Source organism: Candidatus Paracaedibacter symbiosus, assembly GCF_000757605.1.
Lineage (GTDB): Bacteria > Pseudomonadota > Alphaproteobacteria > Paracaedibacterales > Paracaedibacteraceae > Paracaedibacter_A > Paracaedibacter_A symbiosus.
This window is the reverse complement of the sequence record NZ_JQAK01000001.1, coordinates 1,443,068-1,500,738: the sequence shown is the minus strand read 5'-3', so window position 1 is coordinate 1,500,738 and position 57,671 is coordinate 1,443,068. Positions and strand designations below refer to the sequence as shown.

General features: G+C 43.0%; 51 protein-coding genes and 1 pseudogene (2 of these 52 running past the window's edge). 16 read left to right on the top strand and 36 right to left on the bottom strand.

Annotated elements, in window-relative coordinates:
* From IG80_RS0106860 to IG80_RS13995, 3 genes are all read left to right on the top strand, one after another.
* Positions 1–106 carry the final stretch of an MFS transporter gene (locus IG80_RS0106860; RefSeq protein WP_032113076.1) on the top strand. The gene continues 1,226 nt to the left of window position 1, outside the view, so 106 of the gene's 1,332 nt are visible here — the last part of the coding sequence; its start codon lies beyond the left edge, outside the window; it ends in the stop codon at positions 104–106.
* Between the two features lie 73 nt (positions 107–179).
* Positions 180–620: an MFS transporter gene (locus IG80_RS16550; RefSeq protein WP_032113075.1), complete on the top strand. Its 441-nt coding sequence runs from the start codon at positions 180–182 to the stop codon at positions 618–620.
* Between the two features lie 8 nt (positions 621–628).
* The gene (locus IG80_RS13995) at positions 629–1,474 is read left to right on the top strand and encodes an MFS transporter (protein ID WP_269517174.1); all 846 of its coding nucleotides are present in this window, start codon (positions 629–631) and stop codon (positions 1,472–1,474) included.
* Between the two features lie 194 nt (positions 1,475–1,668).
* Here the strand turns inward: IG80_RS13995 and trkA are convergent, their stop codons facing one another.
* From trkA to IG80_RS16790, 7 genes and pseudogenes are all read right to left on the bottom strand, one after another.
* A complete protein-coding gene (gene trkA, locus IG80_RS0106845) occupies positions 1,669–3,045 on the bottom strand; it encodes a Trk system potassium transporter TrkA (RefSeq protein WP_032113073.1) in 1,377 nt (458 codons plus the stop codon).
* Positions 3,042–4,466, bottom strand: coding sequence for a nitrogen assimilation response regulator NtrX (ntrX, locus tag IG80_RS0106840; RefSeq protein WP_032113072.1), 1,425 nt, complete (start codon positions 4,464–4,466; stop codon positions 3,042–3,044). Before ntrX ends, trkA begins: the two co-directional genes overlap by 4 nt.
* Positions 4,466–6,688 carry a sensor histidine kinase NtrY-like gene (locus IG80_RS0106835; protein ID WP_052046183.1) on the bottom strand — a complete coding sequence of 741 codons (2,223 nt, stop codon included), beginning with the start codon at positions 6,686–6,688 and terminating at the stop codon, positions 4,466–4,468. The genes ntrX and IG80_RS0106835 overlap by 1 nt, the downstream gene beginning before the upstream one ends.
* A gap of 9 nt (positions 6,689–6,697) precedes the next feature.
* The gene (locus IG80_RS0106830; protein WP_198027251.1) at positions 6,698–7,039 is read right to left on the bottom strand and encodes a helix-turn-helix domain-containing protein; all 342 of its coding nucleotides are present in this window, start codon (positions 7,037–7,039) and stop codon (positions 6,698–6,700) included.
* Positions 7,040–7,046: 7 nt separating this feature from the next.
* Positions 7,047–8,022: pseudogene (gene dusB, locus IG80_RS12465) on the bottom strand (tRNA dihydrouridine synthase DusB).
* Positions 8,023–8,615: 593 nt separating this feature from the next.
* Positions 8,616–9,335 carry a Bax inhibitor-1/YccA family protein gene (locus tag IG80_RS0106820; RefSeq protein ID WP_032113481.1) on the bottom strand — a complete coding sequence of 240 codons (720 nt, stop codon included), beginning with the start codon at positions 9,333–9,335 and terminating at the stop codon, positions 8,616–8,618.
* Between the two features lie 145 nt (positions 9,336–9,480).
* Positions 9,481–9,654 (bottom strand): diacylglycerol kinase, encoded by a 174-nt coding sequence (locus IG80_RS16790; protein WP_084756281.1) that lies wholly within the window; start codon positions 9,652–9,654, stop codon positions 9,481–9,483.
* A 158-nt stretch (positions 9,655–9,812) separates the two neighbouring features.
* On the opposite strand from IG80_RS16790, the gene IG80_RS0106815 reads away from it, so the two are divergent.
* Positions 9,813–11,267, top strand: coding sequence for a TrkH family potassium uptake protein (locus IG80_RS0106815; protein ID WP_032113070.1), 1,455 nt, complete (start codon positions 9,813–9,815; stop codon positions 11,265–11,267).
* 57 nt (positions 11,268–11,324) lie between these two features.
* On the opposite strand, the gene IG80_RS0106810 is transcribed toward IG80_RS0106815, so the two are convergent.
* Positions 11,325–12,224 carry an Hsp33 family molecular chaperone HslO gene (locus tag IG80_RS0106810; RefSeq protein WP_052046181.1) on the bottom strand — a complete coding sequence of 300 codons (900 nt, stop codon included), beginning with the start codon at positions 12,222–12,224 and terminating at the stop codon, positions 11,325–11,327.
* 341 nt (positions 12,225–12,565) lie between these two features.
* Here IG80_RS0106810 and IG80_RS0106805 point away from each other — a divergent pair, with 341 nt between their 5' ends.
* Positions 12,566–13,969 carry a DASS family sodium-coupled anion symporter gene (locus IG80_RS0106805; RefSeq protein ID WP_032113068.1) on the top strand — a complete coding sequence of 468 codons (1,404 nt, stop codon included), beginning with the start codon at positions 12,566–12,568 and terminating at the stop codon, positions 13,967–13,969.
* Between the two features lie 22 nt (positions 13,970–13,991).
* Positions 13,992–14,615 carry an NADPH-dependent FMN reductase gene (locus IG80_RS0106800; protein WP_032113067.1) on the top strand — a complete coding sequence of 208 codons (624 nt, stop codon included), beginning with the start codon at positions 13,992–13,994 and terminating at the stop codon, positions 14,613–14,615.
* A gap of 381 nt (positions 14,616–14,996) precedes the next feature.
* Here the strand turns inward: IG80_RS0106800 and pnp are convergent, their stop codons facing one another.
* The 6 genes from pnp to IG80_RS0106765 all read right to left on the bottom strand — a co-directional run bounded on the left by pnp (position 14,997) and on the right by IG80_RS0106765 (position 22,313).
* On the bottom strand, positions 14,997–17,159 hold the full coding sequence (pnp, locus tag IG80_RS0106795) for a polyribonucleotide nucleotidyltransferase (protein ID WP_084756205.1): 2,163 nt from the start codon (positions 17,157–17,159) through the stop codon (positions 14,997–14,999).
* 351 nt (positions 17,160–17,510) lie between these two features.
* Positions 17,511–17,780, bottom strand: a complete 270-nt coding sequence (gene rpsO / locus IG80_RS0106785) for a 30S ribosomal protein S15 (RefSeq protein WP_032113065.1) — start codon at positions 17,778–17,780, stop codon at positions 17,511–17,513.
* 10 nt (positions 17,781–17,790) lie between these two features.
* On the bottom strand, positions 17,791–18,675 hold the full coding sequence (truB, locus tag IG80_RS0106780) for a tRNA pseudouridine(55) synthase TruB (RefSeq protein WP_032113064.1): 885 nt from the start codon (positions 18,673–18,675) through the stop codon (positions 17,791–17,793).
* 1 nt (position 18,676) lies between these two features.
* Positions 18,677–19,777, bottom strand: a complete 1,101-nt coding sequence (gene rodA / locus IG80_RS0106775; protein WP_032113063.1) for a rod shape-determining protein RodA — start codon at positions 19,775–19,777, stop codon at positions 18,677–18,679.
* 169 nt (positions 19,778–19,946) lie between these two features.
* The gene (gene mrdA, locus IG80_RS0106770) at positions 19,947–21,746 is read right to left on the bottom strand and encodes a penicillin-binding protein 2 (protein WP_052046179.1); all 1,800 of its coding nucleotides are present in this window, start codon (positions 21,744–21,746) and stop codon (positions 19,947–19,949) included.
* A 186-nt stretch (positions 21,747–21,932) separates the two neighbouring features.
* A complete protein-coding gene (locus IG80_RS0106765; protein WP_156962079.1) occupies positions 21,933–22,313 on the bottom strand; it encodes a hypothetical protein in 381 nt (126 codons plus the stop codon).
* A gap of 1 nt (position 22,314) precedes the next feature.
* Between IG80_RS0106765 and IG80_RS16540 the strand changes: the two genes are divergently transcribed.
* Positions 22,315–22,443, top strand: coding sequence for a hypothetical protein (locus IG80_RS16540; RefSeq protein ID WP_269517171.1), 129 nt, complete (start codon positions 22,315–22,317; stop codon positions 22,441–22,443).
* A 171-nt stretch (positions 22,444–22,614) separates the two neighbouring features.
* On the opposite strand, the gene mreC is transcribed toward IG80_RS16540, so the two are convergent.
* The 5 genes from mreC to IG80_RS0106740 all read right to left on the bottom strand — a co-directional run bounded on the left by mreC (position 22,615) and on the right by IG80_RS0106740 (position 26,403).
* Entirely contained in the window at positions 22,615–23,505 is an 891-nt protein-coding gene (gene mreC, locus IG80_RS13260; protein WP_052046178.1) for a rod shape-determining protein MreC, read from the bottom strand.
* Positions 23,506–23,565: 60 nt separating this feature from the next.
* Positions 23,566–24,612, bottom strand: a complete 1,047-nt coding sequence (locus IG80_RS0106755) for a rod shape-determining protein (RefSeq protein WP_032113061.1) — start codon at positions 24,610–24,612, stop codon at positions 23,566–23,568.
* 467 nt (positions 24,613–25,079) lie between these two features.
* Positions 25,080–25,823, bottom strand: coding sequence for a flagellar type III secretion system pore protein FliP (gene fliP, locus IG80_RS0106750; RefSeq protein WP_032113060.1), 744 nt, complete (start codon positions 25,821–25,823; stop codon positions 25,080–25,082).
* The gene (locus IG80_RS0106745; protein WP_032113059.1) at positions 25,807–26,091 is read right to left on the bottom strand and encodes a hypothetical protein; all 285 of its coding nucleotides are present in this window, start codon (positions 26,089–26,091) and stop codon (positions 25,807–25,809) included. The genes fliP and IG80_RS0106745 overlap by 17 nt, the downstream gene beginning before the upstream one ends.
* Positions 26,092–26,403 (bottom strand): hypothetical protein, encoded by a 312-nt coding sequence (locus IG80_RS0106740; protein WP_032113058.1) that lies wholly within the window; start codon positions 26,401–26,403, stop codon positions 26,092–26,094.
* Between the two features lie 164 nt (positions 26,404–26,567).
* Between IG80_RS0106740 and IG80_RS0106735 the strand changes: the two genes are divergently transcribed.
* The 3 genes from IG80_RS0106735 to IG80_RS0106725 all read left to right on the top strand — a co-directional run bounded on the left by IG80_RS0106735 (position 26,568) and on the right by IG80_RS0106725 (position 29,351).
* Positions 26,568–27,851: a cation:proton antiporter gene (locus tag IG80_RS0106735; protein WP_052046176.1), complete on the top strand. Its 1,284-nt coding sequence runs from the start codon at positions 26,568–26,570 to the stop codon at positions 27,849–27,851.
* Entirely contained in the window at positions 27,835–28,458 is a 624-nt protein-coding gene (locus IG80_RS0106730) for a ribonuclease HII (protein ID WP_032113057.1), read from the top strand. Before IG80_RS0106735 ends, IG80_RS0106730 begins: the two co-directional genes overlap by 17 nt.
* Before the next feature lie 383 nt (positions 28,459–28,841).
* A complete protein-coding gene (locus tag IG80_RS0106725; RefSeq protein ID WP_032113056.1) occupies positions 28,842–29,351 on the top strand; it encodes a CBS domain-containing protein in 510 nt (169 codons plus the stop codon).
* A gap of 111 nt (positions 29,352–29,462) precedes the next feature.
* Here the strand turns inward: IG80_RS0106725 and IG80_RS0106720 are convergent, their stop codons facing one another.
* Positions 29,463–30,002: a hypothetical protein gene (locus IG80_RS0106720; protein ID WP_156962078.1), complete on the bottom strand. Its 540-nt coding sequence runs from the start codon at positions 30,000–30,002 to the stop codon at positions 29,463–29,465.
* 287 nt (positions 30,003–30,289) lie between these two features.
* Between IG80_RS0106720 and IG80_RS0106715 the strand changes: the two genes are divergently transcribed.
* Entirely contained in the window at positions 30,290–31,888 is a 1,599-nt protein-coding gene (locus IG80_RS0106715; RefSeq protein ID WP_032113054.1) for a serine hydrolase, read from the top strand.
* 57 nt (positions 31,889–31,945) lie between these two features.
* Here the strand turns inward: IG80_RS0106715 and grxC are convergent, their stop codons facing one another.
* The 3 genes from grxC to IG80_RS15055 are packed head-to-tail and all read right to left on the bottom strand — an operon-like array spanning position 31,946 to position 33,155.
* Positions 31,946–32,200: a glutaredoxin 3 gene (gene grxC, locus IG80_RS0106710; protein ID WP_032113053.1), complete on the bottom strand. Its 255-nt coding sequence runs from the start codon at positions 32,198–32,200 to the stop codon at positions 31,946–31,948.
* A gap of 31 nt (positions 32,201–32,231) precedes the next feature.
* Complete coding sequence (locus IG80_RS0106705; protein ID WP_032113052.1) at positions 32,232–32,987, bottom strand: ComF family protein; 756 nt, start codon at positions 32,985–32,987, stop codon at positions 32,232–32,234.
* 6 nt (positions 32,988–32,993) lie between these two features.
* Positions 32,994–33,155 carry a hypothetical protein gene (locus IG80_RS15055; RefSeq protein ID WP_156962077.1) on the bottom strand — a complete coding sequence of 54 codons (162 nt, stop codon included), beginning with the start codon at positions 33,153–33,155 and terminating at the stop codon, positions 32,994–32,996.
* 17 nt (positions 33,156–33,172) lie between these two features.
* Here IG80_RS15055 and IG80_RS16785 point away from each other — a divergent pair, with 17 nt between their 5' ends.
* From IG80_RS16785 to mutY, 3 genes are all read left to right on the top strand, one after another.
* On the top strand, positions 33,173–33,328 hold the full coding sequence (locus IG80_RS16785; protein WP_084756279.1) for a glutaredoxin family protein: 156 nt from the start codon (positions 33,173–33,175) through the stop codon (positions 33,326–33,328).
* A 385-nt stretch (positions 33,329–33,713) separates the two neighbouring features.
* The gene (locus IG80_RS0106700; RefSeq protein ID WP_052046174.1) at positions 33,714–34,709 is read left to right on the top strand and encodes an ABC transporter substrate-binding protein; all 996 of its coding nucleotides are present in this window, start codon (positions 33,714–33,716) and stop codon (positions 34,707–34,709) included.
* Complete coding sequence (mutY, locus tag IG80_RS0106695) at positions 34,706–35,749, top strand: A/G-specific adenine glycosylase (protein WP_032113051.1); 1,044 nt, start codon at positions 34,706–34,708, stop codon at positions 35,747–35,749. Before IG80_RS0106700 ends, mutY begins: the two co-directional genes overlap by 4 nt.
* A gap of 6 nt (positions 35,750–35,755) precedes the next feature.
* Here mutY and IG80_RS0106690 read toward each other — a convergent pair whose 3' ends face one another.
* From IG80_RS0106690 to IG80_RS0106670, 5 genes are all read right to left on the bottom strand, one after another.
* Positions 35,756–36,898 (bottom strand): phosphoserine transaminase, encoded by a 1,143-nt coding sequence (locus IG80_RS0106690; protein WP_032113475.1) that lies wholly within the window; start codon positions 36,896–36,898, stop codon positions 35,756–35,758.
* Positions 36,899–36,961: 63 nt separating this feature from the next.
* A complete protein-coding gene (gene folD, locus IG80_RS0106685; RefSeq protein WP_032113050.1) occupies positions 36,962–37,822 on the bottom strand; it encodes a bifunctional methylenetetrahydrofolate dehydrogenase/methenyltetrahydrofolate cyclohydrolase FolD in 861 nt (286 codons plus the stop codon).
* Positions 37,823–37,858: 36 nt separating this feature from the next.
* Positions 37,859–38,158, bottom strand: coding sequence for a YggT family protein (locus tag IG80_RS0106680; RefSeq protein WP_032113049.1), 300 nt, complete (start codon positions 38,156–38,158; stop codon positions 37,859–37,861).
* 12 nt (positions 38,159–38,170) lie between these two features.
* A complete protein-coding gene (dxs, locus tag IG80_RS0106675; protein ID WP_032113048.1) occupies positions 38,171–40,087 on the bottom strand; it encodes a 1-deoxy-D-xylulose-5-phosphate synthase in 1,917 nt (638 codons plus the stop codon).
* A gap of 115 nt (positions 40,088–40,202) precedes the next feature.
* Positions 40,203–42,866, bottom strand: a complete 2,664-nt coding sequence (locus IG80_RS0106670) for a valine--tRNA ligase (RefSeq protein WP_032113047.1) — start codon at positions 42,864–42,866, stop codon at positions 40,203–40,205.
* A gap of 368 nt (positions 42,867–43,234) precedes the next feature.
* Here IG80_RS0106670 and IG80_RS13255 point away from each other — a divergent pair, with 368 nt between their 5' ends.
* Complete coding sequence (locus IG80_RS13255) at positions 43,235–43,939, top strand: DsbA family protein (protein WP_052046172.1); 705 nt, start codon at positions 43,235–43,237, stop codon at positions 43,937–43,939.
* A gap of 285 nt (positions 43,940–44,224) precedes the next feature.
* Positions 44,225–48,283 carry a hypothetical protein gene (locus IG80_RS0106660; protein ID WP_198027248.1) on the top strand — a complete coding sequence of 1,353 codons (4,059 nt, stop codon included), beginning with the start codon at positions 44,225–44,227 and terminating at the stop codon, positions 48,281–48,283.
* 19 nt (positions 48,284–48,302) lie between these two features.
* On the opposite strand, the gene glyS is transcribed toward IG80_RS0106660, so the two are convergent.
* The 8 genes from glyS to grpE all read right to left on the bottom strand — a co-directional run.
* Positions 48,303–50,333 carry a glycine--tRNA ligase subunit beta gene (gene glyS, locus IG80_RS0106655; protein ID WP_032113045.1) on the bottom strand — a complete coding sequence of 677 codons (2,031 nt, stop codon included), beginning with the start codon at positions 50,331–50,333 and terminating at the stop codon, positions 48,303–48,305.
* A 3-nt stretch (positions 50,334–50,336) separates the two neighbouring features.
* Positions 50,337–51,200: a glycine--tRNA ligase subunit alpha gene (locus IG80_RS0106650; RefSeq protein WP_032113044.1), complete on the bottom strand. Its 864-nt coding sequence runs from the start codon at positions 51,198–51,200 to the stop codon at positions 50,337–50,339.
* Positions 51,201–51,733: 533 nt separating this feature from the next.
* Entirely contained in the window at positions 51,734–52,150 is a 417-nt protein-coding gene (gene dksA / locus IG80_RS0106645; RefSeq protein WP_032113043.1) for an RNA polymerase-binding protein DksA, read from the bottom strand.
* An 86-nt stretch (positions 52,151–52,236) separates the two neighbouring features.
* Positions 52,237–52,992: a glycosyltransferase family 2 protein gene (locus tag IG80_RS0106640; protein WP_032113042.1), complete on the bottom strand. Its 756-nt coding sequence runs from the start codon at positions 52,990–52,992 to the stop codon at positions 52,237–52,239.
* A gap of 118 nt (positions 52,993–53,110) precedes the next feature.
* Positions 53,111–53,896, bottom strand: a complete 786-nt coding sequence (gene dapB, locus IG80_RS0106635; protein WP_032113041.1) for a 4-hydroxy-tetrahydrodipicolinate reductase — start codon at positions 53,894–53,896, stop codon at positions 53,111–53,113.
* A 28-nt stretch (positions 53,897–53,924) separates the two neighbouring features.
* Complete coding sequence (gene dnaJ / locus IG80_RS0106630) at positions 53,925–55,076, bottom strand: molecular chaperone DnaJ (RefSeq protein WP_032113040.1); 1,152 nt, start codon at positions 55,074–55,076, stop codon at positions 53,925–53,927.
* A 323-nt stretch (positions 55,077–55,399) separates the two neighbouring features.
* On the bottom strand, positions 55,400–57,316 hold the full coding sequence (gene dnaK, locus IG80_RS0106625) for a molecular chaperone DnaK (RefSeq protein ID WP_032113039.1): 1,917 nt from the start codon (positions 57,314–57,316) through the stop codon (positions 55,400–55,402).
* Positions 57,317–57,564: 248 nt separating this feature from the next.
* Positions 57,565–57,671: the final stretch of a nucleotide exchange factor GrpE gene (grpE, locus tag IG80_RS0106620; protein ID WP_052046170.1), read on the bottom strand. Its footprint extends 478 nt past the window's final position; 107 of the gene's 585 nt are visible here — the last part of the coding sequence; the start codon falls outside the window, past its right edge; the stop codon is at positions 57,565–57,567.

The following is a 57,671-nucleotide window of genomic DNA, read 5'->3' as shown; positions in this document are numbered from 1 at the left end:
TCTTGCTCATTATCAGCATGCCCTCACTGCTGTACCAATCTGCCTGCTTATTGCCTGGTTAATCATGCTCTTTGTACGTGAAACCTATCAAAACGAAGCCGCCTAACCGCTTCCAATAATAAAAAAACAGGAGAAGAAGTAATTCTTCTTCTTCGTATCTCTATTAAGGAACTTTAATAATGGTGAATTTTATTTCAAGCCATACTGACACATCAGAGGCCACAATCCCTTCTCTAAAATCCTGGATGATTTGGATTTGTGCGAGTCTTTTTTATTTTTATGAAATGATTTTGCGCGCTTCCCCAAGTGTTATGACAGACGATTTAATGCGTGATTTCGGTGTGGATTCAACAGCACTTGGGGTTTTAAGCTCATTCTATTATTACGCCTACGTTATCCTACAAGTTCCTTGCGGCATTATCGTGGACCGGTTTGGCACTCGACGGGTGGTTACATTTTCCACTCTGTTGTGTGTGATTGGCAGCTTGTGCTTTGCTTATAGTGATTCATTGCCACTTGCTCAGCTGGGCCGTTTTTTGATTGGTGCGGGCTCTGCCTGTGCGTTTATTAGTTGCCTTAAAATAAGTGCCGATTGGTTCTTGCCAGCACAATTGCCATAATCGCTAGTATGACGAATATGATGGGGACTGTTGGAGGCATGTTCAGTGGCCCTCCTTTCGCGTTCTTGATTAATAATTTTGGTTGGCGTCAAGCAACAATTATCGCCGCTTACATTGGAATTGGTCTTGCCTTTTTATGTTGGATTATTATTAAAGATCGGCGCCAAGGCTCTCTATCGAATAACAATAAAAACCCTCAGTCACACTTCTTAGTCGATCTCCTTTATATTGCGAGGCAACCTCGCCTTTGGATTTATGCTATTTTTGGTGGCTTGACGTATGTACCAATTTCAGCATTTTGTGAGCTATGGGCAGTCCCTTTCCTCATGAAAAAATATGGGATTACCAATGATATTGCTTCTTTTGCGAGTGTTATGTTGTATCTTGGTATTGCTATCGGCAGCCCAATTGCCGCTCAGATTTCTGATCGCTTAAACAATCGTGTGAGCGTGATGAGCCTGTCTGCCCTCTTTACCACCGTTATCTTCTTAAGCATTCTTTATATCCCCAATTTACCCCTCAATTTCATGTTCGGCATGCTCTTTATTGCAGGCGCTTTTAATGGTGGCCAGATTTTAAGTTTTGCGTGTGTTAAGGATGCTGTTCCGAATCGCCTGAGCGGCACAGCGATGGGCTTTACCAACGCAGTTGTCATGATGAGTGGGATTATTTTCCAACCTCTTCTTGGAATACTTCTTGATTTTTCTTGGGATGGGACCCTAGCTGCCGATGGAACGCGGGCTTACACCATTGATTCCTACCACGTAGCGATTTTAGCAGTACCGGCGTGTCTTTGTCTAAGTTGGATCTTGCTACGCTTTGCACGACACCAGCCAACTTCTCCCGTTTCATAAAAAAGGCTCTGAAAAAAGGCCTTCTTTCCCATTCTCGTTCGCAAGATTTTTTTGTCTAAATCTCTAAAATTCCAGACTAATTTTCTCAGATGGCCAACAAAGCGAGTTGGCTCTCCCTGAAGAAGCCAAGCGGAAAAAGGAGCCCAAAGATGGGATGATAGGAATTCCGCATATCAATTAGATTCATTATACCATTAAAGGTAGCTCAATCGAGTAGCAAACAATCTTTCAATCTTGGTAATTGTCTCTTTTGTGACGACTAATATCAGACGATCACCAACACGAACTGTAGTTTTGGGAGGTAAGATAAAGGTTTGATTTCCACGCCTGAGGCCTGCTACTAAAATATGCCCTTTAATATTGATGTCTTCCACAGAAAGCCCGATGACGTTACTTGATTCTTGGGCTTCGGCTTCAATCACCTCCACGTCACCATTGCGCAATGAATGCACCGAACGAAGTTCCCCCTGGCGTACGTATTGCAAAATAGAGGATACCGTAATTGAATGCGGGCTGATAATTGCATCGACCCCCATAGAGGTCACAAGCGAAGAATAATCCATATTATTTAATAGCGTCATAGCCCGAATAGCTCCTTCTTTTTTAGCAAGGAGTGAGGCAAGAATATTCACTTTGTCATCCTGGGTTACTGATATAATGGTTTCGGCCTCTTGAATGTTCGCTTCTTTCAATAGCTCAACATCAAGCACATCGCCGCATAAAACCTCTGTGGTTTTCAGCTGACGTGCCACGTATTCAGCCCGCTGGGGATTTTTCTCAATGACCTTAGTCTGGAAATTCTTCAGGGTCTTTTCAATCTCAGCAGCCAGGGTTAATCCTATACTACCACCTCCCATGATTAACACGCGTCGACCATAGTGATGTTGAAAATTAAAAGCTTCCATAATTTGGTGTATTTGGTCTCGATGGGCGATAAAATAGACTTCATCGTTTAAGAGAAGGTGCTCATCCCCACTTGGAATAAAGAGGTCACCACCCCGATAAATACAAGCAATGATAAAGTCAAGTTTGGCAAATAAATTAGGAATAAGCCGCAATGGTGTATTTAAGATTTGAGAGAGTTGGCCACAACGCACCCCAACCATTTTTAGATCTTCACCCAAAAGAGGAATTACATCAAAAGCGCCCTGAACACGGATACTACGACTAATGGCCTTAGCGACTTCAACTTCTGGCGAAATAATGTAGTCAATGGCAAGGTGAGCCGGACGAAATAAGTTTACCCAATCGGGATCTAGATAACTTTGGTTCCTGATGCGGGCGATCTTTTTTTGTACATTAAATAAAGAATTAGCCACTTCACAGGCCACAATATTGACTTCGTCGGATGCTGTAACAGCTACAAAAAGATCTGCTTCTGGTGCTCCTGCTCGCTCCAATACCTCTGGATGGGAAGCATAACCCACAATCGGTTGTACATCAATCGCATCACTGATACGACGAAGTAGGTCCTCTGATTTATCGATAATCGTAACGTCATTTGCGCCAACAGCTAAATACTTCGCAAGGTTAAAACCAACACGACCCGCGCCAGCTATAACAACTTTCATGCAATCTGTACCTCAGTTGCTGACTCAGGTTCTTCATCGTGACCTCGACCTTCATGCACCCCTAAGGCTCTTAGTTTTCTGTGCAAAGCCGACCTTTCCATCCCCACAAAGCGGGCTGTCTTTGAAATATTGCCCCCAAAACGATTAACCTGTGCTAGTAAATATTCCCGTTCAAAGGCCTCACGTGCTTCTCTAAGTGGCATGACAACAATGCTTGGGCTACCCAAATAGTTAAAGGAAGTGTCGGAGCGAATTTCCGGCGGTAACATATCTACAGTCACAGGATCTTTGGCGCCACCTGGTGCCATAATCAAAATCCATTCAATTATATTGCGTAATTGCCTAATATTACCAGGCCACTCATACGATTGCAGAACAATTGTCGCCTCTTCACTCAAAATCCGTATCGGCCTGCCGTGAGTCAGTGCTGCTTGCTGCATAAAATATTGCATTAACAAGGGGATATCTGTCACCCGCTCTTGAAGTGAGGGTATGATAATAGGCACCACATTCAAACGATAGTATAAATCTTCACGAAAATGACCATCTTTAATCGCCTGCAAAATATTAGTACTGGTGGCTCCAATAATGCGCACATCCACTTCAATTTTTTGATGATCCCCTAAACGACAAAAAGATTGATCTTGTAAAACACGAATTAGTTTACTTTGAGTAGGAAGAGGTAAATCAGTAATCTCGTCTAAAAAGAGTATGCCTCCGTGAGCTTGTTCTAATAGACCTATTTTACGCGGTACTGTTGGGTCTAACCCCATAATCTCAGTGCCAAAAAGCTCTGCCTCGAGACGATCAGGATGTAATGAGGCACAGTTTAGAACGACAAAAGGCCCATTGGCACGACGGGACAGTTGGTGAATTTTGCGAGCCACGACTTCTTTACCTGCCCCTGAAGGACCATTAATCAAAATACGACTATTCGTTGGGGCTGCTTTTTCAATTTGTTGGCGAATCTGAATAATGGCTTGTGAGTTACCAATTAAATCAAGAACACCGCCTGATTTTAGCTTGAGCTCCGCATTTTCCCGGCGCAGCTTAGCTGTTTCAACGGCTCGCTGCACCACGAGAAGCAATCGTTCGGCATCAAATGGCTTCTCTAAAAAGTCATAAGCTCCGCGTTTAATGGCAGCGACGGCTGTTTCAATGGTGCTATGGCCACTAATCATAATTACTGGAACGTAGGGATGATCCCGTTTAATAATTTCCAAAATCTTAATACCATCACGTTCATTATCACCAAGCCACACATCCAAAATGACTAAGCTTGGTTGACGAAATTTAATCGCATTCAGGGCAGAGGTGCCATCTGCTGCTTGGCGCGCCGCATATCCTTCATCCTCAAGAATGCCTGCGACTAATTCCCGAATATCGGCTTCATCATCAACAATTAAAATATCCTGTGCCATCAGTTATCTGCTCGCTTTGTTGGACTTAAAAACTCTATAACTACTTTAGCGCCACCAAGATGGCTATCTGTTAATTCTAATTTTCCACGATGATCTTCTACAATCTTAGCCACAATTGCAAGACCAAGACCCGTCCCTTTTGAATGGGTGGTATAATAGGGCTCTGTCAATCGTTCACGCCCCTGCACTGGAAAACCTGGACCATTATCTTCAATAACTACGCGGCATTTTGAACTCGACTTTTCAATACTAAGTTGAATAATTGGCTGTCCAGGTTTATTGCTTCCTGCTATTTCGTCTAAGCTTACAGCATTGATCGCATTTTGCAAAACGTTTGTTAAAACCTGTCCCAGCTGATCTGCATCACAATCCACAATTAATGAGTCATCCACCACGTTAAAAATAAACTTAATTTCTGGGTGAGCTTGACGTTGCAAGAAAATTGCTTGGCGCGCTAAATCAATAATGTTTTCTGGTTTCATTTCTGGATCTGGCATCCGAGCAAAAGACGAAAATTCATTGACTAACTTACCAATTTGAGAGACTTGGCGAATAATAGTATCAGTACAAGCCTGAAATGTTGCCGGATCATTGGTAATTTCTTTTAAATAGCGCCGTTTTAGGCGTTCTGCTGATAATTGAATGGGGGTCAATGGATTTTTAATCTCGTGGGCAATCTTGCGGGCCACGTCTGACCAAGCAGCTTTACGCTGTGCCGAGACTAGTGGCGTTACATCATCAAAAGTAATGATGAAACCCCGTTGTTTTTTGTGGGATTGATCCACCACAATCCCCGTTTGCAAAATCGATACCATATTGCCGCGTACAATTGTGACTTGCTTTAACAGAGGGGCATCTGTTTCAATTTCATTTTCCATGAGTAATTGGATAAATTCTGGACTTATTTGTCTTAAAGAGCGGTTTTTTGGATCAATTTTTACATCTAAAAGTTCGCGTGCTCGACCGTTCATTAACACGATTTGAAAGTTCTTATCAATACTCATAACACCTGCTGAAATACGCGCCAAAATCGTTTCCATAAACTGGCGCCGTTGGTCAATTTGGGTATTTGCTTTGATGAGATCTTGGCGTTGATTCGCAAGCTGATACGTCATTTTATTAAAAGCTTCAGCCAAATTCCCGAGCTCATTATTCATCGAGCCTTCAGCCGTCACGTGGACATCCAAATTGCCCTGACTCACCTCTTCAGCAGCCGTAATCAACCGCATAATCGGCCGCACAAATAGGTTTGCCACCGTCAACCCAGCCCAGGCTGCAGCCAACAACAACAATAATGCGACCATGGAGAAAAATAAGACAAAGGTGATTTGTAGACCTGAGCGCTGGGCATCAAGGCGATTATATTCAGCAATAGCCCCTTTTGTTTGGGCAACATGCTGCAACACAGCAGGATCGACAAACTTACCGATATAGAGATAAGTTTCCGTGAGATCATCGAGCTTCATAAGGGCTCGAACTCGGTCCCCCCCCTCACTTGATACCACAACAATTTCCCCCAATTGGGCCCGATCAAATGAGTTACTGATGACCTTTTCGAATTCAAGGGCAAAAGTAAAATACGCCCGCGCCACCACCTGCCGGTTGACATCAAAGATAATGGCTTCATCGATCCCACGTTGTTCCGTGAGCTTGGTCAGTTTTTCTGCTAAAATCTCTGGCACATATACTAATGCTGCAATTTGGGGGCTCAGTTGTGCTGCGATTTCTTGAGCATCATGGGAAATTGTTTTGGAATGTTCATTGAGATAGGCTTCAGCAACAACACGGGCTTCACTCAAAGCAGAACGTACTGGCTGACCAAACCAAGCATGTAACCCCACATTAAAAAAGAGAGCTGAAAAAATAGTCACAAAAATGCTAGGTGTAATCGCCACAAAAGCAAACAATGCGGAAATTTGGACATGTAACCTTGAGCCAACGGAGCCACGGCGACGAGCTACCCATAGTTCAATAATTCTCTTAGCAACAACAACCGCCAACAACATCATGAGGGTAAGATCAAGATAAATGAGAGGCAATACACGACTTGATTTATCAGCAAATGGATCAGAACCGGTGAGAACTATATAGGTCGCAAAACCCGATAAAATTGCAGCAATGCTTAAGACAAGACCTAGACGACGCAACAAAAAATCACTCTGAGAAAGAGCCAGTATTTTGTTGGTAAGCTGTTGAAATGGTGATTTATAAGGCAATTGCATCAACACGTTCTAAAGGTTTGTCAAATCAATTTGTAAATCCGTTATTTTTTTGCGCAAGGTATTACGATTAATTCCTAAAATAATGGCTGCTTTCTTTTGGTTACCATTAACCAGCTTGAGCGTTGCTCGCAACAAGGGACGCTCCACTTCTTGTATGACACGATCATATAAGCCATTACCTGGCATAAGCCCCTCGTGAGCGGCAAAATAAGTTGCCAAAAAACCTTCAACCATTGCGCCTAGGCCACGTTGCTGCATAGACAAATTGTCGTTAGGTACGGCGATTCCTTGAGTTTCCTCAAGATTTTCATGAATACGAATCGGTTGAATCATTGTTGATCTCTTCGTCATAAATCTTTCAGACATAAAGCGGCAAATAAAACTTATCGATTAACTCAAACATCGCTACACTTGAATCTGCTTGATTAATCGCGACTCTAAAGTCTGTCGACCCGGGCAATCCCTTACTATACCAGCCGACATGTTTGCGAGCAATTTTCACACCTGTACCCTCACCATAATGACTCATCATACTGTCAACATGACCACGCAGTAACTGATGCTGTACCTCTATTGTGGGATCTGCCAGTTTCTCCTTCGTTTTCAAATAGTGCCCCACTTGATTGATAAACCAAGGCCGCCCGTAACAACCACGCCCAATCATTACCCCGTCGGCACCACTTTGATCTAATAATGTTACTGCATCATCAATCGTCACCACGTCACCATTGCCAATAACAGGGACTGAGACAATTTCTTTTACGCGCCTGATAAAATGCCAGTCAGCCCGACCATTATACAACTGACAACGAGTCCGCCCATGAATCGTGATCATTTTGACGCCGCATTCTTCTGCTATCTTTGCAAGTTTTGGCGCATTACGACTCGCATCATCCCATCCAGTTCGCATTTTCAAAGTTACAGGAATTTTAACAGCTTTAACAGTGGCTTCAATAATTCTTGCCGCAAGAAGTTCATCACGCATCAGCGATGATCCAGCATGACCATTTACCACCTTCTTCACCGGACAGCCCATGTTAATGTCAATAATGTGCGCCCCCCGATCTTCATTAAGGCGTGCTGCTTCAGCCATTACCTCAGGCTCACACCCAGCTAATTGCATTGCCATTGGTTGTTCTTCTGGAGATTTTTTCAATCATCTTCATCGTCTGACGGGTATGCCGAATCATGGCCTGACTCGCAATCATCTCTGAAATAACAAGCCCTGCCCCTTGCCTCTTTACCAAACGGCGAAACGGCATATCGGTCACCCCTGACATAGGGGCAAGCAATACTGGCATAGACAATTCAATGGAACCAATTTTAACTGACATATGAATTTTTCTATTTATTGAATCTTAATTTTCAAAAACATACCCAAAAACACTTGCAGAGTCACAATTATGGCCAGCAGATTTGAGACGACTCTTATCTTTGTGCGCCGCGAAAGCTGCGCCCTCTTTAAAGGAGCTCCAAGGTAAAAATGAGCCCAAAGAGGCAAAGCCAAAAACCGACTTCTTCAGGTGTTTTGAATGTATACTACACAACTCCTAGCATGTGATCAAGAATTAGGCACGATATTTTTTTAACCCAAGTTAATTATTTAATAAGAACGCACAGTAAGAAGTAAACGATTTGACAGATTCCGTGATCATCACCACGTACTTTTGAAGAAGGAGTTGTGAGCCATGACTTTTAAATAGAGAGAGAACACGGCCCTGGGTTGACTTTAGAATGGCAGCAATAAACGTCTTGGAAAGGGATCCCCTATAACGGCCAGAGCAATCTCCTCAAGAGCAAAACCGGGATATGACAACAATGCTTTGGAGAGGATTTCCAATCTTAAAATCATTAGGTGGACAGAACCTAGTAAAATAAAAAAATAGCGCGGGCTTTAACTCCCGCGCTCTTCTTTTAACAGCGATCCTTAGCGGCGATCGCCAAACAACCGCAGCAATGACATAAATAGATTGATAAAGTCTAAATACAAGGTCAAAGCCCCCATAATCGCAACTTTACCAATGGTTTCACCAGCTGCACTTGAATAATAAGCATCTTTAATTTTCTGTACGTCATAGGCAGTCAGACCAGTAAAGATAACAACACCTAAGACAGACACGACGAACTGTAATCCTGTGCTTTGCAAAAAGATATTCACCAAACTTGCAATAACGATTCCAAACAGGCCCATGATCATGAATGATCCCATGGAAGTCAGATCTTTTTTGGTTGTATATCCATAAAGACTCATACTAAGAAACATCGCCGCGGTGATAAAGAAAACGCGTGTAATGCTTTGTGATGTATACAGTAAGAAAATCGTCCCCAATGAAAGGCCCATTAGTCCTGAATAAACCCAGAACAACAATTGGGCCGTCGATTGGCTTAAATTTTGAATTTGATAACTTAAGTAAAACACCACACCCACCGGCGCTAACAAGACAACCCACTTCAATGGCGTCATGTAAAGAATGTGTACCAGCTCTGGTGATTGTGCCGCAGCAAAGGCGATAAAGCCGGTTAGGGCAAGTCCCAATGCCATCAGATTAAATACACTTTGCATATAACTGCGCAGACCTGAATCTAATTGCGTTGCTTGACCATGTCCCTGGCGGATAACTGTTTTATTTCCGTATGGATTTTCCATAACAACCTCTTTCAAATAGATATCTTTTTTAATAATATACACTACTTGCGTTATAATATCAATCTTTCGCCATAGCAGTAATACTTACTAAGATATATGTGTTTTTGACCAACCAAAATTCTAGGAATAACAATAAATCCCCAGCTTAAAAACAATCATAATTACAGCAAAGAAATTCTGCAGCAGATCTTGCCTCTTTAGCAAATTTAAAATGTGGACAAATTTTCCCTTGCCCTAATTCATCAATTGTTTTTTCAATAGCTGTATTTAATAGCTCCCCTGAAAGAGTCAGTAGAATAGGAAGGACAAGGAGCCAAATGGCTTAGGCCTTCTATTAGAGAATATAGGAAAGAGATTGCCACACTCGCTAACGGTCGTTCGCAGTAACGGATTTGCAATTTCAGTAACGATTAGTATATACTCATTTAGCGAAAAGAGTTAGACTCAAAACATAATATATGAAATTATTGTTAAATAGTGTTAGCATTTCGTCCTGTCCTTTATCTTATTGGAATTTTAATTAGCATCTTTGCTGTCGCAATGCTGCTTCCACTTATCCTTGAATTACTTGTCTTTAAAACAGATGGGTGGCAGGAGTTTGGCTTTGGCGCTTTTTTTGCTGGATCCCTTGGCCCCCTTCTTGCCCTTGCCAATTATTCACCAGAAAAAATTGAACTGCGGGTTCGCGAAGCTTTCTTGCTTACGACCTTAAGCTGGGTGGCAACATCCGTTTTTGCGGCGTTTCCCATGTATTGGTCTTCTCTAAACTTAAGTTTCATAGATGCCTGGTTTGAAAGTGTCTCTGCCCTCACCACTACAGGGTCAACAGTCATCACATATCTTGATAATGCACCAAAGGGGGTTTTATTGTGGCGAAGTCTGCTGCAGTGGCTGGGAGGCACTGGGATTATTTTGATGGCCTTAACGATTCTACCGATTCTGCGCATCGGGGGAATGCAACTATTTCGCAGTGAATTTTCTGATCGATCAGAGAAAATTTTGCCCCGCGTCTCTCAAATAAGTAGTGCTATTCTCTCTGTCTATTTACTCTTCAGCGTCTTGTGTTTCTTGAGCCTAAAACTCGCTGGTATGGACTATTTTGATGCTGTCTGTCACACCATGGCGACGGTTTCGACGGGGGGGCTTTCTACACACAATGCTTCATTAGGTTTTTATAACGACTTTTTGATTGAGACAATCACCATCATTTTCATGATTATTGGGGGGATAACCTATATTCTTTACATTAAGTTATGGCAGGGAAACTTTAAGGCGATCTATAAAGATTCACAGTTGCGTGTGTTCTTGTGTACAATGCTTATCGCCGGAATTGGTATTGCTCTATGGAACTGGCAGCAGACAGAATTGGGTCTCGGTAAAAGCTTAAGAGAAGGTGTATTCACGGCCGTCTCCATTATGACATCGACTGGGTTTACAACTATTGACTATACCCAATGGGCCAGTTTTCCACTATTTATTGTGTTTATCTTAAGTATAATTGGTGGTTGTACGGGCTCAACCTCCGGCGGCTTAAAAGTCTTCCGTCTACAGGTTTTATCTGCTGCAGCGCACGTTCATTTAAAGCAACTGCGACGTCAATATGGCGTGTATGTTCCCACTTACCAAAACCAAAAAATTTCAGAAGCAGTCGCCATGTCGGTGCTCACTTTTGTGAGTCTTTATTTTTTAGTCGCTCTTGTGATTGTCGCCCTACTTACTCTTTTTAATCTGGATATTGTCAACGCGTTTTCTGCAGCCATTGCTGCCATTAGCAATACTGGCCCCGGCATTACGGAACTCATCGGCCCGAGTGGCACGCACGCTCCCCTTCCTGATGCTTGTAAACTTATTCTAATGGCAGGCATGATTTTAGGCCGTCTTGAAATTCTAACTGTCTTTGTCCTCTTCATGCCATCATTCTGGCGAAGTTAGAGTTCCTTTATTTAACGGAAGCGAGATGAGCCGTTTTTTCTATTGCCTGCACACCAGTTAAGACTTTACAATTTCGTTTTCACCAAACTCATATTGACGACCACAAAATTCGCATGTTACATTAATTTTATCATCCATAACCATATCTTTAAGCTCTAGGGCGCTAAAACTCATCAGCATATGTTGGATTTTGGAAGAAGAGCAGCGACATTGGGAAATATAAGTCTTGGGCTCATGAACACGCACGCCATTTTCCCAGAATAATCGATATAATAGATCTTCATTACTAAGCTGGCGATCCAACAGCTCTTTTTTCGTCATACTCCCCACCAAGCTCATGGCATGAATCCATTCATCATCCAGCTGTTCCTTCAGATCAATTGAAATGTGGGTTGGCAAGGGCAAGCGTTGAATCATTAGCGCCGATGAAGCAAGAGTTGCTTCAGTCACCCCTTCGGAACTTGCTAATACAATCCCCGTTTCTAGTTGCTCAGATTGACGAAAAAAATGATGAGTTGCATCGGCTAAATTCGCCCCCATAAGCTCCACAATTCCCTGATAGCGAGTATCCTCTTGCTCTGGCTCAAGCGTAAAAGCAAAATGGCCTTCCCCAAAAAGGTGGCGCATATTTTTATCCCCGGCTTCGTCTAAACTTTTAATTTTTTCTTGGTCAAACTTGGCGCAAGCGCGGACGTGCCCTTCCTTATTAATATCGACAACCAATAGATTTAAAGGGCCATTTCCGGTAATTTGTAAAGTGAAGAGCCCTTCAAATTTAAAGCAGCTGACAACCGCCACCGATAAGGTAGTTGCCTCTGCCAAATAGTAATTCACGAGAGCAGGATAGTTATGATGTTTAATTATATCTCTCATCAGCTCATCCAAACGCACTAAACGTCCACGAATATTAGATTTTTCTAGGTGGAAGGGGATGACACAGTCAAATTGATCAATCATTTTTATATCCGCTCGTTACTCGAAAAGTTACCATTTATTAAATAATCTTTTTACCTCACGTTCTATCTTAGACGCAACTTTTGAAATCTCCTTCTCGATAAGTTGCCCCTATAAAGCGTAAAGCGAATTTGTTAAGTAAGGCTTATTTTCCTTTTTTCTTATATTCTCACAGCCATACCATGGTGTCAAAAATGTGTCGACATAAATTTAGACGATGTTTTTGTGATTTATTATTGAAAATAACAACTAATTTTTAAAAAAATAAAAAAATCTGTCGGCAGAATGAGATAACTCTGATATCACTATGATAAAATTTAGTTTGGGAAATTTTAGGTATTCCAATGAAACAAATAACAAACTTCTTAATTCCAATTTTAGTGGGCATTTTAATTTATCTCTGTCCTATGCCAGAAGGGATGGATCCACGCGGTTGGAAACTTCTTGCGATCTTTGTCAGCACCATTATCGCCCTCATCTGCAAACCGCTCCCCATGGGCGCCGTGGCTCTGATGAGTATGGCAGCGACGGTACTTACTGGTACATTAAAACTTGAACCCGAAGCTCTGGGTGGGTATGGATCCTCAGTCATTTGGTTAGTGATCTACGTCTTTTTCATCGCTCGTGGGTTTATCAAAACACAACTTGGCACTCGTATTGCCTTTTTCTTTGTGAAATTGTTTGGCCGCAAGTCACTGGGACTTGGCTACAGCTTGGCAGTGACTGAGCTCCTTATCTCGCCATTTATCCCCAGCAGTGCTGCGAGAGCCGGGGGTATTATGTACCCCGTCGTCCAAGCGATTTCTGAATCATTGGATAGCCATCCCGATGGGAAAACTAATCGACGCATCGGGGCATTCTTAAACCTCGTCTCCTATCATGGAAATCTTATAACCAGCGCTATGTTCCTAACCGGGATGGCGGCCAACCCCATGATGCAGTCTTTTGCAGCGGCTCAAGGCGTGACGATTACCTGGAGCAACTGGGCGCTTGCCGCGATTGTACCTGGTATTTTGAGCCTGGTTTTGATTCCTCTGTTAATCTATATACTCTATCCTCCAACGGTTAAAACTTTTGACAATGCTGTGGAAATTGCACGCCTAAAACTCCACGAGATGGGCGCAATGAGTCGGGGCGAATGGATCATGACGGCCATCTTTGCTTTCATGTTGGTCTTGTGGATTTTTGGCGAAAGCTATGGCATTAGCAGTGCTACTACTGCCCTCCTGGGTCTGTGTTTATTGTTAATCACCAAAATCCTTACCTGGGATGATATTTTGGGTGAAAAAGAGGCGTGGCATACTCTTATTTGGTTTGCCATTTTGGTAATGATGGCCAAATATCTCCAGGTTTTTGGGGTAATTGCTTGGTTTAGCAACATGGTTTCTGGACAAGTTATCGGTCTGGATTGGGGTTGGGCGTTTGGCGCACTGGTTTTGATTTATTATTATAGTCACTATCTATTTGCCAGCAACACATCTCACGTCAGTGCCATGTATGCTGCGTTCCTTGCTGTTGCGATTGCTGCAGGGGCACCTCCCTTATTGGCCGCGCTCAGTCTTGGCTTCTGCTCCAGCTTATTCTCTGCCATGACGCATTATGGTGCGAGCAGTTCCGCTATTTTCTATGGTTCCGGCTATATTCCCATTGGGACCTGGTGGGGGATTGGTTTTGTCATCAGCGTTGCCAACCTTCTCATTTGGTTTGGTATTGGGAGTGCCTGGTGGAAAGTTATTGGTATTTGGTAAATTTATTAGAGAAGTTAATAGTATGCTCAAGAAAATAATCTCTTATTTGACACTGTTGATAGGTTTTTGTCTATCAACAGTTAACGCAGAACCTATCACCGCAATTGTTTTGCAAACAAGTCTGAACAAAACAGATAGTCGGAGTGACCTTATCGGTGAAATCCTTTATGACAAAGCAACTAAAGCCGGATTTAAAGTGGAAAAAATCTCCCTCAAAGATTTTCCACTTCCCTTATGCGATGGTCATGGAGGCGCTGCCTTTGATGACCCTAACGTTAAAATATTGCATGCTAAAATTAAAGAAGCGAAGGCCATTTTTGTAGCTTTTCCTGTTTATAATTATGCTGTTTCTGCTGGCACTAAAAACCTATTTGAACTCACGAGTCATCCCCATAAGGATATTCTTTCAGGTGATGCGTGGGGAGGGAAAGTGGTGGCTTTGATAGGATCGGCAGGGTCGCCTAAAAGCATGCTCGCCCCGCTTAGCTTTGCTGACAGCATTATGACTGATCAGAAATGTCATATTGTCCCCCATATCACCATCGCCAATGCCGATGATTTTAAGGATAAAAAGCCAACCAAAGAGCTGGATGAACGGCTAAATAAGATAGTAGAGCAGGCAAAACAGCTAGCCACCATGCATTAATATCTAATAGATCTCTTTCGAGATCGAGAATTTTGTTTTCTGGCGAGTTAAATTTTGACGAGCAACTGGCGTTTACTTAAGTAAATAAAGCTTGCGAGTTAAAATTTAGCGACGCTAGATTCTGTGTACCTAATTCCCACAAAAATGATTATGAGACATTTTTAGCTGAAAATGATGTCAGGTTTCGATGTTGCCGTTTATCTACTTCGAGAAATTTAGTTCGAGAAATTTAGGAAAATTTGCAAGCAAATAGGGCCAAAATGAAGTTGGGGAAATTAGGTACACAAAGCCTAGGGAGTAAAAAGCGATAGTTTCGAAAAAAGTCTAATAAAAAAAGGAGGGATTTACCCCTCCTCCTTCTTTAATAGCGATGAGATAAATTTACGCCTCTTCAGCAGCGGCTGATTCATCACCATTTGCCTCCGGTGCATCTCCAGCAGCAGCGACAACGGCGTCATTCGCCACAGCTTTCATACTGAGTTTAACTTTACCGCGATCATCAAAACCAAGAACCTTGACTTTGACTTCCTCGCCCACCTTAACAATGTCGCTCACTCTATTAACCCGTTCAGCGGCTAATTCACTAATATGAACTAAACCATCACGGCTACCCATAAAGTTAACGAACGCACCAAAGTCCATAATCTTTACAACTTTACCAAGGTAAATTTGACCAACTTCTGGATCACATGCGATGTTACGAATCATGCTTTTGGCAATTTCAATTGACTTATTGTCATAACCAGCGATGTTGACGGTACCTTCTTCCTCAATATCGATGCGGGTACCGCTGACCTCACAGATTTCACGGATGGTTTTACCACCCGGGCCAATCAAGTCCCGGATTTTGTCACGGTTAATGCTGACAGTTACCATCTTCGGCGCGTTATCACTCACTGCGGTACGGCCTGCGGTAATCACTTTTGCCATCTGATCTAAAATGTGCAAACGACCTTCTTTTGCCTGACCTAAAGCAATTTGCATGATTTCAGGAGTAATACTGGTGATTTTAATATCCATCTGCAACGCCGTCACGCCTGCTTCAGTTCCAGCTACTTTAAAGTCCATATCACCCAGATGATCTTCATCACCCAAAATGTCGGTCAGAACCGCAAAGTCTTTGCCTTCTTTGATTAAGCCCATAGCAATACCAGCCACTGGGCGCGGCAACGGAACGCCAGCATCCATCATGGACAAAGAGGTGCCACAAACGGTCGCCATGGAAGAAGAACCATTGGATTCAGTAATTTCTGAAACAGTACGAATGGTGTAAGGGAATTTATCTTTTGCTGGCAGCAATGGGCGAATTGCGCGCCATGCAAGCTTGCCATGGCCAATTTCACGACGACCTGGCGCACCAACGCGACCTGTTTCATTCACTGAAAAAGGTGGGAAGTTGTAATGCAACAAGAAACGTTCGCGATATTCACCTTCAATACCATCAATGATTTGTTCATCTTGGCTGGTTCCAAGGGTTGTGACAACCAAAGCTTGGGTTTCACCCCGTGTAAACAAAGCACTACCATGGGTACGGGCTAGTATACCAACTTGGCAATCAATGTTCCGCACGGTTGTTAGATCGCGACCATCAACACGGGTTCTTTTTTTAAGGATGTCACCACGCATGATTTCAGCTTCAAGTTGTTTGAAGGCGCGAGAAAATAGCTTTTCGTGATCGGTCTCAATTGCCAACTTTTCTTTTGTTTTCATCTTTACAGCAAGAATATCAGCCAAACGTTCTTTTTTCGTTGGGATGCTGTAGGATTTACGTAACTCTTTATCTGCTGCTTTTTTCACTTTCTTGAACATATCAATAGCTTCTTTTGATTCAGCTGCAACGTCCCAGACGTCTTTTCCAGCTTCTTTTTTCAGCTTATCAATCATTTTCAATATCGGTTGAAACGCCTTGTGGCCGAAGACAACTGCCTCTAGCATCAATTCTTCTGAAAGCTCATGTGCTTCAGATTCAACCATCAACACCCCTTCGCTCGTACCAGCAACAACCAAGGCTAATTTGCTAATTGTAGACTGTTCTTGGGTTGGATTGAGAACAAATTCACCGTCAATATAACCAACATTCGCACCAGCAACCGGGCCTTGGAAGGGAAGACCTGAGAGAGCCAGGGCAGCAGAAGCACCAATCATGGCCAATACTTGACAATCATTTTCCTGATCATAACTGAGAACTGTACAGATAACTTGAACTTCGTGAAAAAAGCCTTCAGGGAACAGAGGGCGAATTGGGCGATCGATCAATCGGGATGCCAATACTTCTGTATCACTCGGCTTACCTTCGCGACGGCCAAATCCCCCGGGGATGCGGCCAACAGCAAAGGTTTTTTCTTGATAATGGACACTTAAGGGGAAAAAATCGATATCAGGTTTTACGGTTTTCGCACCGACAACGGTACAAAGCACTGTGGAGTTGCCATAAGTTGCCAACACCGCACCATCGGCTTGACGAGCGACTCGACCTGTTTCAAGGATTAACTTGCGACCTGCCCATTCCATTTCCTGACGAGCAATTTTAAAGAATTCGGACATATATTTTATTTCCTAACATAGGTTTTCTTGATTGAGAACCTTCAAATTTTGGGGAGACATTCTAGATCCTCCCAAATCTAATAACAAAAGGGAAGTAAAGCCTCAAAGACCCTAGCTTCTATGCAACTACTCCACCCAAAGACAATTTTGAGGCGTTTTTGGCTGTAAATGATGCCAAATTTCGAGAGAATATTTTATATACTTCGAGAAATTGGGAAAATTTGCCAGCAAAAAGGGGCAAAATGGTTTTGAGAAAATAAGGGACACAGAACCTACTCCCTTTTGTTCTTTGATAAGTTTTATAAAGCCATGTAACTAATCTTAATGGATTTTTGAACATGGCTTTAATCCTTATCGGCGTAAGCCTAAACGGCCAATCAAAGTTTGGTAACGATCTTGGCTTTTCTTCTTTACATAATCCAACAAGCGACGACGTTGACCCACCATAAGCAACAAACCGCGGCGGGAGTGGAAGTCTTTCTTGTGACCATTCATGTGATCAGAAAGATTGCGAATTCGTTCTGTCAAAATCGCAACTTGGACTTCAGGAGACCCTGTATCGCCTTGCTTTATGGCATATTCATTGATCAGCTCTGCTTTGCGTACAGCTGTAATCGACATCGTTTTTTCCTTATTTTGAAAAATTAAACACGCGTATGGGGAACAGTTGTCCTGCTTTGGTTTCAGCCAGACTTACTTCCCCTCCAACCCCTGTTAATAAGCAGATGGAAGATTCAGGAAGAAGGCCGCTATCAGGAATTGCCTGCCCTTGACGGATTTTTTGTTCTTCGCTTTGCGATACAGATACCGCCGGGATGTCGTCCAGAACGGCCCTAATCGGCAAAACACACGAACTTACTTGCTCAATATGCTCTTTTTCTTTGAGATTATCCAGCGAAAAAGCATCGGTTAAGGTAAATTTCCCCACTTTTGTGCGTCTGAGCGTTGATAAATACCCAACAGTTCCAAGAGTTTGCGCTAAATCTTGGCCCAATGTCCGCACATACGTCCCCGTGCTGCATAAAACGCGCAATCTGGCGGCATCGGGAAAGTTTGACTCCAATAATTCTAATTCGTAAATTATCACTTGGCGGGGTTTCATCTCTGGCACGATGCCTTGCCGCGCTAGAGTATAAGCCCGCTCGCCATTGATTCGCAAAGCTGAATAGATCGGAGGAATTTGGGTAATCTCGCCCCGAAACTGCTCCAGAGCCTGCTCAATAGCCGCCCGTGTGGGCCGCACGTCAGAGGTAGTAATCACTTCACCTTCTAGATCCCCTGTGTCCCGCGCTGCACCAAAAATAAGCTCAAACTCATATTCTTTAATATTTGTATCGACATAAGGGATCGTCTTCGTCGCCTCGCCAATGGCAATGGGCAACACGCCAGTCGCAAAGGGATCTAGTGTTCCAACATGGCCAATACATTTTGTCTTACAAAGTCGCTTTAGAATTCCCCCCACCCTGGTAGAGGTAAACCCTGCTGGCTTGTCAATGATCATCCATCCGTTCATCATGTTAGCGCCCAATCCTTACATCATGGTAGATAGCAACAGAGAGCAGCAACCCTTGCCCCATGAGCAATGTTAACATCGCAGTTCCACCATAAGAGACAAGAGGCAATGGCACCCCAACAACTGGCAGCATTCCCATCACCATAGCCATGTTAATAAAGGCATATAAAAACATGGTTGAGGTGATGCCTATGGCCACCAGCCGACCAAAATGGTTGCGCGCTCGAAGGGCGACGAAAAAACCGTAGGCAAGGAGCATAACATATAAGGAGACGAGAACCACACCTCCCACAAAACCAAATTCCTCACTAAACATAGTAAAGATAAAGTCTGTTTGTTTTTCTGGCAAAAAGTTGAGGTGGCTTTGGGTGCCATTCATATAACCTTTACCAAACCAACCGCCAGAGCCAAGGGCAATTTTCGACTGACTCACATGATACCCTGAGTTGCTAGGATCACTTTCTGGGTCAAGGAAAATAAGCACGCGCTTGCGTTGATACTCATGCAACATAGTCCACAAAATTGGCACTGCAGCAGCCACCAAACCTCCCGCGGCGATAAATTTCCAGAGGCGAACACCAGTGACAAAAAACAATATCGCCCCTGACATAATCAGAATCATGGCTGTTCCTAAATCGGGTTGACGCATCACCAGCAAAGTTGGAATGGCGATTAGAAGAAGCGGAAAGAGCAGGCGCGAAAATCTCTTTGTTTCAGCCAATGAGGTAAGCTGAAAATACCTCGCCAATGCCAAAATAAGGGCTATTTTCATTAATTCAGAGGGCTGCAATTGAATTAGATAAAGGTCAATCCAACGCTGGGCACCCATCCCAATAAATCCCATTAACTCCACACAAATCAACAGAATGAGAGACACCACATAAAAAGGATAGGCTAAAAACATCCAGGTACGAATGTCAACAAGGGCAACTCCCAACATAATGACAATGCCAACACTAAACCGTATAATTTGCTTGCCTGCCCAAGGCATAAGGTGGCCGTCGGCTGCTGAATATAACATGGCAAATCCAACGCTGGCAATCACACAGATGAGAAAAATCGCCGAATAGTTAAGTCTTTTTAATTTTTGAGAAATTGAAAGCATCCTATGCCACTCGCCCCTTCAAACCCACGGCTCGTCATTGCAAACGAGCACCAGCGAGTGGGATGATCTCCTTCCCAATTCTCGAGGAGATTGCCACGTTACTTCATTCCTCGCACTGAGGTCTCTGGCGTGACATATCTGAAGTTTAAAAGTAGAAAAAATCATATATTTATATATCTTTAATTAATTGTTGAGTTGCAATTAAAATATCGCGCGCAATGGGCCCAGCAACCTTGCCGCCACTCACCCCATGCTCGACCAAAACAACGGTGGCAAATTTAGGGTCATGCACAGGGGCAAAAGCCACAAAAAAGGCATGATCACGGTGATGCCAAACCCACGAACCTGAGTTTGTTTGGCCTAAGGCACGTTCTTTTTCTGTAATTCGACGGACCTGCGTTGTGGCGGTCTTTCCCGCCATTTCCATCCCCACATACGGAATGCGCGACGCATACGCTGTATTGCCTGGGACATTAACTACCTGATCCATTCCTTCCGTCACCAGTTTCAAAAACTTGGGATCAATATCAAGGGAAGGAAAATTGGCCTCTTCTCGCTTTAAAAACGTCGGCATGACACATTTACCAGACGCCAGACGCGCTGTCATTACCGCTAACTGCATCGGCGTTGCCAACACATACCCTTGGCCGATACTCGCATTATAGGTCTCTCCCAGACTCCACCCTCGCCCCAAAACCATTTGCTTCCAGCTACGCGAAGGAACCAACCCTTTTTTCTCCCCAGAAATCTCCACTCCTGTGATATCACCAAAGCCAAAACGTTTGGCCATTGCTGCAATCCGATCGATTCCCATAAGGCCAGCCACATGGTAAAAAAACGTATCACAAGATCCTGCAATCGCCATTTGCAGGTTAACAGAACCATGCCCTCCCTTACGCCAACAATGGAATTTATGGCTGCCCAGGTTTACATGACCGCAACAATGCACAGCTGTGTGCTGGTCCACTACACCAGATTCTAGTGCCGCTAGCGCAACAACCATCTTGAAAGTGGACCCAGGAGAATATTGTCCGGCAATTGGCTTGTTTATCAGAGCTTTATAGGGGTGATCCAGGAGTTCCTTCCATTCTTTTTTGGGAATCCCATGCACGAAGAGGTTATTATCAAACCCAGGCACGGAGACATAGCTTAAAATTTCGCCACTTCTAACATCAAGGACAATTGCCGACCCGCTGTTATGTTCTTGCATTCGGTTATAGACTGTTTGCTGCAAGCCTAAATCAAGAGATAGCTCTACACTATGTCCAGAGGTCCCTTCAGCTGTCGCCAATTCGCGTACCACTTTACGCACCGCATTAACTTCCACTTGCTTGATGCCTGGCACCCCGCGTAAATCTTGCTCAAGGCTTTTCTCGAGGCCACTCTTGCCAACTTTAAAACCTGGCAATTCGAGGAGTGGATCCCCATCCAAGTCAGCCTCTGAGGGGGTTGCCACATACCCAATGAAGTGAGATGTTTCAAAAGGATAAGGATAAAATCGATTCCGGCCTTCTTCAATCATCACTCCCGGTAAATCTGGGAGATGCAGCTCAAGCTTCGTCACCTCTGCCCAAGAAATATTTTCCTTGAGAGTGACCGGAATGAATTTAGGTTTGCTTTTGATATCTTTAGCAATAGCGCCAAGATTCTCATCCGATAATTTCAAAAGAGGCTGCACCACTGCCAGAGTTTCACGCCAATCGTCTGCCTGATCGCGGACAATCACGGCACGGTACACATTGTGATTGGTGGCAATCACCTGACCTTTACGATCAAGGATCTGACCGCGCAAGGGGGCAATTAAACGTGAATGAATCCGATTTTTATCGGACAGCGTTTTATAATGCTGATTAGACAAAATCTCAAGGTAATACATACGGCCAACAATAGTTGACAATAACAAGGCTTGCGCCCCTCCTAAAATGAAGGCACGTCGGGTAAATAAATTTTCCTTATCATTATCAATCAAACTTAATCACCATCTCTCGCTCGGTGTTTAAAAAAGTCCTTTTTTTGAGGATCTATAACATCAAAATTATGCTACTAATGTTATATCATCAGCTCGATAGAAGAACGCCTGCTGGTATTAATATCTATCGACTCCATGTCCATATTAACCACCGCTGACTAACATACTAGTATTTGATAAATCAAGCTAATCTTTAAATGAATAGTCAATATATTTTTGAATAGCCAAACTTAAAGAACAAACAGCAGGATAAATCAAAAGACTAAATCCCATAAACTTTAATAATGGCGTATAGGACAGCCATTCACCCTTAAAATACGATAAAATAAACCATTTCATATGGGAATAAATCAATAAATATGCTGCGTATCCAGCAAAGATAAATCCAAATGACTCTTGTAAAATATACCGCCTAAACGCTTGGATAAGGGCATATAACAGCAAAATTTCAAAAATTGAGATTCCTAAAGGATAACCATAAAGAGCATCTTGAAATAAGCCAACAAGAATAAGGCCACGCAGTTGAATCAGATCAGGCCTATAAACCAACCATAAATAAAGTGTCATAATGAAAAAATTAGGACAAAAGCCAAGACTTGCCCAAACTGGAATAAAAGAAAATAAAACCAATGCCATAGATAAACAAAGGACGATGAGAGCTTTTATATTAATTTTGTTTAATAGTGATTCTGGTTGATGCATCTTATTAATTTTTAGTTTGTTAGGGTCTAGGTGCTCACAAGGAGAATGCCACAGAGCGCGCTCATCGCAATGACTTAAAGGACGTAGAATTTTCTTGATTACAAGCAGGGAAAAGCCTGTCTTTATTTCTTGCTTTATTTCTTCCTGACTGAAGATCCCTGTTATACTACTCAGTATCTTCCTGATATTGAGAAATGACTAAGACAAAATCAAGATCCTTAATCGTTGCAAGCGATGTTGCCGTCACTTTAGTTCCTTCAATTGATTTGACAACCGCTACCGGGATACCTGGGGCAAAAACACCACCGACACCAGAGGTGACTAATTCGTCACCCACACGAATCGATGCCGTATTCTCAATATGAGACAGAATAAACTCACCCTTACCTGTGCCCGCTAAAATGGCATGATCAGCGGAAGAACCAATCTGCACTGGCACACGAGAACTCACATCAGTAATCGGCATAAATCTTGTATTCTTTTCACCCACTGAAAGGACCCGACCAAGTAAATAACCAGAAGTTGTCAAAATTGGGTTGTTTTTCTTCACACCATCCGCAATAGTGGCAGCAATAAAATAAGTGGCCGAATAACCATCATAAACGTGATGAGTAATTCGCGCTGTAACAATATCTTCCATCACAACGGATTTAACGTTTAAAGCGTCTTTTAATTTGAGGTTTTCAGAGTGAACCTGGCTATGATTGTGATTGTGGCGTACTAAAAAGTCATTCTGTAGTTTTAAGGATTGATTTTCCATCATTAAATCAGAATGTGAACGGAAAAAATCACCAATACTCATCATCCATCCATAGGGTTTGGCAAGAATTTCCGTGACAGGGGCCACAAAATTAACCATCGACTCTTGAACTCGAACGGCTACTGAATATTGCTTGACTTGTAAGAAAATCGCCAGAAAAAGAGTGGCTAAAAAGAGAGAAATCTTAACCCTACGGCCAATCCTGCTTAGCCGTCTTGACGTAGAATAGGAGGAATGGACAAGCGTCGCTCGACGCCCATCCCCTGTTTTTAATCCGACTACTGATAAAAGTCTCATCACAGTCCTCCTCTACATTATTAATTTAATCTTAATAAATTAATAAAATTTTACAACAAATTAATACATGTTAACAAGAACGCTTTGAAGTGCTCTCATTTCTTCCAAAGTTCGGCCGGTTCCCCGCACCACACAACTTAGTGGATTTTCTGCAATAAAGACTGGCAGACCTGTTGCCTTTGCCAACACTCTATCCAAATTCTTCAACAAAGAACCACCACCCGTCATTACAATACCTCGATCAACAATGTCAGCGGATAATTCAGGCGCTGTATTCTCAAGCGCCGTCTTCACCCCTTCAACGATCTGAGCAATTACATCATTCAAACTTTCAGCGATTTGGCGTTGATTAATCTCAACTTCAAGGGGCGTCCCATTGGTCAAGCTACGCCCCTTAATAGCCATAGTAATACTCCCGCTATCAGGATTAATCGTGGCAGACGCAATCTCTTTTTTGATTTTTTCAGCAGTACCTTCCCCAATCAGCAAATTGTGCGTCCGGCGGATATAGTGGATAATTGCATCATCCATTTTATCGCCACCAACTCGAACGGAACAGGCATACACGATCCCACCTAAAGATAAAACGGCAACTTCTGTTGTTCCCCCACCAATATCAACAACCATCGACCCGGTTGGCTCCGTCACAGGAAGCCCAGCACCAATTGCAGCTGCCATTGGTTCTTCAATCAAAAACACTCGGCGGCCACCCGCACTTTCAGCGGATTCTTGAATCGCACGACGTTCGACCGCTGTTGACCCCGAAGGAACACAAATCACAATTTGAGGGGCGGCAAAACTGCGGCGATTATGGACTTTACGTATAAAGTGCTTGATCATCTCTTCGGCAACTTCAAAGTCAGCAATTACCCCATCCCGTAAGGGACGAATGGCCTGAATATTACCAGGCGTCCGGCCAACCATTTGCTTGGCTTCTTCACCAACAGCAAGCACTTGACGTTTTCCTTTAGAAGTGGCAATAGCAACCACAGAGGGTTCATCCAGAACGATCCCACGTCCCTTGACGTATACCAACGTATTAGCCGTTCCAAGATCAATTGCCATATCAGCGGATAACCTTCCAAGAATCTTGTGCAGGATTTTCATTTTTTCCCCAGGTACATAAGTAAGTGCATTAAATAATCTTATTTAGAGTTTTAGGCCTTTCTACCCATCCAACGCAAGAGGATTTATTAAAAATAGTTTAACAAAAAAAGGAATAATTCTTATCTGTTTTGAATTAAATAAGAGCAATGCAATCTAAGAAAATTTGGCAATCCATATTTTTCCTAAATAACACACCAACCCTAGGCCCACTATAGCCTTGTGGCAACTTTGTAAGTGAATGTAAGAAGGAGATTGCGAGGAAGTATTCGCTCCTCATAAATGAGAGAGAGGAGGTAAATTTTATTAAATTTTCTCTCCCCTGGAACTTAGAGCAAGCACATGAAGAGGCGGCTGAAACTTTTAAGCCGAAATGAGGTAAAATTTCGCTGGAATATAATCAACATACCTAAACAAATTGGAGGATACCGAGAGGCAACGAGACACATATTACGAAAGGTGCCTACTGCTTAAGGTTGCGAAAAACTATTGACCAGACTCCCTGACAGCAAAAACCACCCATCAATCAATACAAAAAAAATCACCTTAAATGGCAAAGAAATCATCACCGGTGGCAGCATCATCATCCCCATGGACATTAAGACAGAGGCGACCACAAGATCGATAATTAAGAAGGGAATAAAGATCAAAAAACCAATTTCAAAAGCCCGCCGAAGCTCACTAATCATAAAGGCTGGCACTAAAATCTTAAGCAGGGTGGCTTTGGGCTCTATCACTTGGTCTATCTTAGCCAAATCCATAAATAGCCTTAAATCCTGCTCGCGCACGTTACTTAACATAAACTCTTTAAAAGGCTGCACGCATTTTTCAACCGCTTCCTCTTCCTTAATTTTTTCCGCAACCAACGGGACAATTCCCTCTTCATAAGCTTTTTCAAAGGTAGGCCCCATAACAAAGGCGGTCAAAAACATTGCCAAGCTAATTAATACCATATTCGGCGGGGATTGCTGCAAGCCCATTGAGTTCCTTAAAAAAGACAACACTACCACAATGCGGGTAAAAGAAGTCACCATAATAATGAGGGAGGGCGCTACACTTAAGACTGTAAAGACAAGAAACAGCTGAATCATCCGCCCACTGAATGACCCATTGGCATTCCCTAAATCTAATGTCAAACTTTCAGCAATACCTGGAGTGATGAGAATAAAACTCAACCAAACGCCGATAATTAATTGCCTATAAAGTGTTATCATCTGCGCTCCCTAGCTTCTGCTTACTTAACAATAATTCACCTTGATTTCCCAACAGTACCAGATAGCTATTATGATGATCTTGAAATCGAATCACACTCCGCTTGGGATCGATTACCATTCGTTCCAACACCTTAAGCTCCCGTTCTTGGCCATAAAAAGTAAGCTTTCCACCGGCAAGATGCTTTTGTGCTAGTTTTGCCATTAGCAAAACCAAGCCCACAACCAGTCCTAAAATAGCAATTGTTTTGACCAGCACCATTAAGTCCATTTAAATCATCCGGCCTTTGGTGTACGCTTTCATTCCTTTGAGCCGCAACTGAGTATTGTCAATATTTTGACGCAACCCCTCAAAACGATCTTGTAATTGCTCTAATTTAAGATTGAGCTGATCTGCAAACAGTCTCATTTGGGCTCTTGCTCTTTCTTGCTCATCCTCAGTAAAATCTCCAAGATTCTCTAGCAAGGCGCTAAGCCTATCTTGTTCGTTTTGAAATACAGTTGTTAAGGTTAATTCTTCCGGCATCGACAAAAGTGATGTTTGTAGCTCCAGAAGACAGTGCATAAATTCGTCAAATACCATATTTTACCACCCTTAAACCTCTCTTCAAACCTCATTGTATATAATTTTATTTAAATTGTATACTAGGTCCAAATTCTACGCTTAAAAAAATTCACTCACTCTTATTTAAAAAAATAGCCAATTAGAGTTTGCGTCAAGCTTTTGTGGTATGTTAACGTTTAACCATGCATTCAGAATTACACTTAACAGAAATTGCCCTTGTTGTGGTTGCAGCGCTTGCTGGGGGCCTTGCCCTTGTGCGCCTTAAGCAACCTCCAATATTGGGATATATTTTAGCCGGAATCATTCTTGGCCCTTCGGGCCTTGGACTTGTGGAATCGCGCGAGTTTGTTTCCACCTTGGCAGAACTTGGTGTTCTGTTACTCCTTTTTGTTGTTGGGATGGAACTCAACTTACGTACATTTAAAAAGGCGTGGGTGATCACAACATTATGTACAACGCTTCAGATTGCCACTGCCCTTACGATCACTTTTTTATTAGCCCCCCTGTTTGGTTGGTCCGTTGGAATGTCTTTGCTTTTCGGCTTTGTCATGTCGCTGTCCTCAACGGCTGTGGTCGTCAACATGTTGGAAAACATTAACGAATACCGAACAGAGGCGGGACAATATGCCATTGGCGTTTTGATTGCCCAAGACCTTGCTATCGTCCCGATGATCTTGATTTTGCGCAACCTCGGCAAATCGGTATTTGATCATGGTCTGATTATGAAACTGGTTTTATCGATCAGTTTAATTATTGTTCTCATTGCCTATCTTTCACGCAAACAACGAGTTCGCATTCCCCTGACTCAGATGATTTCTGGCATTAAGGAATTAACCCCCCTTGCATGTCTAACTTTTTGTTTTGCTGCTGCTGCTATTTCCGGTTTAATCGGCTTGTCGGCTGCTTACGGCGCCTTTTTAGCCGGACTTGTCCTAGGGAACACCCATGAACGCCTTATCCTTTTGGAGACAACGCAACCAATTCAAAGCACGTTGTTGATGGTTTTTTTCCTCTCCATTGGCTTGCTATTGGATATACATTTTATTATTGACCATTGGGGCATGGTCTTGGTGCTGCTCTTTGTGATTACAATTGTTAAAACGGCCCTTAATATTGGGATCTTACATCTCTTAAGGTTACCTTGGTCTCAGTCTTTTTTGATCGGTGTTGTTCTGGCCCAGCTGGGGGAATTTGCCTTTTTGCTCGCAACGGTTGGCTATGAAACCAAGATCATTGACAGTTATGGGCAAAAGTTGATTATTGCTTTGACTGTTCTCTCTCTAGCTTTCAGTCCTGTCTGGCTGTCTATCGCCCGTCGTCTCAAACTGCGGGCAACGAATGGCCATCCGGGTTTATTTCGTTTAATCATTCTGTCGATTGGTGGGGGAGAATCTGGTTGGTATTCTCGTCTTAAAACAAAAACAAAAAAACCTATTCCTGTCACAATTGATGAAGAAGACTCCTAATTTCGATTTAGAATCACAATATACGGGCATTGTCGTAGGAATCGATGAAGCTGGTTGTGGTCCTTGGGCTGGCCCTGTTGTCGCGGGGGCTTGTATCTTTTTAAATCAAAACAACCTAGGAACTTTATTAAATTTGATAAATGATTCAAAAAAGTTAAGTGAAAAAAAGCGCGAGGCCATCTTTGAACAACTGATGCAACTGCCCCTGGATGAGTTTCGTTATGGCATCGGCATTGCCAGCGTTGAAGAGATTGATACCATCAATATTGGGCAGGCTACACGCCTTGCAATGCAGCGAGCCGTAGCCGAACTGAACCCAACACCAACCATCGCTCTCGTTGATGGGATTAGGAAACCGATCCTGCCCCAACAAGTCATCCCCATCGTCAAGGGAGACCAAAAATCCTATTCCATTGCCGCCGCCTCAATTCTTGCCAAAGTCACGCGCGATCGTCTTATGCACCAACTTGATGAAGAATTTCCCGAGTATGGCTGGCGCCAAAATGCAGGGTATGGTACGGCTAAGCATCACGAAGCGCTAAAGCACTTCGGCGTCACCCTCCATCATCGGCGCAGTTTTGCTCCCATTGCCGCATTGTTGAAATAGAGCGAAGTTAATATAAAAAAGACTCATTACTCCATAAGATTGAAGTTCCCTTCTATCCATAAAATATTCCCATCTTCCGCAAAAGGTTTACAAAAGATAGTCAAACTGTAATTCATACAGGGAGAATTCTAGGTTCTGTGCACCTCATTCACGCAAAGATGATTTTGAGATATTCTTAGCTGAAAATGATGCCAAATTTCGATGTCGTCGTTTATCTCCTTCGAGAAATTTGGAAAAATTTGCAAGCAAATTAGGGCCCAAATGAATGATGGGGAAAGGAGGTGCACAGAACCTAAGGGATTTCGTATAGATTTATCACGCCTACTTCCTTTCATTTAATTCGTACTATCCTATAAGCAGAAGCTGAGGAAGTATGACTAACTATGCGTATCATCGACATTCCAGAGTTTAAAGATAAGACTTACGTTCTTGCCATGCCAGAAACAACGCCCTTGATGGAAGCGATAGAAGCGATGGTTGCAAGGAATGTTGGCTCCGTTGTAGTGATTGAAGGAACAAAGGTTGTTGGTATTTTTACCGAACGTGATCTTTTGATCAAAGTGAGTGGCAAGAAAAAAAAGGTAGAAGAGCTAAACCTTGCCGCTGTCATGACCAAGAGTCCAAAGACAGCTTACATGAACGATACCGTTACTGATTCAATGCGACGAATGAGTCAAGGGCGTTTTCGACATTTACCGATTGTAGATGATGAAAAGAACTTGATAGGAATTGTCTCGCAGGGAGACTTTGTGGCCTATACGTGGTATGATTTGTTTAACCAATTGCGCGATCGTACCAAAAATTCTTTTCTGACCAACACTCAATTATGGATGCTGGTTTTAGGTCCTCTTATCTATATCTTGATATTAAAGTTCTTTATTATGACACAGTAATTTCAATTTTATCCAATTTTTTAAGAAAAGGTAAAGAGATAGGATGATGTAAGTTATAAAAAACACTTCCTAAGAAAAATAGGAAGTGTCTCTTTTAAAGATATAGTGAGTTTAGTTCTGAAAATTATTCCCTTGATCTTGTTCCTCACCATTATCCGACATGTTATTATCTTGCCCATTATCATTATTATTCTGGCTATTTTGACCATTATCATTGCCAAAATTATTAAAATTATCGGGCGCTTGTTGGGTGTTTTGCGGCTGTATCCCAGGATTTTGGCGCATTCTATTAGAGTAGTTTTGCCCTGCCATCCTGGATTGATTAAAGCTTGGGCTCACAAGATCTTGTTGCTCTGCCTTCATCCCTCCCTGCGCAGAAGGATTTTCTATTTGCATTTGAGTTTTCGTCGTCACGCCGGGAATTTCAGCCACTAAAACTTTTTTGGGTATCAAAAACTCACTACTAATCACAATACATTTACTGTTATTACAAAAGTTGCTGGCTGTGGTTTGACGATCAAAGATAAAAACCCCGTCGTGTAAGGGAATAATCTCAAACCGATCTTTCTTGTAATGACTAAACATAACAGCACCCACACTTATCAAAATGGTGATGCACAATAATAACATGGCTCTGATCAGGCTCATCATTTCCCCCTTACCCTCTCGATCGCTGGGTAGATATGGATTATAATAATAATTACGTTTTTTTCCATCATACTATGATAATAGGGCAAAAACTTTAATTTTTTGTAAAGGTTAAAAATACACCCAAAAACACTTAAAGAAACATGTTCTAATAGAGTATTTAAGAAGAAAAATGACAACAAAAGAAAAATACCCTTCTTCAGCTCATTTTAAAATGAAAAAAAGTTCACACTAATAATTAACTCTGCTAAGCTTATGAATAGAAAATGGTTACAGAATTTTAAAATCCCATGTTGAAAAAGCTTATCCTAAAATTTATTTTTATACTTTGTTTCGCGATTCCTGCAGTTGCCGAAGAATCAATTATTAATTTTGATGAATTCGATACCTATGTTGACCAATCGATGAAGGATTGGTTGGTTCCAGGCGCTGCCATTGCAATTGTGAAAGAGGGGAAGATTGTTCATCTCAAAACTTATGGGGTACGCAGTATAGAGTCCAAAAAGCCAGTAACTCCCGAAACTGTTTTTTATGTGGTTTCCCTCACCAAAGGCTTTACAGCTGCTCTTCTCTCCCGTTTGGTTGATGAAGGAAAAATTCGCTGGGAGGACAAAGTTAGGAAATATTTACCGGACTTTAAACTGGCTGATGATGCAGCATCTGAAGAATTTACCATTGAAGATTTACTTTCACAGCGAAGTGGTCTTCCTGGTTTTGCCGCAGATAGTTTAGTTGAAACGGGTTGGACAGCCCCTGAAATTTATAAGGTAATTTATAAAATTCCGCTCAAGAATCCTTTCCGTAGCACCTATGACTATCAAAATGTGTTCCCAGGAGTTGCAGGATGGATTGCGGCAGAAGTCACTGGCAAACCCCTTTCTGAAGTGTATGATGATTATCTTTTTCAGCCGCTTCATCTTGAACACACTTCCATCGGTAAAGATGGATTAACGGGTGGAGAATCTTGGTGGATTCGCATCAAAAAACACGTTTTAAGCTATTTTGCCAACAAAGTAGACCAATATTGCCAATTGAATGGCAAACCAATTGAGATTTTGGGCGGAAATGAGGCTATTTATTGCTTCGAAGCGTCCCGCGGCATCAACGCATCTATCACTGACATGGCAAAATGGATGATTTTTCAACTAAATGGCGGCATCGAAGACGGTAATCCCCTGATTTCTCCCGCCAATATTGAACGCATGCGTACCTCGCATATTAATGTCGGTGCACCTCAGGGTGGGAAGCTCTTTCCTAAAGAACGCGTCAAAAATATCGATTATGGCATGGGTTGGTTTATTCATGACTACAATCGTCTGGATGTTATAGGACACATGGGAGGAATGGTTGGCACAAGATCACTCATTGCGCTTGCTCCCAAAGAAAAAGTTGGCATTGTCATTCTCTCCAACATGGGCGGCATGCGGGTGAGCTTATTCCCTGAAGCCATACGATCTAAATTCTTCGACCTTTATCTAAAGTTGCCTGACCAGCATGACTGGAGCACAGAACTCCTCAATGAGACAGGTGCATCCCTAGCAAAAATCAATAGCGCCCGCCTTACCTATCGTTTACAGCATCCAGCAGCGATGCGCGATCTACAAGATTATGTGGGAGCCTATGAGAATGACCTCTATGGCACCCTTGCTGTCACCGCTGAAAATGGTGAGATTTATCTCAACTATCGAAAATTAAAGGTGGCCTTAAAGCATTGGAATGGTGATAATTTTAGCTTCCAACCAAATATGTTCTCTAAAACTTATTCGGGGACAGATATTGGTGATGTGATGTTTAGCTTAGCCAATCCTTCAACCGGCATTGACTCTGCAGTAGGGATTAATTTGCTTCATGAAGGTGTGGAGAATGTGTTTTATCGTAAAGATAAGTGATATATAATTTCGTCATCCCAGCATAGGCTGGCATGACAAATAGCGCAGGATCTAAAACTAGGCTAACAATGGATCAAGCTTACCTGCTGCCTCTAGAGCATATAAATCATCACAACCGCCAACAGGCTGATTGTTGATAAAGATTTGTGGTACAGTGCGCCGACCTTGCGCTTTAGCAAACATTTCTTCTTGTAAATGAGCATCATGGGTGATATCAATTTCCTGGAACTCAACTCCTTTTTTCTTGAAAAGGTTTTTCGCCTTAACACAATAAGGACAATAATCTTTACTATAAACAATAACTTTAGCCATAAACTTTCTCCTTCTTACTTTTAAAATTATTTTAAACGCCTTTCACCACTCTGGCCAGAGTTAAAACATAAACATCTTTTGCCCCTGCCCTTTTTAAGCTTTTAATGCAGGCTTCGAGGGTAGCCCCAGTCGTCCACACATCATCAACTAGTAAAATAGATTTTTTCTTGAGTAGTGCTATATCCTTAGAGTCAATTTTAAAAACAGATTTCACATTTGCTGCTCGCGCTTTACGGGATTTTCCATGCTGCGATTCTGTGTTTTTGCGGCGCTGCAAAATATTTGTTAACAGAGGTACGCCGCTATGGCGACTTAACTCCCGGCCTAGCAATGTTGCCTGGTTATATCGTCGCTTAAACAGTCGCCAACGATGCAAGGGAACGGGAATAATCACGTCGCTTTTAAGCAATAGATCTTTGCCGCTGCGCGCAAGCCACAATCCTAAAGGTTTTGCCAAATAGGTAGCATCCCCATGCTTTAGTTTTAAAATGAGATCACGGATTAATGAATCATAGCGAAATGCCGCTCTGCCTGCAGCAAACAAAGGGGGTTGATGGAGACAGTCCCCACAAATCAGATGGGACTGTTCGACAACAAACGGATGCCCACAACGCTCGCAAAAAGGGGTAGTAATGAATTCAAGATTTTTCCAACAGGGGCCGCATAACTGATTAGTACTATTAGCGTGATCGCCGCAACTAAGGCAGCGGGCGGGAAGCAACAGGTTTAACCCCAGGCTATTCCAATATTTAAGATGGACAAGGATTCTACTTGATAAAATAGACAATTTTTCCTACAGTTCAACAAACAAATTTAGAGGTGATTTAAACGTGATGATAATAAAAATTTTATCCAGTTTGTCAATAATAACAGTTTTGACAAGCGTTGCAAATGCAGTAACTGCGCCCCAACCAACGACACCAACAACTGAAGCGGCACCACCAACTTTAGACAAAAAAAGATGTTGAAGTCATTATCTACTCATCCAAGAGTTGTTATTATTGTACCGCTGTTAAAAAAGAATTAGATGGGAAAAAGATCCCCTACACAGAAAAACTTGTTGATAACAATCCAGCCCTTCTGAAGGAACTGGAGACAAAAACCGGAAAAAAACGGTTCCGCAAGTGATGATTAATGGCCGCCATGTCGGTAGCTATCTCGACATTGTTTGGGGGGATTTAGATGATATTCTGCGAAAAGATGAGTCTGCTGCAGCCAGTAAATAGTTTTTTGGCTTGATGTATACTCATGTGATTAAGTATTATCCTCTTAAATTACTCGCCATTGGAAGGGCCAAAGCTTCGAGCAATCTCCTCAATACATAAGAAGGAGATGGCAATAAGACTTAGGTTCTGTGCCATGCGATTGTATTAAAAAAGCAGTCGATATAACTGCTTGTATTTGTAATAAAATCTTATTAACCAAAAGGAACATCCACCATGCGTTGTTGTTGTCGCATTTCTTTTCTGAATACTTTACCCATTATTTATAAAATTGATTTACCGAGATTATCATGGCCAACAAATTACAAAAATTTACTAAGTATCTAATTCCTCTAGCTGCTTTTTTTACTTTTTCTGCGTTTTATCTTTTTCCTAATAGTAACTCTTCTGACCTTCCGATTATTGCCATCACTCAAATTATTGATCACCACACGCTCGATGAAGTGCGCACAGGCATGATTGATGCCCTCCAACAACAAGGCTTTAAAGATGGTGAAACTGTTCATATCGTTTATGAAAATGCCAACGGGAATGTTTCTGTGGCCACCGAAATTGCCAAGAAATTCCAGACACTAAAGCCCGCTGTGATAGTTGCGCTTTCAACCCAAAGCGCGCAAACACTGATTTCTATAGCCAGACAAGAACACGTCCCTCTTGTGTTTACCGCGGTCACCGATCCCGTGGCAGCAAAATTAGTAACAGCTTACGACAAAACTGCCGAGGGGGTAACCGGTATCAGTGACTATATGCCAGCAGACCCCCAATTAAAAATGATACAAGAGTTTGTTCCTCCTCTCAAAAAACTGGGTATCCTTTATAATCCATCTGAGGTAAATTCCGTCAGCATTTTAAAACAAATGGAACAAGCAGCCAACGCGTCAGGAATTGAACTTGTCTATGCTGCCGCCAATAATACCGCTGAAGTTGTGGCTGCAACAAAATCTCTGCTTGGTAAGGTTGACGCTATCTATTTTCCCAATGATAATACAGTAATGGCCGCCGCATCAGCGGTAGCAAACATTGCCAATCAAGAAAAAATCCCTGTTTTTGCGAATGACTCAGCTTCTGTGGCAAGTGGTGTTCTAGCGGCTGTTGCCTATGACCGTAAAGCTATGGGTGGTAAAACAGCAGATATAGTAGCAGGCCTACTAAGAGGCAGAATGACAGCGGATTTTCCTGTTACTCATGATGTCCCACAAGAAGTAGTAGTGAATAGTACCACTCAAGCGCTTTTAAGCATTGCCATTCCTGAAAACTATCGCAACCAGATTCGTCTGCTTTCATGAGGTTGGATGAATCTTTATTAGCGTGGTATGATGCGACGCATAGGCACCTTCCCTGGCGAGCCAATCCCGGAAAGGCACCCAATCCCTATCATGTACTCTTAAGTGAAATCATGCTGCAGCAAACCACTGTCGCTACGGTGATTGACTATTTCCATCACTTTATCAACCGATGGCCCACGTTAACTGATTTTGCAGCTGCCACAAAAGATGAGGTTTATCATGGCTGGCAAGGACTCGGCTATTATTCAAGAGCCCGTAATTTACATCAATGCATCCAAAAAATTGTCGCCCACCATCAAGGACAAGTCCCTCAAGATTTGGAAACATTACTCTTGCTACCTGGCATTGGTCCCTACACTGCTGCTGCTATTTCAGCTATCGCCTATAATGGCCCAGTGGTCCCCGTGGATGGCAATATCATCCGCGTCTTTTCACGACTGCTCCATTTAGAGACTGAACTTCCTCAGCTACAACAAGAAATACGTGAAGTAGTGAAAGATTATGTGCCGCCCGCTAGGTCTGGTGATTTTGCCCAAGGATTGATGGATCTCGGTGCGACTATCTGTAAGCCGCAAAAACCTCTTTGTCAGGAATGCCCCATTCAGCAGCATTGTCGTGTCGCGGGGCTTCAGATCGCGGGGTTGCTTCCCCGTAAAAAAGTAAAAGCAGCCAGACCCGTCCTTCATGGTATTACCTTTTGGTATGAAGATAATGAGGGTCGTATTTGGTTGCGTCGCCGTCCAGAAAAAGGTCTCCTCGCCAATCTGATGGAATTTCCTGGTACCCCGTGGCGCCCAGAACCATATGAAGCATTTATCGACGTCCCGCTGCATCTAACGACTACGCAGTGGACGGTGCTCCCTAAACAAATTATCCACACCTTTACCCACTTTCAACTCCGTCTCACCGTTGTCAAAGCCACAGGCGAAGATCAGCTAGGTGATATTCAAGTTATGCCACAAGACTTTAAAAACTATGCACTGCCCACTCTGATGAAAAAGGTAGCAGCCATGGTGGTAGAAGTAAGTGGTTCGGACTAATCCCCTTTATACAAAATAAGACAAGGCCCAGTCAATCCAGGGAGTGAGTCGCTCAAGATCTTCTGCCTCCACCGTTGGACCACACCAAATGCGGAAAGACGCCGGTGCTAGGTAGTGATTTTTAATCTCTAGCGCTACGCCCAACTCTGCCAACTGCAGACAAATTTTTTGAATGATTTCTGCCTGTTGTGCTTTAGAAACAGTGCTCTCTTTAAGTTTAAAGCATACCGAGATTGGTGAAGTGGTGGCCTTATCTGTTGCTAAATACTCCAAATGCGGGTGATTGTCTAACCAAACGTCCAATACCTTAAAATTACTAAGGGTTCGCGTGGTAAGCGCCTTTTGGCCACCTATTTCCTTAGCCCAGCTAAGAGCCGCCAGATAATCTTCTGCGCAAAGCATAGAAGGTGTATTAATGGTTTTTCCAATAAAAATGCCGTCAATTAATTGCTTGCCTTTTGTGAGCCGAAACAACCGTGGGATCGGCCAGGAAGGTGTATAGTGTTGCAGCTGATCAAGGGCACGCGGACTCAAAACCAGCATGCCATGCGCGGCTTCGCTCCCCAATCCTTTTTGCCAGGAAAAAGCAGTCACATCCAACTTATTCCATTCCAACGGTAGGGTAAAGGCTGATGAGGTTGCATCACAAATGCTTAGTCCCTCACGATTTTCTGGAATCCAATCAAGGTTGGGCACGCAAACGCCCGCGCTGGTACCATTCCAGGTAAAGACCACATCACGCTGGGGGTTATACTGAGACAAATCTGGCAGCTCGCCAAAATCAGCCTCAAAAATCCGTCGATCTTGGATTGCGAGCTGCTGCACGACATCAGTCACCCAAAGCTTACCAAAGACATCCCAGGCAAAAACATCAACTCCCCTACTGCCCAAGAGCGTCCATAAAGCGGCTTCAATCGCACCAGTGGCTGAACCTGCCATGATGGCGATTTGGTAGGACTCTGGCACCTCTAAAATGGTGCGAGTCAAGTCGGTCACCTCCTGTAATCGCTTATTTCCTTCAACTGAGCGATGCGATCTTCCCAATAAAGCATTGTCTAAATGACCCCAGGTCCAGTCAGGGAATTTTTTCGTTGGCCCGGAACCAAATAAAGGGGATTGTGGTTTTTGAAATGGTTGTTTGATTGGCACTGCTATTGTTTTCATGGTTTTCCAGTCCTTTTCTAACGCAGTAGATATCTCCCATCGGGATCGTTATACGCTCAGTTCAGCAGCTTTTACCGTATTAAGCAACAAATTTGCGATGGTCATTGGCCCCACCCCCCCTGGAACAGGTGTGATGAACGATACTTTAGGAGCAACACTGTCAAAATCCACATCACCAACAAGTCTTGTTTTACCCTCAGCCAACTGCAGGCGGTTGATGCCTACATCTAACACAATCGCCCCTGGCTTCACGTAATCAGCTGTCAAAAACTGCGGCTTACCCACAGCGCTGATGAGAATATCTGCCGCTGCACAAATGTGTGCCAACTTTTTTGTATGTGAGTGCGCCAGTGTGACGGTGGCATCAAGGTTGGTCAGCATGGCCGCTAAAGGTCGGCCGACTAAAATAGAACGCCCAATAATAACAACATTGGCCCCCGCAATCGAATCGCAACAACTTTGCAGTAGTTGAATACATCCTTGGGGTGTGCAGGGTGAAAACAAAGGACGCCCTTGATTAAGGAGACCTTGATTATAGGGATGGAGACCATCCACATCTTTACGGGGCAAGATGGTTGAAACCGCTTTATGTGCGTCAAGATGGGCGGGAAGAGGGAGTTGCAGGAGAATTCCATCCACAGTCACATTCCCATTTAAATGCTGGAGGGTCTGCTGAAGCATCTCCTCGCTCATATCTGCTTCAAATGAGTGTAGAAAAGAGGTTATGCCCGCCTGATGACAGGCTTCGATCTTGCGATTGACATAAATTTCACTTGCTGGATTATGGCCAACCAAAATCACTGCCAGGCCAGGGGCTCTCCCCTGGCTCTGCGTAAAGGCATGCGCGCGTGTAGCTGCCTGTTCACGCGTTAGTGCTGCAATTTTCTTCCCATCAATCAGCTCAACCATAGACTATTCAATCATTACCTAGAGGAACTTTAACATTTAGATAAACTTCAACATTAATTTAGCAGCCACACCTTGGACAAAGACAATCAATAAAAGGAGAATAATGGGTGAAATATCCATACTTCCCATGGTGGGTAGTACCCTACGGATTTGCACTAAGGCTGGCTCAACAATACGGAATAAAAAGGTGTGAATATTATATATCGCTTGATTATAACGATTGATGATATTGAAATGCTCTAACCATTCCATAATCACGTAAATCATCACAGCCCACCAATAAAGATTCAAGGCAATTATAATCACACTAAGGAGAGGCATTAAAATAATATCCATCTTATATACCCTTTACGCTACTTTAGTAGGTTTAACAATTACATGACCACCTAACGCCATTATTACCTCAGAAACTATGTTTTTGGCAACTAGTCCTGCGGTTTCATATTGCGCTGCTGGCGTGTCGTGGTCAATCAATACATCGGGTAAGCACATTGGGCGGAACTTAATTCCTCGATCAAAAACCCCTTGCCGTGCCAAGGAATGCATCACTTGGGTAGCAAAACCACCCGTGGCATTTGCCTCTACTGTCACTAAAACCTCATGATGCGCTGCCAACTGCACAATCAACGCTTCATCTACCGGCTTAGCAAAACGCGCGTCAGCCACTGTTGTGGAATAGCCATGAGCTGCTAAAATATCAGCCGCCTTTAAAGCTTCTGGCAGACGACAGCCAAGAGATAAAATCGCGACTTTCGTTCCTTCACGCACAATGCGCCCCTTACCGATATCCAAAATCTGGGCAGGGACAGTTAAATCTACCCCAAGTCCATCTCCACGCGGGAACCGAAACGCGGACGGACGATCCTCAATAGCAAGAGAGGTTGCCACCATATGCTTCAGTTCAAGCTCATCAGCCGGTGCCATCAAAACAATATCAGGCAAACATCCAAGATATGACAGATCATAACTTCCCGCATGGGTTGCCCCATCGGCTCCCACCAGTCCAGCCCGGTCGATGGCAAAACGAACAGGGAGTTTTTGCAACATCACATCGTGAACCACCTGATCGTAGCCGCGTTGCAAAAAGGTTGAATAAATGGCAACCACAGGCTTTAAGCCTTCACAGGCAAGGCCTGCAGCAAAGGTTACCGCATGTTGTTCAGCAATCCCGACATCAAAGCAACGATTGGGGAATTGCTTAGCAAAAAGGTCAAGCCCTGTCCCGGATGGCATGGCAGCAGTCACTGCCACAATTTTGTCATCCTTGGCTGCCAGTTCGCAGAGGCTTGTCGCAAAAACTTTGGTATAGCTGGGTGCAGTGGCTTGGGGCTTTTGCTGAGTTCCTGTCACCACGTCAAACTTAGCCACACCATGAAATTTGTCGGCTGACGATTCGGCCGGCGCATAACCTTTACCCTTTTGAGTGACAATGTGAATGAGGACAGGACGATTTTCTTCCATATCGCGCACATTGGTCAATAAAGGAATCAGATGCTCTAAATTATGGCCATCAATGGGCCCTGCATAAAAGAAGCCAAGCTCTTCAAACAATGTGCCACCAGAGATCATCCCCCGCGCGTATTCTTCAAAACGTTTGGCGGCAAGCTCCACGGGCGCTGGCAAGTGACTAACCAAGTCTTTCGCCATTTGCCTGATGGATTGATAGGAGCGGGAGGAAATAAGTCGAGAGAAATAGTTGCTCATCGCACCGACAGGAGGGGCAATCGACATGTCATTATCATTTAAAATCACAATCAAACGACTATTTAAAGCACCGGCATTATTCATCGCTTCATAGGCCATGCCTGCGCTCATGGAACCATCCCCAATCACCGAAATCACATGATTTTTCTTGTGACCTAAGTCACGCGCGACGGCAAAGCCAAGCCCTGCAGAAATCGATGTGGAGGCATGAGCTGCACCAAAAGGATCATAGACACTTTCGCGACGGTTGGTAAAACCAGAAGGCCCATCTACTTGTCGCAACCCTGACATTTGCTCTCGGCGGCCCGTCAAAATCTTATGGGGATAAGCCTGGTGACCTACATCCCAAATCAAAATATCATCAGGCGTATTAAACACATGATGTAAGGCCACTGTTAGCTCAATCACACCAAGGCTAGCCCCAAGATGGCCACCAACTTTCGAAACAACTTCAATAGTTTCCGATCTCACTTCATCTGCCAATTGGTGCAAGTCCGCAACCGACAAATGCTTCATATCGCAAGGTGTCTTAACGGTGTCTAAAATGGGGCGCTTATTCAAACTAACATACTCCTTTAGCAGTCGTTCATTTTTTTCCGTACAACCCTCAAGTCATGGGCCCAACGAGGGAATCGCATTTTTATTCTTAACTGTCCTATCCTTAGGTAATAATCAATTAGGCGATGCGCAATAACGCATCTTTAATTTTTTCAATTGTCACTTCAAGATTTGAAACTCGTTCTTTAAGCTCATCAATGACTTCTTGTCTAGCTTTGGCCATAAAGTCCATATTGGAAAGGCGCTTTAAGCCTGTCTCCAGCTCCGTTTGTACTTTTTGCATTTCTTTGTGCAAGCGTTGTTTTTCGGCTTCCAAATCAATACTTTGCCCTAATGGCAAAATAATGGTGGCAGCACCAAGAACAAACTGAATCACGCCTTTTAAGTTTTCCGACTGACCGACCCCAACCGACAACTCAGAAATCTTTGCCAAACGCTTGATGATAATCTCATGACGCTTAACACGTGCCTCCAACTCAGGCGTTGCTTCAAAAATCTGTAAAGGAATGGGCATTCCAGGCGGCACGTTAAATTCTGTGCGCCGAGAGCGAATTGCTGAAACCAATTCAACCAACCAATTCATTTCCTCTTGGGCCGAAACATCAACATACCGCGCATCAACAGCTTCACGCCCATATATTGGCCATTCAACAGCCATCAACAATCCTTCACCGCCACATTGTTCCCATAATGTTTCTGTCACAAAGGGGATAATGGGATTCGCGATTTTCATGAACTCCATTAAAATCCAGGACGCGGTTGCCCGGCTTTCTTGAAGCGCCTTTGCCTCCTCCACGTTCGCAAAAATTGGTTTTAAGAATTCAAGATAGAAGTCACAGTAAGTGCCCCACAAGAATTTATAGAGATCCGCTGCCGCTTCATCAAATCGATAGGCCTCAATCGCGCGGTAAACCTTGCTTGTTAGAGTCGCAAATTCGCTAACAATCCAGCGATTTACGGGCAATTTAGCCGTTAATGCGTCAAATGCCTTTTGATACACGCAAGCATTCATTTCTAGAAAACGCGCCGCATTCCATAACTTTGTCATAAAATTACGGGAGCCTTGAATCCGCGATTCACCTAGCTTTAAATCCCGGCCCGGCACTGCGAGTGAGGCCAAAGTATAACGCAAGGCATCGCAACCATATTCATCACTCAAGGTAAGTGGATCAAGCACGTTGCCCTTCGATTTTGACATCTTGGCACCTTTTTCGTCGCGCACCAAAGCATGAATGTAAACAGTCTTGAATGGCACCTGCCCAGTAAAGTGCAAGCCCATCATCATCATCCGCGCTACCCAGAAAAAGATAATGTCAAAGCCCGTATCTAATACGTCCGTGGGGTAATAACGCTTGAGCTCCACAGTCTCTTCAGGCCAACCAAGCGTGGAAAACGGCCAAAGGGCTGACGAAAACCACGTATCCAATACATCTGTTTCTTGAACAAGCTCAACTTGATGACCATAATGTCGCATCGCTTGTTCATGCGCTTGGCTTTCCGTCTCGGCCACAAAGATTTTTTGATCTGGGCCAAACCAAGCAGGAATTTGATGCCCCCACCAAATCTGGCGTGAGATACACCAAGGCTGAATATTGCGCAACCATTCAAAATAAGTTGAATTCCAGTGATCTGGCACAAACCTTGTGGTTCCGTCTTCCACCGCTTTAATTGCCGGCTGAGCCAATGTATAAGCATCCACAAACCACTGATCTGTTAAGAGCGGCTGGATTAAAACACCTGAACGCTCGCTAAAGGGCTGAGCATGAATGATTGGCTCAATCTTCACCAACAGCTGTTGCGCTTCTAAATCTTCTAAGACCCTTTTACGCGCTGCTTCAACACTTAACCCGCGATACGCTTCAGGTACATTCTCGTTCATATGCGCTTTAAAGTCTAAAATGCTGAGCATTGGAATATTGTGGCGTTTACATACTTCAAAGTCGTTAAAATCATGTGCCGGCGTCATTTTTACTGCCCCTGAGCCTTTTTCACGATCACAATACTCGTCAGCAATGATAGGAATCTGGCGGTCCGTTAGCGGCAACTTAACCATTTTACCAACCAAATGTTGATAACGTTCATCTTCAGGATGAACGGCGACTGCCATATCGCCCAACATCGTTTCCGGACGAGTGGTTGCGACCACAATAGATTCACTTGGGTTGTCCGCCAATGGATAGGCGATATACCACAAATGACCTTTGACCTCTTGGGAAAGTGCCTCAAGGTCAGACACAGCTGTTTGCAACTTGGAATCCCAGTTGACTAAGCGCTTATCACGATAGATAAGCCCCTGATTGTAAAGCTCAACAAACACTTTACGTACCGCATGGCTTAATCCTTCGTCCAGTGTAAAGCGTTGGCGTGACCAGTCGGGCGTAATTCCTAAACGACGCTGCTGTTCAACAATAGTATTACCGGAATATTCTTTCCATTCCCATACTTTTTCAACAAACTTATCGCGCCCTAAATCATGACGACTGACACCTTGCGCTTCCAACTGGCGCTCGACAACCATTTGGGTGGCAATTCCTGCATGATCTGTTCCGGGTTGCCACAATACATCATAACCGCACATGCGCTTAAAGCGGATCAACACATCCTGAAGCGTATATGTCAATGCATGCCCCACGTGCAACGTTCCAGTCACGTTGGGCGGTGGCATCATGATGGTATAAGCAGGTTTCAAAGAGTGTGGATCACAGGCGAAAAGGCCCGAAGCTTCCCATTTTTCGTATAACGGACCTTCAACTGTTTGTGGCGTAAAGTGTTTGTCTAACATCGTTCTAATCAGCAATTAAATTATTATTGGGGCTTTAAATTCTCTGAACAAAAATTGAAAGAAGTTCATTTGAGCTGATTTGGCCGGCGACTTTCACCAATTTTCTCGACGGCGATAAACTACTCCTTCGAAACTTGGTTTCCTTCTCGGCTAAAAACATCCCAAAATCATCCTCATTAAATTTTGCTCACAGAACTCAGAGCGCAGGAATATTTAGCTTAAAAGCACATTCTGGACCTTTTCTGCTCAAGGTCGCTCCGCTCTAGTCTATAAGTACTAGCTTATTTTTATTTTTTTCGCAACGAAACGCTTTTCATCCGACACTTCTTAACGTAAAATAAAATTAAGATCAGTACAGTGAGCAAAAAATGTTTTTTCAATTTCTCCCGAGCGCAAGCGCCCTCATCTTGATTTCTGCGTTTTTCACCGTAGAAGCACGGCAACCTATCCCCTCTCCTGATGCCCCTCAATCCCCTATTACTGACTCTGAATCTTTTCAATCAACACTCCCTGCTGTTATATTTGGTAGCGCCGACGCACCCTTAAAAATTGTGATGTTTCATTCGCTTAACTGTATTCACTGCAAAAAATTTAAAGATGAAGTTTTACCAGAAATTGAAACTCGATTCATTCAAAAAGGGCTTATTCAATTCACCATGGTGGATTTCCCAACTGACCCTTCTGCTCTTGACGCGGCAAAAATTGCTTGGGAAGCTCGAAATGTTGAGGCTTATCAAAAGGTAAGCCATATATTGGTAAGCAATTACGAGACCTGGGCTGGACAAGCTGATTGGCAAGATCAAATATGCAAAGTTGCCACCAACCATCACTTAATGACACAAGCCCAATGCCTCAGTGGACTTAATGACGAACCATTGGGTAAGGAAATTTTGCGCACCGCTTTTGAAGCGCAAAAAAAATACCACATTGACTACGCCCCCGCATTTCTCTTTAACGGAAAAGTAAAAGAGACAACCGGCCTTCTTTCAATTGCTGATATTGAAAATGAATTAAAGGCATTAAAAATCAATTTTAGGATAGAAACAAAAGCCGCTACAAGGGGCTCTAATTAACACCACCGAACCAGAGGTCTCTATCTAAAAGTTTGACTTTTTCTATACTGGTTTTAAGCCATCACTATATAATTTAGCTCATAAAAAAAATTGGACGAAAAGCGATTTCTGTTTGCTTTTTAAGCACGGATAATATACAAAGTTATCATTTATAAAAATGAAATTAAAGTTATTAATCACCTATTATTTCATCTCAATTGTACGGCATTTTAAACTCAGTTAAAAATAAAAAGTAGGTTTATTATTCAAACTTCAATCGTCCTCAAACTTTCTTTTATCTCCGTTTTGGGATATGGAGCTGCTTTTGCCCTCTATGAAGGAAGTAGCAACTTCTTAAGCGGTTTGGGTATCTACGGGGTAAAAGATACTCAACTTTCAGACTCCCAGCCTAATCATTCTATGGACGTTTTCTCTCCAAAATCACCAGAGACATTCTCTGCCCACTTTGGCCCTTCCTCTCTTAATATCCCCGAGGATTTTAAAAAGTTTTTATTTGGAAAGTCGATCGATCAAACATTACCTCCTGCTGGTTTTTTTGCTATCAAAGACTTAAAGCATTTTATCCAAGCCGACGCCCCTCCTTTTACTCATAAAAAATCCCATGGCCAGAGGTTATACTCGTCTCATCACCCTTTAATAAAAGGGGAGAAAGAAAAAGCTGAAACTTTTTCCCCTAATTCATTAAAAATCACCTCTTTTCCTGTACACAAGATGTCTAAGGATGTCATAACTCATCCTCAAGTGAACTTAAGAAAAGGTTCGCCTAAATATTCGCCACGGAATCACATATTTTCTAAAAATCCCTCGAGCGATTCCCCTGAAAAAGACGCTACAGGAAATAAGACAGGAGACGATTTAGACCAAACAATTATTTCTCCTATAGAGACTCTCCATACAAATACGCTTGATGGGGGGGAAGAATTTCCTCTTTCTATTCATGAAGGGGATGCTTCTATGTCATTTCATGGCCCTGAGGTGGAAGAATACTATTCTGTTGGGGAGACAGGAGACGATTTAGACCAAACAATTATTTCTCCTATAGAGACTCTCCATACAGATACGCTTGATGGGAGGGAAGAATTTCCTCTTTCTATTCATGAAGGGGATGCTTCTATGTCATTCCATGGCTCTGAGGTTGAAGAAGAAGTATCTTTTACTCCTTTAATACCCCAAGAAATAGCCACTTCTAGGGAAGAGCAAGAGGCCCCCCCCTTCTTTCAACTGCGAAGCACTTCAGCGTCAACTCACCCGTCTCGGAATTCGGAAGAAATATCTCGTCCCTTTTGTCTTCCTCAAAACTTAGTCAATTCGGTGGACTTACCACCGGTATTACCCCTCTCTCAGGTTTCTCGCCTAGAAACCGTAAATCAAATATCTCATTGGCTTAATTCGCAAAATCTATTAGATGATTCTCGCGCTATCGAGATACTCGACACCCTTGATCCTTCTCTACGAGAATCCGTGACACACAAATTAGCAATTCTTCCTCCCAGCATAAATTATCAGGCCAGCTGGAATGCCGCGCACAATGAGGAAAAAGCTTTAAATCAGAAGTTACATGCTTGCCAGCGTCGCCAGCAATTTTTAGAATTGCAAATTGCGCAACGCGCTCAAGATCGAGATTTTTCTCTACGGAGTCCGGATTTAGAGGAAGTATATACCTATTATGATCAGCACTTTCTTGAATATGATCAGCTTGTCTCACGTCTAGGTGAGGCTACTGTCGAAAACCGCGGCAACTGGTTAAATACTTTTAAAGAAAATCACCCCACTTTTAAGAATAAAAAACTCGCTCGTATAACACAAATGCATCAGAAAGCCAAAGAGAGCTTCGATCAACTCATTATCTTATATAACAGTCTTTCAGAACCCCAACGTAAGCTGCTGATAAGTAAGCCAATTAACCGCGTCTTATTTATTGGCAATGCGCTCATGGAAACCGATTATAAATCTTCGGCACTTGAAGGATTAGCACCGATCGAATTATTAGCGCTTTCTCACCAAATGAGAGAAAAGGGTCAAGATAAAAATACAGAGGCCACTCGAAAAAGATTCGAATTTTATACAGCGCTGTGTGAGCTTACTGAAAATCTTTATACAGATTTAGCCCCTGTTTTTAGTGAAGATGTTATACTTCAACCAAATTTTTCATCCGAAAAAAAGCCTTTTGCTTTTCTGGAAGCTCAAGAAAAAATGCAACGTAAAGCCCAGCTTCGCAATATCCAGTCAGAAAAGTTTTTAAAACAGCAGTTTCAAATTATCAAAGATAAAATTGAGGCTCTCGACGCCGACAAACAAAAGTTGTTAGTGGAAAACTTGAAAGAAGCCTATAATCGAGTCTATAACGCGGCTTACGCAATTATAGTTGGTAAATATCCAGCTGTAAAAGAGGATGTGGAAACATTTATTGTTCATGGCTTAAATTTGAAAGACTTAACTCATCAAGAATTACTCGCTTTGCGTTATGTACTTGAGCAAAATAGTAGTTTATTGCAGCCGCTCCAAACCTCCAGTAAAACTAAACATTTTTGGGAACAAATTCTCACCAAAACAGAGCTACTCTATAAAGATACATCCTTGCATAAAAGCGAAGAAGTTTGCATCGGATTCACAGAGCATTTTAAAGAAGAAGAACCCTTTCATAAACTGCGTCTTTTAGAGGAAAAATCCACGCCTATACCGGTCACCCCCCAACCTATAAGTTCTAAAAACACTGGCATGGTAAAAGAATTACAAAGAAGGATCGGCTCCAGAGGAAATGACACTCCTTCCTCTGCGTCAGTTGTTGAATTGGCGCCACCCCCACCGCCACCACCAGCACCAACTGTTGGCGCACCACCGCCTCCACCTCCTCTTCCTCGTGGATTATTGACATCACCCTCCTTGTCAGTAGGACCAGTGAATGCTGCACCACAAACGGGAATGGCAATGATGCTTGAAGAATTAGCAAGAAGAGTTAGACGAATAGAGGCCACACCAGAAAATATAGCTTTACCGACTTCTATCCCTATCGATCAGCCAGCAGTTAGCCTTGAGGAATTAGTAGAACAATTAGTTAAACTCAGCCAAACTCAACAAAAGGTAGATGAAAAAGACGAAGAATTAGATACCCTTTCTAATAGATGGGGCAGAGGCTACGTTGATATAAGTGACGGTGTTTCTCTAGTTCCTCAGCAAAACCAAATCGATTTAATTGCTGAACGAGTAGAACATTACCATCTTTCTCAAGAATATCTCCAGCTTTTACAAGGAGAAGAGTCTGCGGATAACATCAGAAGAATGAGAGTTCTTGAGCTTATCATAGAAGGTAAAGACGTAGCAGTACAAGCCCACACTCGACTACAGGAGAAGAGCAAAGAGAGATATTATGCTGAAGCGCTTCGCCCACTTCGCCAACGGTTAGTAAGAGTGATCAATGACTTTTACAGTGCAGCGGAGACGAAAGAAATAGTGGGGAAGGCAAAGTCATTCTCTCATACCATTAAAACTGACTTTCTTTTTACAGAGCTTTTACAATGTGATTATAAAAAAATCGCTAGCTATGAAAAAGAGATCAAAACAATGAAGATCCCAAACAATCCTTTTATAAATATGGCTTTAGCATCCGTATTAGCAGGGGTTACATTGAAAGATCAATCGGCTCAGGACAACATAAATCGCATTCATCAAATAGCTAAAAATTATGAGTACAAAATTGTAGAGTATATTAATAGCTTATACTTAGAAAATATAACCAAGAGTTATGAAGAATTAGAAAGTATTACACTCCTATCTGAGAACCCCTTAGCTCAGAAGCGATTAGATAAATTAAAATGGTCGCTCAATCTTTTCACTCGAAATCCTTTGGACTTTTCTGATGATTATTGGGATAAATCGAAGCTAGATAATTTACCTTCTTGCCTTATTGCAGCATTATATGGGCATCTTACTAATTCTCAGCATGAATTGCCACCTTCGACTAAAAAACGGATTTCATTTTTAGACAAACTCGTGGCTACCTACTATCGTGAGGGTTTACCTTGTATGGTTGAAGGCATAACGGAACTCTTTGAATCTTCTACTCAGTTAGATGTCATTTCTAATACACGCGCAACTAAAGGGAAAAAGGTGTATGAAGCACTCAATATTGATCTCAACCAGCAGCGGCAAATTCTTCAAAAAGCGAGAGACCGGGGCTTAAGAGAGCAAGAACGATTAAATCCCTCATCGACCTTAAGGAGAGCGTCCAACATCCCTCCGGCTCCTCCATTAGAAAGGCCGGTTATTAGCACTCCTCCTTCCCCGCCGCTGCGTCATTTTGGCATGCAAACAGGGGAAAACAGGCCTGATAGGGAAGAAAGATAGAATGCTTTTCAGAGGCTAATTAACCCTCAAGCTTACTAAAATCTGCCACTTTACGCGTCTGATCAATTAACTGCTGCAGTAAGGCAAACCGGTTGAGACGTACAGTCTCAACATCATCGTTGATTTTCAAAGTGAAGAAGTCATCCACAACTGGACGCAGCTCAGAGAGCAGCTGCATCAACTCAAGATATTGGCCCTTTTGCAACAAGACTGGCGCCTGATGCGCAAGTTGGTCCAACTGCGACAACAGCTTCTTTTCTGCTGGATCAAATAACTGCAATGCAACTATTTGATGATTGGAAAGGTCAATCTCACTTTTAGCCAAAATCCCTTGAGCTCTCCTAAAAGCTGCCTGCAAAGAAGTCCCTGACTCGCTTTCTAGAAACTGATGAAGACTCGCTGCTCGCTCAGCCAAAGAGCAAATATTTTCATCACGGTGTTCTGCCTCCAGTACAGCAGCGATACAATCATGACGGATTCCAGCAGCCCGCAAAGCATGCGCCAGCCTTTCCAAAATAAAATCAACAACTTGATCTACTTGAAAACCCTTAGCAAACACGATATTTTGTTGCGTATAAAGCATCGCTGCAAGATTTAACTTCTCGCGTAAATCGTAATCCTTTAAGTGATTTTCCCGGATAATTCGAATAATCCCAAGAGCTGCGCGACGCAAGGCAAAAGGATCTTTTGACCCTGTTGGTCTTTCCCCAATTCCAAAAAAACCAACTAGTGCATCCATTTTATCCGCCAAAGCTAACTCAATTGCAGCTGTATTTTGGGGGAAAGAATCGCTCGCGCCCACCGGTTGATAATGCTCTTCAATTGCCTGGGCAATAGATTCTGTCTCCCCTTGAACTCGGGCATAAATTCCCCCCATAATCCCTTGGAGTTCAGGAAATTCCCCCACCATTGAAGTGACAAGATCAGCTTTACACAAAATAGCGGCTCGTTTTGCCTCTGCTGAGTCAACCAGAGCGGCAAACCGCTGAATGCGCTGCCCAAGTGTGCCTAATTTCGCATGAAAGGTAATTTTATCAAGCTTTGGCACCAATGTTCCTAAGGCACTCTTACAATCTTGGTCATAGAAAAATGCTGCGTCACTAAGACGCGCACGCAACACTCTTTCATACCCACGTAACATATCTTTCCCACCATCCGGTGGCACTGTGTTGGCAGCAAAACCAAAATAAGGGGCGATGTTCCCAGCTTTGTCAACAAAAGTAAAATACTTTTGATGCACCCGCATAGAAGTAGAGAGGACAGGTTTTGGTAGCCGCATAAATTCCTTATTAATTGTCCCCAACATCGCTTTCGGATATTCGGTAAGCCCTGCTACTTCCTGCAACAATTCTTTATCGGGCTCCAGCACGCACTCCTTTTCTTGCGCCAATGCTATCAATTTCTCTTCGATGCGGTGTTGCCGTTGCACATGATCTAAAACCACATAAGCTTTGGCTAATTTTTCTTGGTAATCAGTAAAAGAATGAACCATTAACTCTTCCGGCGCCAAAAAGCGATGCCCATAAGTTTTATTGGAGGCCGTGATACCAAACTCTGGCACATCAAAGAAAATAGTCTTGCCATCAAGCAAACAGAGTAGTGAGCGTACTGGGCGCACCCATGTTAATGTTGCTCCTGGCCAACGCATGGAGGTTGCCCATGAAAAACTACGAATAATCCCCCGTACTAGATCAGGAATTAAATCTGCTGTTGCTTGGGCATTTTGTGTGATGATCACATACCAATAATCGCCTTTTTGGAGACATTGATCTTGCGTCACACCTGCCGACTTTAAAAACCCTGCCATGGCAGCTTCAGGCGCATTAACGCGAGGGCCCCGTCTTTCTTCGGTAGATTTTTTAGTCTGTCTTGCCAATCCATCAACCACACAAACAAGGCGACGCGGTGTTACAAAAGTTTGAACAGAGGTAAAATCAAGCGCGCGTTCTTTAAAGGCGGTTTCCATTGCAGCTTTCAATTCATCTGCTGCCTTTAACTGCATGCGAGCTGGAATTTCTTCTGAAAAGAGTTCAAGTAGTAGTTCTGCCATGATTTATTCTCCAACCCATACTTGACAACAGCCCTTTGCCAAAGCCCGCACCCGTCCAATATAGCCAGCTCGCTCTGTCACACTGATGACACCACGAGCATCCAACAAATTAAATAAATGGCTTGCCTTAATACATTGGTCATAGGCTGGCAATGGTAGCTTGCGTGCCAATAACTGTTCACATTCTTGTTCAGCATCCTTGAAATGTTGCTGCAGTATTTCAATGTTTGCCTCTTTAAAATTGTATTCAGAAAATTCTTTTTCATTACGCAGATAAACATCGCGATAGGTAAGTTTTTTAGCGCCTTCCTGACCATTCCAATTCAGATCAAAAAAACTATCCACCCCTTGCATTACCATGGCTAAACGCTCTAATCCATAAGTGATTTCTGCACAGACAGGGGCGCAGTCAATACCACCAACTTGCTGGAAATAAGTAAACTGAGTGGCTTCCATCCCATCACACCAAACTTCCCACCCTAAACCTGAAGCCCCCAATGTTGGGCTTTCCCAGTCATCCTCTACAAAACGGATGTCATGGTTGTTAAGATCAAAGCCGATGGCCTTCAGTGATTCAAGATATAGATCCTGCGCATTTTCTGGAGCAGGCTTCAAGATCACCTGGAATTGGTAGTAATATTGGAGACGGTTCGGGTTTTCACCATATCGACCATCACTGGGCCTGCGACTTGGTTGCACAAATGCCGCATTCCACATTTCTGGGCCCAAGGCCCGAAGCGTTGTTGCCGGATGGAAAGTCCCTGCACCTACTTCCATATCATAGGGTTGTAAAATGACACAGCCCCAGTTGGCCCAAAACTGTTGCAAGTTTAGGATCATCTGCTGGAACGACTGTTTTGGCTGCATTTTATTTACCCTTTTTCATACTCAAGTAATGGTCACCCTTCGCCCGTATCATCACTGCGAAGGGGCGACATAGGCTGCAGCAATCTCCTTCTTTATAAGGAGATCCCTACGTTGCCTAACATTTCCTCGGGATGACAGCACCGAAAAATTCAGTAATGACCATCTATATACATTTATTTATAATGAAAGTAACGAAATCAGCTATAAATAGCAAGAATTCCCACAGGAATTCACTTAACGATAAGGGGGAAATATTTTGAGAGGAAAATGATGTCAAATTTCAATATATTACACCTCGTTGAGAGGATCGCATGCTCTGTTGCAATGGGTTAAAGTGAGAGGAGTTTCCCACTAAATTTACTCTATGTACCCAAAATACCTTAAGAAACCGGATTATGGCCAGCAGCGCTGAAGCGGCTTTTATTTTGGCGCGAGGCGAATAATAAGTCCTCTTTAAAAAGCGCCAAGATAAAAGTGAGCCTCAAATGCAAGGTCAGAAACTAGCCTCTTAAGGTATTTTTAAGGAGCTCCTCTTAATAATCGCGCTGAAGACGCTCCCGACGCTCGTGGCGCTCTTGAGCTTCAATCGTCAATGTAGCAATGGGACGTGCTTCTAGCCGCTTGAGATTGATTGGCTCACCTGTCTCATCACAGTAACCATAGGTCCCTTCTTCGATACGGCGCAAAGCTTCCTCAATTTTATTAATCAGCTTGCGTTCACGATCACGGGCACGTAACTCAATTGTGCGGTCTGTCTCGTTAGCTGCAGAATCAACAATATCAGGTTCAGCTTGAGGATCTGTTTGAAGATGGTTGATCGTCTCATTAGATTCTTTTAAAAGTTGCTCCCTCCACGATAACAGCTTGCGGCGGAAATACTCCAGCTGCAATGGATTCATGAAGGGTTCATCGTCCTTAGGACGATAGGTTTCAAGCAGAGAAAAACTCATAAAAAACTCCGGCGAAACAGCTTACATTATCAATTATAATGCGACAAATTATCACCTCTGTCCACAAATTTGTTTAAAATTTTACTCTATTTATTTTTAAGAAAGTTTAATTTTATGTATTTGTAAAAACAGCTTTCAGCGTTGATAATGCTGAGCAAAAACCCCCGACTCCCATCCAAAAACCCAAACTTAAAAATATAACCTCGCAAAAAAGTCCATAAAGACCGAAAAATAGCTTTAAACAAACTCGCAGATTTCCCGTGATTTTTCATATGGAGCGCCGAAAGGGTTGAATAGGCATTCATTTTAGCAATAACCCCTTCGAGTGAGGTAAAAGAATTATGCCAAATAACGTCTTGAATCTTACCAATCTCCCCGTCCACGATGAGGGATTCATGAACCGGTATCTCTTTAAAGCGGGCTTTATTTCTTTTAAATAATCTTAAAGGATAATCAGATTTCCAATCGCCATAATACAAATATTCACCGCAAAATTGAGTAATTCGTTTAATTTTATAGGCGTCTTTTGCCTGAGGATTATTAATTACTTCTTGAATTTTCTGAATTAACGCTGGGGATACAACTTCATCTGCGTCTATGGACAAAACCCAGTCAGAAGTGGCTTTATCAAGTGCTCTATTTTTCTGCACGCCAAAACCCGGCCAATCAGTGACAAACACGTGAGGTGTATATTTGCGACACAACTCAACAGTATTATCTTGGCTTCCTGAATCGAGAACAATTATCTCAGCGGCAAAGCACACTGACTCCAGACATTTTTGAATGTTCTGTGATTCGTTTTTCGTAATCAGAATCACTGAAAGAGTTTTGTTAAATGACATTAAACCTCTTTTTTAAACCCAAGAATTTTGTTTTATGACGAGCAACCTTTTGATGCAGCAACTGGAGTTTACATAAGTAAATGAAGCTTGCAAATTAAAATTTAGGGACGTCAGCGAGTTATAGGCGACGGTTTTCAAGAGGTCTATCAAAGACATCTTGCATCGTATACAGCCCAGGTTTCTGATTGATCAGCCAGCGCGCCGCCTGGATCGCTCCTTTGGCAAACAATTGGCGATTCAGACTTGTGTGCGATAATTCGATGATGTCATCATCACCTAAGAACCGCACTGTATGTTCGCCAAAAACACTACCGCCACGCATCACAGCAAAACCGATATCTCCTGCTTGGCGTTTTCCTTGACGGTCCATCACTTTGACTTCATCAAAATTAAGGGTACGCCCCAAAGCAGCTGCCTTACCAAGGCTTAGAGCTGTCCCCGATGGTGCATCCCTTTTTTGCCGGTGATGAGTTTCAACAATTTCGATGTCGTAATCCAGATCCAGCTGTCGGGCTGCAATTTTAACGAGATTGGAAAGAATCGTAATGCCCATACTCGTATTAGAAGCTTGTAAGAGAGGAATAGTAGTTGCTGCTGCTTGAAGCGCTTCAAAATGAGAGGTCTCCAATCCTGTCGTACCAATAACAAGGGGTTTTTTATGGTAAATAGCCTGCTCAAGATGTTCTGTCAATGTATGGGGTGTTGAAAAGTCTATCAACAAGTCAGCATTCATAAATGCGGGAGCTAGCACATCACTGATTTCAACGCCGTAAAGTTTTTGTCCCCGTTGGGGGTTGGTGGAGGAAGTCACCCCTCCTATCAACGTTAAATCAGGTGCATCTGCGATGAGTTCAGCCAAATGGTGACCCATTTTACCCGTGATGCCAATCAGAGATATTTTCATCGACAACCTTTTTTATGGTGGCGTGAGATCAACTCTTCCCACTTAAATCGTTCCAAAATTCTTTGACCTTTGTAAAAAATCCAGAGGACTCAGGGTTATTTGATTCATGTTTACCGTGTTTTTCGAATTCCTGAAGTAGTTCACGCTGTTTTTTACTCAAATTCATCGGCGTTTCAACCGATGCTTCGATATACATATCACCACGTACAGTGGTGCGCAGAACACTCATTCCCTTGCCGCGCAATCTAAATTGGTGACCACTTTGGGTGCCAGGAGGAATCTTAACTTTTGCCCGTGTGCCATCAATCGTTGGTACTTCAATTTCCCCCCCAAGAGAGGCTGTTATCATGGTAATGGGGATGCGACAATAAATGTCTTTGCCTTCACGTTTGAAAATTTTGTGCGGACGAATCGTGATAAAAACATAAAGATCACCACTTGGGCCCCCTCGCATCCCTGCTTCGCCTGCCCCGGCAATACGGATCCGCGTACCATCATCAACTCCACCGGGAATTTTGACATCAATTGTCTTTTCTTTACGCACTCGACCTGTGGCATTACAACTTTTACAGGGTTTTTCAATCATTTGGCCCATGCCATGGCATTGAGGGCACGTCTTTTCAATAGTAAAGAAACCTTGCTGGGCACGAATCCGACCACTGCCCCGACACATCGTGCAGTTTACTGGCGCTGCGGAGTTTTCTGACCCCGACCCTTTACAAGGCTCACAAGGAACACCCGTCAAGTAGCGGATTTTAGCAACAGCACCTTTAAACGCTTCATCAAGGCTGATTTCGTAATTATAACGGATATCTGAACCGCGCAAGTTTGCCTCTTGTCGGCCACCGCCACCAAAACCACCCCCAAACATTTCATCAAAAATATCGGCAAAAGAGGAGGTAAAATCAAACCCACCCGCCCCCTGATGACGGGCACCGCCACCACCTTGAGATTGATCAAAAGCCGCATGTCCGAATCGATCGTAGGCGGCTTTTTTTTGCTCGTCCTTTAAGACGTCATAAGCCTCTGTTGCTTCTTTAAACTTTTCTTCTGCGGCTTTATCACCCGGATTTCGGTCAGGGTGATACTTCATCGCAAGCTTGCGGTATGCCTTTTTAATCTCGTCTGCGGATGCAGTGCGAGCAATACTCAGAAGTTCGTAATAATCTTTTTTGGCCATCGCAGTTATCTTTAACGTTATTTTTTGAGGTGCTTTAGGTTCTGTGAAAACAGGTAAGATGCTTCCTCACCTTGATTTCTTAAAACGTCATTGCAAGCCTTCGTCAGAAAGCATAGCAACCTCCTCGAATATATATAACAAGGAGATTGCCACGTCACTTCGTTCCTCGCAATGACAAAATAATCTTGACGACTATTTATACCCAAAATATTTGAAGAAGCCAATTTCTGACGTCGCATCTGAGACTTTCTTAACCCTCACTTAGGTATGAGAAGATTAAAATACTCTCAGATTCACTTTTATCTTGGGTATATGTCTTAACATTATTTCTTTGAAGAATGATCGTCTTTGACGTCTTCAAACTCAGCATCAACAATTGTACCTTCTTGAGGCTGGTCAGTTTCCGGCTGTGGCGCAGCTGCACCTGCTTCAGCTTGCGCTTTGTACAATGCTTCGCCCAGCTTCATTGAAGATTGCATCAACGCATCAGTTTTGGCCTTAATTGCCTCTGCATCATCGCTCTCTAGAACTGCTTTCAAGGCAGCCAGATCAGATTCAATCGTGGCCTTATCTTCGGCAGAAATTTTATCGCCATGTTCAGTCAACGTCTTTTCTGTCGCATTGATCATGGTTTCAGCCTGGTTTTTTGCTTCAACGGATTCACGACGTTTTTTATCAGTCTCCGCATTGGCTTCGGCGTCTTTAACCATTTGCTGGATTTCATCTTCATTCAAGCCACCAGAAGCCTGGATGCGAATTTGATGTTCCTTATTGGTCGCCTTATCTTTGGCTGATACTTGGACAATACCGTTGGCATCTATGTCAAAAGTTACTTCAATTTGTGGCATGCCACGAGGTGCTGGCGCAATTCCCATTAAGTCAAATTGACCCAACATCTTGTTATCTGCCGCCATTTCACGTTCCCCTTGGAAAACCCGAATAGTCACCGCTGTTTGATTGTCTTCAGCTGTTGAGAATACTTGGCTTTTCCGCGTTGGAATTGTCGTGTTCCGTTCAATTAACCGTGTGAAAACACCACCCAATGTTTCAATTCCCAATGACAATGGCGTTACATCCAACAACAAGACGTCCTTAACGTCACCCTTCAAGACTGCACCTTGAATCGCAGCGCCAATCGCCACAACTTCATCTGGGTTCACGCCGCGATGCGGTTCTTTTCCAAAGAAGCTTTTAACTGTCTCCAAAATCTTTGGCATACGAGTCATCCCACCAACCAAGATCACTTCATCAATCTCAGAAGCAGAAACGCCCGCATCTTTCATCGCTGCTTTGCAAGGCAAAATTGTGCGTTCAATCAAATCAGCCACCAATGCTTCAAGCTTAGCGCGCGTCAATTTGATGTTAAGATGCTTTGGACCTGAGGCATCAGCTGTGATAAACGGCAAGTTAATGTCAGTTTGAATGGCTGAAGAAAGTTCAATTTTTGCCTTTTCAGCTGCTTCTTTCAAACGTTGCAAAGCTAGGCGGTCTTGGCGCAAATCAATGCCGCTTTCGCGCTTAAATTCGTCAGCTAAATAGTCCATAATGCGAGCGTCAAAGTCTTCCCCACCAAGGAATGTATCCCCATTGGTTGATTTAACTTCAAAAACACCATCGCCAATTTCCAAAATGGAAACGTCAAAAGTTCCACCACCAAGGTCATACACCACAATAGTACCAGTGCCTTTTTTCTCTAGCCCGTACGCAAGTGCTGCTGCTGTTGGCTCGTTAATGATACGCAACACTTCCAAACCAGCGATACGACCTGCGTCTTTAGTTGCTTGACGTTGAGAGTCATTAAAGTAAGCTGGCACCGTGATCACTGCTTGAGAGACTGATTCACCCAAATAGTTTTCTGCTGTCTCTTTCATTTTTTTTAAAATCATGGCGCTAACTTGGCTGGGGCTGTACTTTTCACCATGTGCTTCGACCCAAGCATCCCCATTGTCAGCCTTAATAATCTTATAAGGAACCAATCCGATATCTTTTTGTGTCATTGGGTCATCAAAACGACGTCCAATCAAACGCTTAATCGCAAACAATGTATTTTCAGGGTTGGTCACGGCCTGACGTTTAGCCGATTGTCCCACCAAAATTTCACCAGATGTTCCAGAAAAAGCCACCATCGATGGTGTGGTACGAGCTCCTTCTGCATTTTCAATAACCTTCGTGTTTCCATCTTCCATAATGGCAACACAGGAGTTTGTCGTCCCCAAATCGATACCAATAACTTTAGACATTGCTACCTCTTTTTAAAATTTATTACGCTACTCATTTTTATTAAATTAGCAGCCGAACAGATACTCTGCTAACAAATATAGAAGTCTTTAACAAAAAAATCAAGAGAGGAGGGAATTTTGTCATCACATTCCCTATTATAGTAACTTTAGTTCGAAAGCTGACATCTTATAGAATTTTTTAAAATAGCAGAAGATCGTCAAAAATTACCTCACAAAATGTCAACTTTCAGCTAAGTTTACTATATTCCTTACGCCATTGTATCCACTTTGGGCGCAGTTGCCGATACTGGCTTAGCAACCCCCACTAAAGCGGGGCGCAGCAACCGTTCATGTAAAACATAACCATGCTGCAAGA

What these genes read in the sequence shown, in the direction of transcription:
- IG80_RS16550 (WP_032113075.1), top strand. Translation starts at nt 180, where the DNA reads ATGGTGAATTTTATTTCAAGCCATACTGACACATCAGAGGCCACAATC.
- IG80_RS13995 (WP_269517174.1), top strand. Translation starts at nt 629, where the DNA reads ATGACGAATATGATGGGGACTGTTGGAGGCATGTTCAGTGGCCCTCCT.
- trkA (WP_032113073.1), bottom strand. Translation starts at nt 3,045, where the DNA reads ATGAAAGTTGTTATAGCTGGCGCGGGTCGTGTTGGTTTTAACCTTGCG.
- ntrX (WP_032113072.1), bottom strand. Translation starts at nt 4,466, where the DNA reads ATGGCACAGGATATTTTAATTGTTGATGATGAAGCCGATATTCGGGAA.
- IG80_RS0106835 (WP_052046183.1), bottom strand. Translation starts at nt 6,688, where the DNA reads ATGCAATTGCCTTATAAATCACCATTTCAACAGCTTACCAACAAAATA.
- IG80_RS0106830 (WP_198027251.1), bottom strand. Translation starts at nt 7,039, where the DNA reads ATGACGAAGAGATCAACAATGATTCAACCGATTCGTATTCATGAAAAT.
- IG80_RS0106820 (WP_032113481.1), bottom strand. Translation starts at nt 9,335, where the DNA reads ATGGAAAATCCATACGGAAATAAAACAGTTATCCGCCAGGGACATGGT.
- IG80_RS0106810 (WP_052046181.1), bottom strand. Translation starts at nt 12,224, where the DNA reads ATGATTGATCAATTTGACTGTGTCATCCCCTTCCACCTAGAAAAATCT.
- IG80_RS0106805 (WP_032113068.1), top strand. Translation starts at nt 12,566, where the DNA reads ATGAAACAAATAACAAACTTCTTAATTCCAATTTTAGTGGGCATTTTA.
- IG80_RS0106800 (WP_032113067.1), top strand. Translation starts at nt 13,992, where the DNA reads ATGCTCAAGAAAATAATCTCTTATTTGACACTGTTGATAGGTTTTTGT.
- pnp (WP_084756205.1), bottom strand. Translation starts at nt 17,159, where the DNA reads ATGTCCGAATTCTTTAAAATTGCTCGTCAGGAAATGGAATGGGCAGGT.
- rpsO (WP_032113065.1), bottom strand. Translation starts at nt 17,780, where the DNA reads ATGTCGATTACAGCTGTACGCAAAGCAGAGCTGATCAATGAATATGCC.
- truB (WP_032113064.1), bottom strand. Translation starts at nt 18,675, where the DNA reads ATGATGAACGGATGGATGATCATTGACAAGCCAGCAGGGTTTACCTCT.
- rodA (WP_032113063.1), bottom strand. Translation starts at nt 19,777, where the DNA reads ATGCTTTCAATTTCTCAAAAATTAAAAAGACTTAACTATTCGGCGATT.
- IG80_RS0106765 (WP_156962079.1), bottom strand. Translation starts at nt 22,313, where the DNA reads ATGACACTTTATTTATGGTTGGTTTATAGGCCTGATCTGATTCAACTG.
- IG80_RS16540 (WP_269517171.1), top strand. Translation starts at nt 22,315, where the DNA reads ATGAAAAAATTAGGACAAAAGCCAAGACTTGCCCAAACTGGAATAAAA.
- mreC (WP_052046178.1), bottom strand. Translation starts at nt 23,505, where the DNA reads ATGAGACTTTTATCAGTAGTCGGATTAAAAACAGGGGATGGGCGTCGA.
- IG80_RS0106755 (WP_032113061.1), bottom strand. Translation starts at nt 24,612, where the DNA reads ATGAAAATCCTGCACAAGATTCTTGGAAGGTTATCCGCTGATATGGCA.
- fliP (WP_032113060.1), bottom strand. Translation starts at nt 25,823, where the DNA reads ATGATAACACTTTATAGGCAATTAATTATCGGCGTTTGGTTGAGTTTT.
- IG80_RS0106745 (WP_032113059.1), bottom strand. Translation starts at nt 26,091, where the DNA reads ATGGACTTAATGGTGCTGGTCAAAACAATTGCTATTTTAGGACTGGTT.
- IG80_RS0106740 (WP_032113058.1), bottom strand. Translation starts at nt 26,403, where the DNA reads ATGGTATTTGACGAATTTATGCACTGTCTTCTGGAGCTACAAACATCA.
- IG80_RS0106735 (WP_052046176.1), top strand. Translation starts at nt 26,568, where the DNA reads ATGCATTCAGAATTACACTTAACAGAAATTGCCCTTGTTGTGGTTGCA.
- IG80_RS0106730 (WP_032113057.1), top strand. Translation starts at nt 27,835, where the DNA reads ATGAAGAAGACTCCTAATTTCGATTTAGAATCACAATATACGGGCATT.
- IG80_RS0106725 (WP_032113056.1), top strand. Translation starts at nt 28,842, where the DNA reads ATGCGTATCATCGACATTCCAGAGTTTAAAGATAAGACTTACGTTCTT.
- IG80_RS0106720 (WP_156962078.1), bottom strand. Translation starts at nt 30,002, where the DNA reads ATGATGAGCCTGATCAGAGCCATGTTATTATTGTGCATCACCATTTTG.
- IG80_RS0106715 (WP_032113054.1), top strand. Translation starts at nt 30,290, where the DNA reads ATGTTGAAAAAGCTTATCCTAAAATTTATTTTTATACTTTGTTTCGCG.
- grxC (WP_032113053.1), bottom strand. Translation starts at nt 32,200, where the DNA reads ATGGCTAAAGTTATTGTTTATAGTAAAGATTATTGTCCTTATTGTGTT.
- IG80_RS0106700 (WP_052046174.1), top strand. Translation starts at nt 33,714, where the DNA reads ATGGCCAACAAATTACAAAAATTTACTAAGTATCTAATTCCTCTAGCT.
- mutY (WP_032113051.1), top strand. Translation starts at nt 34,706, where the DNA reads ATGAGGTTGGATGAATCTTTATTAGCGTGGTATGATGCGACGCATAGG.
- folD (WP_032113050.1), bottom strand. Translation starts at nt 37,822, where the DNA reads ATGGTTGAGCTGATTGATGGGAAGAAAATTGCAGCACTAACGCGTGAA.
- IG80_RS0106680 (WP_032113049.1), bottom strand. Translation starts at nt 38,158, where the DNA reads ATGGATATTATTTTAATGCCTCTCCTTAGTGTGATTATAATTGCCTTG.
- IG80_RS0106670 (WP_032113047.1), bottom strand. Translation starts at nt 42,866, where the DNA reads ATGTTAGACAAACACTTTACGCCACAAACAGTTGAAGGTCCGTTATAC.
- IG80_RS13255 (WP_052046172.1), top strand. Translation starts at nt 43,235, where the DNA reads ATGTTTTTTCAATTTCTCCCGAGCGCAAGCGCCCTCATCTTGATTTCT.
- glyS (WP_032113045.1), bottom strand. Translation starts at nt 50,333, where the DNA reads ATGGCAGAACTACTACTTGAACTCTTTTCAGAAGAAATTCCAGCTCGC.
- IG80_RS0106650 (WP_032113044.1), bottom strand. Translation starts at nt 51,200, where the DNA reads ATGCAGCCAAAACAGTCGTTCCAGCAGATGATCCTAAACTTGCAACAG.
- dksA (WP_032113043.1), bottom strand. Translation starts at nt 52,150, where the DNA reads ATGAGTTTTTCTCTGCTTGAAACCTATCGTCCTAAGGACGATGAACCC.
- IG80_RS0106640 (WP_032113042.1), bottom strand. Translation starts at nt 52,992, where the DNA reads ATGTCATTTAACAAAACTCTTTCAGTGATTCTGATTACGAAAAACGAA.
- dapB (WP_032113041.1), bottom strand. Translation starts at nt 53,896, where the DNA reads ATGAAAATATCTCTGATTGGCATCACGGGTAAAATGGGTCACCATTTG.
- dnaJ (WP_032113040.1), bottom strand. Translation starts at nt 55,076, where the DNA reads ATGGCCAAAAAAGATTATTACGAACTTCTGAGTATTGCTCGCACTGCA.
- dnaK (WP_032113039.1), bottom strand. Translation starts at nt 57,316, where the DNA reads ATGTCTAAAGTTATTGGTATCGATTTGGGGACGACAAACTCCTGTGTT.